General features: G+C 40.5%; 60 protein-coding genes (2 of these 60 cut by a window edge). 9 read left to right on the plus strand and 51 right to left on the minus strand.

Translation table 11 applies throughout. The features are described from left to right. The 13 genes from N8M09_RS02220 to N8M09_RS02280 form a co-directional block, all read right to left on the minus strand. On the minus strand, window positions 1-7 hold the 5' end (the start) of the coding sequence (locus N8M09_RS02220; RefSeq protein WP_261063219.1) for an LCP family protein. 1,289 nt of this gene lie to the left of the window's left edge; only the first 7 of its 1,296 coding nucleotides appear in the window; the start codon lies at window positions 5-7; the stop codon falls past the left edge of the window. Next, window positions 4-852, minus strand: a complete 849-nt coding sequence (gene pheA / locus N8M09_RS02225) for a prephenate dehydratase (RefSeq protein ID WP_261063228.1) — start codon at window positions 850-852, stop codon at window positions 4-6. The genes N8M09_RS02220 and pheA overlap by 4 nt, the downstream gene beginning before the upstream one ends. Further along, window positions 849-1,325, minus strand: a complete 477-nt coding sequence (locus tag N8M09_RS02230) for a shikimate kinase (protein ID WP_261063232.1) — start codon at window positions 1,323-1,325, stop codon at window positions 849-851. Before N8M09_RS02230 ends, pheA begins: the two co-directional genes overlap by 4 nt. Continuing rightward, the gene (gene aroA / locus N8M09_RS02235; RefSeq protein ID WP_261063240.1) at window positions 1,318-2,601 is read right to left on the minus strand and encodes a 3-phosphoshikimate 1-carboxyvinyltransferase; all 1,284 of its coding nucleotides are present in this window, start codon (window positions 2,599-2,601) and stop codon (window positions 1,318-1,320) included. Before aroA ends, N8M09_RS02230 begins: the two co-directional genes overlap by 8 nt. 91 nt (window positions 2,602-2,692) lie before the next feature. Next, window positions 2,693-3,031, minus strand: a complete 339-nt coding sequence (locus N8M09_RS02240; RefSeq protein ID WP_261063247.1) for a YlbF/YmcA family competence regulator — start codon at window positions 3,029-3,031, stop codon at window positions 2,693-2,695. A gap of 53 nt (window positions 3,032-3,084) precedes the next feature. After that, window positions 3,085-3,372, minus strand: coding sequence for a hypothetical protein (locus N8M09_RS02245; protein ID WP_261063249.1), 288 nt, complete (start codon window positions 3,370-3,372; stop codon window positions 3,085-3,087). Between the two features lie 144 nt (window positions 3,373-3,516). After that, entirely contained in the window at window positions 3,517-3,666 is a 150-nt protein-coding gene (locus tag N8M09_RS02250) for a hypothetical protein (RefSeq protein WP_261063251.1), read from the minus strand. A gap of 10 nt (window positions 3,667-3,676) precedes the next feature. Continuing rightward, complete coding sequence (locus N8M09_RS02255; RefSeq protein WP_261063263.1) at window positions 3,677-4,780, minus strand: prephenate dehydrogenase; 1,104 nt, start codon at window positions 4,778-4,780, stop codon at window positions 3,677-3,679. Between the two features lie 9 nt (window positions 4,781-4,789). Beyond that, a complete protein-coding gene (aroC, locus tag N8M09_RS02260; protein ID WP_261063268.1) occupies window positions 4,790-5,956 on the minus strand; it encodes a chorismate synthase in 1,167 nt (388 codons plus the stop codon). A gap of 9 nt (window positions 5,957-5,965) precedes the next feature. Beyond that, window positions 5,966-7,033, minus strand: a complete 1,068-nt coding sequence (aroB, locus tag N8M09_RS02265; RefSeq protein WP_261063276.1) for a 3-dehydroquinate synthase — start codon at window positions 7,031-7,033, stop codon at window positions 5,966-5,968. A gap of 18 nt (window positions 7,034-7,051) precedes the next feature. Continuing rightward, window positions 7,052-7,906, minus strand: coding sequence for a shikimate dehydrogenase (locus N8M09_RS02270; RefSeq protein WP_261063278.1), 855 nt, complete (start codon window positions 7,904-7,906; stop codon window positions 7,052-7,054). Further along, on the minus strand, window positions 7,896-8,573 hold the full coding sequence (gene aroD / locus N8M09_RS02275; RefSeq protein WP_261063289.1) for a type I 3-dehydroquinate dehydratase: 678 nt from the start codon (window positions 8,571-8,573) through the stop codon (window positions 7,896-7,898). Before aroD ends, N8M09_RS02270 begins: the two co-directional genes overlap by 11 nt. Next, on the minus strand, window positions 8,570-9,733 hold the full coding sequence (locus N8M09_RS02280; RefSeq protein WP_261063291.1) for a class I SAM-dependent rRNA methyltransferase: 1,164 nt from the start codon (window positions 9,731-9,733) through the stop codon (window positions 8,570-8,572). The genes aroD and N8M09_RS02280 overlap by 4 nt, the downstream gene beginning before the upstream one ends. Before the next feature lie 116 nt (window positions 9,734-9,849). Here N8M09_RS02280 and N8M09_RS02285 point away from each other — a divergent pair, with 116 nt between their 5' ends. Next, the gene (locus tag N8M09_RS02285) at window positions 9,850-12,000 is read left to right on the plus strand and encodes an LTA synthase family protein (RefSeq protein ID WP_261063293.1); all 2,151 of its coding nucleotides are present in this window, start codon (window positions 9,850-9,852) and stop codon (window positions 11,998-12,000) included. 854 nt (window positions 12,001-12,854) lie between these two features. Here N8M09_RS02285 and N8M09_RS02290 read toward each other — a convergent pair. The 17 genes from N8M09_RS02290 to N8M09_RS02370 all read right to left on the minus strand — a co-directional run bounded on the left by N8M09_RS02290 (window position 12,855) and on the right by N8M09_RS02370 (window position 29,053). Then, entirely contained in the window at window positions 12,855-14,198 is a 1,344-nt protein-coding gene (locus N8M09_RS02290) for a DEAD/DEAH box helicase (RefSeq protein WP_261063295.1), read from the minus strand. 292 nt (window positions 14,199-14,490) lie between these two features. Then, window positions 14,491-15,306: an endonuclease/exonuclease/phosphatase family protein gene (locus N8M09_RS02295; protein ID WP_261063297.1), complete on the minus strand. Its 816-nt coding sequence runs from the start codon at window positions 15,304-15,306 to the stop codon at window positions 14,491-14,493. Window positions 15,307-15,357: 51 nt separating this feature from the next. Then, a complete protein-coding gene (locus tag N8M09_RS02300) occupies window positions 15,358-17,538 on the minus strand; it encodes a PTS transporter subunit IIBC (protein ID WP_261063299.1) in 2,181 nt (726 codons plus the stop codon). A 183-nt stretch (window positions 17,539-17,721) separates the two neighbouring features. Continuing rightward, on the minus strand, window positions 17,722-18,648 hold the full coding sequence (ftsX, locus tag N8M09_RS02305) for a permease-like cell division protein FtsX (RefSeq protein ID WP_000625550.1): 927 nt from the start codon (window positions 18,646-18,648) through the stop codon (window positions 17,722-17,724). After that, complete coding sequence (gene ftsE, locus N8M09_RS02310; RefSeq protein ID WP_000022265.1) at window positions 18,641-19,333, minus strand: cell division ATP-binding protein FtsE; 693 nt, start codon at window positions 19,331-19,333, stop codon at window positions 18,641-18,643. Before ftsE ends, ftsX begins: the two co-directional genes overlap by 8 nt. Window positions 19,334-19,350: 17 nt before the next feature. Then, a protein-coding gene (prfB, locus tag N8M09_RS02315) for a peptide chain release factor 2 (RefSeq protein WP_138337628.1) occupies window positions 19,351-20,446 on the minus strand; the annotation gives its coding sequence in 2 pieces (ribosomal slippage) (window positions 19,351-20,373 and window positions 20,375-20,446; 1,095 coding nt in all). A 108-nt stretch (window positions 20,447-20,554) separates the two neighbouring features. After that, window positions 20,555-21,211 (minus strand): CBS domain-containing protein, encoded by a 657-nt coding sequence (locus N8M09_RS02320; protein ID WP_261063318.1) that lies wholly within the window; start codon window positions 21,209-21,211, stop codon window positions 20,555-20,557. A 309-nt stretch (window positions 21,212-21,520) separates the two neighbouring features. After that, entirely contained in the window at window positions 21,521-22,231 is a 711-nt protein-coding gene (locus N8M09_RS02325) for an ABC transporter ATP-binding protein (RefSeq protein WP_000062200.1), read from the minus strand. Further along, complete coding sequence (locus N8M09_RS02330) at window positions 22,231-22,995, minus strand: ABC transporter ATP-binding protein (RefSeq protein ID WP_001185997.1); 765 nt, start codon at window positions 22,993-22,995, stop codon at window positions 22,231-22,233. The genes N8M09_RS02325 and N8M09_RS02330 overlap by 1 nt, the downstream gene beginning before the upstream one ends. Then, window positions 22,995-23,951, minus strand: coding sequence for a branched-chain amino acid ABC transporter permease (locus N8M09_RS02335; protein WP_000662286.1), 957 nt, complete (start codon window positions 23,949-23,951; stop codon window positions 22,995-22,997). Before N8M09_RS02335 ends, N8M09_RS02330 begins: the two co-directional genes overlap by 1 nt. Before the next feature lie 3 nt (window positions 23,952-23,954). Next, window positions 23,955-24,824, minus strand: a complete 870-nt coding sequence (locus N8M09_RS02340; RefSeq protein ID WP_000941427.1) for a branched-chain amino acid ABC transporter permease — start codon at window positions 24,822-24,824, stop codon at window positions 23,955-23,957. Between the two features lie 115 nt (window positions 24,825-24,939). After that, the gene (locus tag N8M09_RS02345; RefSeq protein ID WP_000726119.1) at window positions 24,940-26,100 is read right to left on the minus strand and encodes an ABC transporter substrate-binding protein; all 1,161 of its coding nucleotides are present in this window, start codon (window positions 26,098-26,100) and stop codon (window positions 24,940-24,942) included. A 106-nt stretch (window positions 26,101-26,206) separates the two neighbouring features. Beyond that, a complete protein-coding gene (locus N8M09_RS02350; protein WP_261063320.1) occupies window positions 26,207-26,455 on the minus strand; it encodes a YlbG family protein in 249 nt (82 codons plus the stop codon). A gap of 78 nt (window positions 26,456-26,533) precedes the next feature. Continuing rightward, window positions 26,534-27,124 (minus strand): ATP-dependent Clp protease proteolytic subunit ClpP, encoded by a 591-nt coding sequence (gene clpP / locus N8M09_RS02355; protein ID WP_261063326.1) that lies wholly within the window; start codon window positions 27,122-27,124, stop codon window positions 26,534-26,536. A 167-nt stretch (window positions 27,125-27,291) separates the two neighbouring features. Next, complete coding sequence (gene upp, locus N8M09_RS02360; RefSeq protein ID WP_000515974.1) at window positions 27,292-27,921, minus strand: uracil phosphoribosyltransferase; 630 nt, start codon at window positions 27,919-27,921, stop codon at window positions 27,292-27,294. A gap of 88 nt (window positions 27,922-28,009) precedes the next feature. After that, entirely contained in the window at window positions 28,010-28,477 is a 468-nt protein-coding gene (locus N8M09_RS02365) for a deoxycytidylate deaminase (protein ID WP_000136976.1), read from the minus strand. Window positions 28,478-28,495: 18 nt separating this feature from the next. Beyond that, window positions 28,496-29,053 (minus strand): TetR/AcrR family transcriptional regulator, encoded by a 558-nt coding sequence (locus N8M09_RS02370; RefSeq protein WP_261063328.1) that lies wholly within the window; start codon window positions 29,051-29,053, stop codon window positions 28,496-28,498. A 124-nt stretch (window positions 29,054-29,177) separates the two neighbouring features. Here N8M09_RS02370 and N8M09_RS02375 point away from each other — a divergent pair, with 124 nt between their 5' ends. From N8M09_RS02375 to N8M09_RS02385, 3 genes are read left to right on the plus strand one after another with little or no spacing between them, the layout of a single operon-like run. Continuing rightward, window positions 29,178-30,023 (plus strand): DegV family protein, encoded by an 846-nt coding sequence (locus tag N8M09_RS02375; protein WP_261063334.1) that lies wholly within the window; start codon window positions 29,178-29,180, stop codon window positions 30,021-30,023. Window positions 30,024-30,080: 57 nt separating this feature from the next. Further along, on the plus strand, window positions 30,081-31,253 hold the full coding sequence (gene aao / locus N8M09_RS02380) for an aminoacetone oxidase (protein ID WP_261063355.1): 1,173 nt from the start codon (window positions 30,081-30,083) through the stop codon (window positions 31,251-31,253). A gap of 48 nt (window positions 31,254-31,301) precedes the next feature. Next, window positions 31,302-31,823, plus strand: coding sequence for a DUF1697 domain-containing protein (locus N8M09_RS02385; protein WP_247942522.1), 522 nt, complete (start codon window positions 31,302-31,304; stop codon window positions 31,821-31,823). A gap of 41 nt (window positions 31,824-31,864) precedes the next feature. On the opposite strand, the gene N8M09_RS02390 is transcribed toward N8M09_RS02385, so the two are convergent. Next, a complete protein-coding gene (locus N8M09_RS02390) occupies window positions 31,865-32,605 on the minus strand; it encodes a MerR family transcriptional regulator (protein WP_261063374.1) in 741 nt (246 codons plus the stop codon). Window positions 32,606-32,840: 235 nt separating this feature from the next. Here N8M09_RS02390 and N8M09_RS02395 point away from each other — a divergent pair, with 235 nt between their 5' ends. After that, window positions 32,841-34,181 (plus strand): sodium-dependent transporter, encoded by a 1,341-nt coding sequence (locus tag N8M09_RS02395; protein WP_261063394.1) that lies wholly within the window; start codon window positions 32,841-32,843, stop codon window positions 34,179-34,181. Between the two features lie 40 nt (window positions 34,182-34,221). Here N8M09_RS02395 and manA read toward each other — a convergent pair whose 3' ends face one another. From manA to lctO, 10 genes are all read right to left on the minus strand, one after another. Beyond that, complete coding sequence (manA, locus tag N8M09_RS02400) at window positions 34,222-35,166, minus strand: mannose-6-phosphate isomerase, class I (RefSeq protein ID WP_261063403.1); 945 nt, start codon at window positions 35,164-35,166, stop codon at window positions 34,222-34,224. 120 nt (window positions 35,167-35,286) lie between these two features. Further along, window positions 35,287-36,726 carry a 6-phospho-beta-glucosidase gene (locus N8M09_RS02405; protein ID WP_261063413.1) on the minus strand — a complete coding sequence of 480 codons (1,440 nt, stop codon included), beginning with the start codon at window positions 36,724-36,726 and terminating at the stop codon, window positions 35,287-35,289. A 129-nt stretch (window positions 36,727-36,855) separates the two neighbouring features. Further along, window positions 36,856-37,116 carry an SWEET family sugar transporter gene (locus N8M09_RS02410; protein ID WP_261063424.1) on the minus strand — a complete coding sequence of 87 codons (261 nt, stop codon included), beginning with the start codon at window positions 37,114-37,116 and terminating at the stop codon, window positions 36,856-36,858. 251 nt (window positions 37,117-37,367) lie between these two features. Further along, window positions 37,368-38,942, minus strand: coding sequence for an ATP-binding cassette domain-containing protein (locus N8M09_RS02415; RefSeq protein WP_261063435.1), 1,575 nt, complete (start codon window positions 38,940-38,942; stop codon window positions 37,368-37,370). 529 nt (window positions 38,943-39,471) lie between these two features. Beyond that, the gene (locus N8M09_RS02420) at window positions 39,472-39,819 is read right to left on the minus strand and encodes a VOC family protein (RefSeq protein WP_261063438.1); all 348 of its coding nucleotides are present in this window, start codon (window positions 39,817-39,819) and stop codon (window positions 39,472-39,474) included. A 154-nt stretch (window positions 39,820-39,973) separates the two neighbouring features. Then, complete coding sequence (gene spxB, locus N8M09_RS02425) at window positions 39,974-41,749, minus strand: pyruvate oxidase (protein ID WP_261063445.1); 1,776 nt, start codon at window positions 41,747-41,749, stop codon at window positions 39,974-39,976. A gap of 211 nt (window positions 41,750-41,960) precedes the next feature. Further along, window positions 41,961-44,204, minus strand: a complete 2,244-nt coding sequence (locus tag N8M09_RS02430; RefSeq protein ID WP_261063452.1) for a heavy metal translocating P-type ATPase — start codon at window positions 44,202-44,204, stop codon at window positions 41,961-41,963. A gap of 9 nt (window positions 44,205-44,213) precedes the next feature. After that, window positions 44,214-44,585: a cupredoxin domain-containing protein gene (locus tag N8M09_RS02435; protein ID WP_000935077.1), complete on the minus strand. Its 372-nt coding sequence runs from the start codon at window positions 44,583-44,585 to the stop codon at window positions 44,214-44,216. 10 nt (window positions 44,586-44,595) lie between these two features. Further along, window positions 44,596-44,991, minus strand: coding sequence for a CopY/TcrY family copper transport repressor (locus N8M09_RS02440; RefSeq protein ID WP_078351958.1), 396 nt, complete (start codon window positions 44,989-44,991; stop codon window positions 44,596-44,598). Window positions 44,992-45,161: 170 nt separating this feature from the next. Continuing rightward, on the minus strand, window positions 45,162-46,298 hold the full coding sequence (lctO, locus tag N8M09_RS02445; RefSeq protein WP_261063472.1) for an L-lactate oxidase: 1,137 nt from the start codon (window positions 46,296-46,298) through the stop codon (window positions 45,162-45,164). A 215-nt stretch (window positions 46,299-46,513) separates the two neighbouring features. Between lctO and N8M09_RS02450 the strand changes: the two genes are divergently transcribed. From N8M09_RS02450 to N8M09_RS02465, 4 genes are read left to right on the plus strand one after another with little or no spacing between them, the layout of a single operon-like run. Beyond that, window positions 46,514-47,194, plus strand: coding sequence for an amino acid ABC transporter permease (locus tag N8M09_RS02450; protein ID WP_261063474.1), 681 nt, complete (start codon window positions 46,514-46,516; stop codon window positions 47,192-47,194). Next, window positions 47,154-47,831, plus strand: a complete 678-nt coding sequence (locus N8M09_RS02455; RefSeq protein WP_261063476.1) for an amino acid ABC transporter permease — start codon at window positions 47,154-47,156, stop codon at window positions 47,829-47,831. Before N8M09_RS02450 ends, N8M09_RS02455 begins: the two co-directional genes overlap by 41 nt. Further along, window positions 47,832-48,590: an amino acid ABC transporter ATP-binding protein gene (locus tag N8M09_RS02460; protein ID WP_000004999.1), complete on the plus strand. Its 759-nt coding sequence runs from the start codon at window positions 47,832-47,834 to the stop codon at window positions 48,588-48,590. 11 nt (window positions 48,591-48,601) lie between these two features. Continuing rightward, window positions 48,602-49,468 carry a cysteine ABC transporter substrate-binding protein gene (locus N8M09_RS02465; RefSeq protein WP_261063478.1) on the plus strand — a complete coding sequence of 289 codons (867 nt, stop codon included), beginning with the start codon at window positions 48,602-48,604 and terminating at the stop codon, window positions 49,466-49,468. An 86-nt stretch (window positions 49,469-49,554) separates the two neighbouring features. Here the strand turns inward: N8M09_RS02465 and N8M09_RS02470 are convergent, their stop codons facing one another. The 10 genes from N8M09_RS02470 to murD all read right to left on the minus strand — a co-directional run. Then, window positions 49,555-50,202 carry an ABC transporter ATP-binding protein gene (locus N8M09_RS02470; RefSeq protein WP_023943164.1) on the minus strand — a complete coding sequence of 216 codons (648 nt, stop codon included), beginning with the start codon at window positions 50,200-50,202 and terminating at the stop codon, window positions 49,555-49,557. Beyond that, on the minus strand, window positions 50,199-50,897 hold the full coding sequence (locus N8M09_RS02475; RefSeq protein ID WP_261063604.1) for a hypothetical protein: 699 nt from the start codon (window positions 50,895-50,897) through the stop codon (window positions 50,199-50,201). Before N8M09_RS02475 ends, N8M09_RS02470 begins: the two co-directional genes overlap by 4 nt. A 9-nt stretch (window positions 50,898-50,906) precedes the next feature. Beyond that, complete coding sequence (locus tag N8M09_RS02480) at window positions 50,907-51,659, minus strand: hypothetical protein (protein ID WP_261063480.1); 753 nt, start codon at window positions 51,657-51,659, stop codon at window positions 50,907-50,909. Continuing rightward, window positions 51,659-52,423: a hypothetical protein gene (locus N8M09_RS02485; protein WP_261063482.1), complete on the minus strand. Its 765-nt coding sequence runs from the start codon at window positions 52,421-52,423 to the stop codon at window positions 51,659-51,661. The genes N8M09_RS02480 and N8M09_RS02485 overlap by 1 nt, the downstream gene beginning before the upstream one ends. Window positions 52,424-52,518: 95 nt before the next feature. Further along, entirely contained in the window at window positions 52,519-52,818 is a 300-nt protein-coding gene (locus N8M09_RS02490) for a hypothetical protein (protein ID WP_261063484.1), read from the minus strand. A 427-nt stretch (window positions 52,819-53,245) separates the two neighbouring features. After that, complete coding sequence (pyrE, locus tag N8M09_RS02495; RefSeq protein WP_042901257.1) at window positions 53,246-53,878, minus strand: orotate phosphoribosyltransferase; 633 nt, start codon at window positions 53,876-53,878, stop codon at window positions 53,246-53,248. A gap of 32 nt (window positions 53,879-53,910) precedes the next feature. Next, complete coding sequence (gene pyrF, locus N8M09_RS02500) at window positions 53,911-54,612, minus strand: orotidine-5'-phosphate decarboxylase (RefSeq protein ID WP_261063501.1); 702 nt, start codon at window positions 54,610-54,612, stop codon at window positions 53,911-53,913. Window positions 54,613-54,844: 232 nt separating this feature from the next. After that, on the minus strand, window positions 54,845-56,056 hold the full coding sequence (locus N8M09_RS02505) for a cell division protein FtsQ/DivIB (protein ID WP_261063503.1): 1,212 nt from the start codon (window positions 56,054-56,056) through the stop codon (window positions 54,845-54,847). A 9-nt stretch (window positions 56,057-56,065) separates the two neighbouring features. Beyond that, window positions 56,066-57,124: a UDP-N-acetylglucosamine--N-acetylmuramyl-(pentapeptide) pyrophosphoryl-undecaprenol N-acetylglucosamine transferase gene (locus tag N8M09_RS02510; RefSeq protein WP_261063505.1), complete on the minus strand. Its 1,059-nt coding sequence runs from the start codon at window positions 57,122-57,124 to the stop codon at window positions 56,066-56,068. A gap of 1 nt (window position 57,125) precedes the next feature. Continuing rightward, window positions 57,126-57,671: the 3' end of a UDP-N-acetylmuramoyl-L-alanine--D-glutamate ligase gene (murD, locus tag N8M09_RS02515; protein WP_261063519.1), read on the minus strand. It continues 807 nt past the right edge of the window; the window shows 546 of its 1,353 coding nt (coding positions 808-1,353); its start codon lies off the right edge, out of view — the gene reads right to left on this strand; its stop codon occupies window positions 57,126-57,128.

Raw genomic sequence — 57,671 nt, forward strand, 5'->3', positions numbered from 1 at the left:
TACTCATCTTCTCACCTTTCCATGGTCTGATATTGGATAAATAGGATAGGCACCCAGAACTTTATACTGGATTCCAATCGCTTCTAGTTCTTTTTGGGCAAAGTGAACCAAGTCCTTATCAGTATAGTCTACATCGATAATGAAAAAGTATTCACCCAGTGCTGTCTTGAGTGGACGACTTTCAATTTTTGTCAGGTCAATCCCTCGCCAAGCAAAGGTCGACAGGGCCTTATAAAGTGCGCCCGGAAGGTTGTCAGGTAAGGTCAAGGCCAAACTCATTTTTTCACTTTGTGCTTGCAAGGGAATGGCTACATCTTCAGCTCCCAAAACCCAGAAACGTGTGAAATTGGCTTCCATTCCCTGAATATCCTCAGCAATCAGTTCCAAGCCATATTCTTCTGCAGAACTTCTTGGTGCAATTGCTGCATAAGGCTGGTCTGGATGTTCGGAAATAAAGCGGGCCGCATAGGCAGTACTAGCAGTCACCTCGATTTGTGCCTCTGGATACTGTTCATCGATGAATTTCTTTCCTTGAGCCAAGGCCTGTGGATGTGAAAAAATCTTTTCAATCTTAGTATGACCTGGAACCACCATCAACTGCTGATGAATAGGCTGAACGATTTCTGCAACTGCTTGAATGCGAGCCTGATGAAAAAGGTAGTCCAAGGTTTCATGAACACTACCCTCAATAGAATTTTCAACTGGCACCACAGAATAGTCCACCAAGCCTTGCTCATAGGCCTTGATGACATCTGTAATGTTGGCAAAACCCTGCAATTCCTCATGAGGAAAAGCTGTCTGCACAACGTGGTGTGAAAATGATCCCTTGGGACCTAGATAAGCAATTTTCATCTTAGTTCCTCTATAATTTCCTCTGGGCTTAACTTGGTCACATCTAAAACCCGACTGGCTACTTCCTCATACCAAGCCTGTCTTTCTTGGAAAATAGCTGCTAGTTTTTCCTTGCTATTATTTAGAAAAAGCGGACGCTGATTGTCCTTATCAGCTGATATGCGTTGGTAGAGGGTTTCAAAGTCTGCTTTCAGGTAGATATTATCAGAATTTGTCTTGAGCAAGTCACGATTTCGATGAGAAATGACTACTCCCCCACCAGTTGACACAACTTGGTTTGTTTGTAGTAAATCAGCTAGGACTTCAGACTCTATCTGACGAAAAGCTTCTTCCCCATTTTCCGAGAAAAATTCCGCAATGGACATACCTAGGCGTTTCTCTATCAGAGCATCCATATCGACGTAATCTGGGTCCAATTCTCTTGCAATAGTGGACTTGCCAGCCCCCATAAATCCTAGTAATACCTTAGCCATGAATCAAGCTCTCCAAATCATCAAAGAAGCTAGGATAACTGGTATTGATGGCTTCTGCACGATCAAGCTCCACTTCCCCATCAGCAACCAAGAGGGCTGCGATAGCCGTCATCATACCGATACGATGGTCACCAAACGTATTGACTCTAGCACCGTGAAGGCCTGGTTTCCCTTTGATAATCATTCCATCAGCTGTAGAAGTAATATCTGCTCCCATGCTATTTAAAGCGTCTGCCACAACCTGAATACGGTCTGTTTCCTTAACCTTGAGTTCCTCAGCATCCTTAATAACTGTTACACCTTGGGCTTGAGTCGCAAGCAGAGCGATAACTGGCAATTCATCAATCAAACGTGGAATCAAAGCGCCACTAATCTCTGTTCCTTTGAGGTCTGAAGACTCAACAGTTAAGGTAGCAGATTTAGCGACTGGGTCAATTTCAGTTATTTCCAATTTTCCACCCATGGCACGAATGACATCGATAATACCGGTGCGCGTTTCGTTGATGCCCACATTCTTAAGCACTACACGAGAATTTGGAACAATCAAACCTGCGACTAGCCAAAAGGCTGCACTGGAAATATCGCCTGGTACGACCACCTTTTGTCCTGTCAATTTTTGTGGCCCTTGGACTGTGATTTTCTTGCCCTCCACACTTAAATGACCACCAAATTGTTGCAACATATCTTCAGTATGATTACGGGTGCACTCTTTTTCGATAATAACAGACTCCCCCTGAGCCTGCAAGGCCGCAAACATCAAGGCTGACTTGACTTGGGCAGAGGCAATTGGCAACTCGTAATGAATAGATGATAGTTTTTTCGTCCCTTTTAAATGAAGAGGAGGCAGGTCTCTCTCAGTCTGCCCTGAAATGCTGACACCCATTTTTTTCAGAGGAATCGTCACACGATCCATAGGACGTTTGGAAAGACTATCATCGCCAAACATTTCTACTTCAAAGTCTGAACCAGCAAGAACACCTGAAATCAAGCGAATCGAGGTTCCAGAATTTCCCATATCAAGAGTATTTTGCGGAGCTTTTAAGCCATCCATCCCAACACCTTGAATAGTAACGACACCGTCCTTATCCTCAATCTCTACGCCGAGGTCACGAAATACCTGCATGGTTGACAAGACATCTTCACCACGCAAGATATCATAAACCTTAGTCTCACCCTCAGCCAAACTTCCAAAGATAATGGAACGGTGACTGATAGACTTGTCACCTGGAACTCGGATACTGCCATGTAAGTGGCGAATGTTTGTTTTTAGTTTCATACTGGACCTCATACTTGCAATACTTTTACCTATTTTATCATAAAAAGCCAGAAATTCCTTAAAAATTCCTGACTTTAGGATAGTTATTTTCTTATTTTAGCAATTCTGAAACTGGTTCGAAAACAATTTTTTCAATGTCAGAAAGGTAAATTGCCAATTGTTGTTGCTTGGTAAAGAATTCTGACAAGAGGCTGTTCCCCTGAATCTGCTTGCCAAAGCCTTCCATCTTAGCTTGGAAGGACGCATCTGGCATTTGACCTGTCTGCTCTAGTCTTTGAATTTCCTCTTGGAAGGCAACGTACTCTGTAAAGATTTTGCTTGCCTCAGCATCTGCTGAAATCGCATCTTTAGCTGCTTTGACAGCCTTGTATTCTGGTAATTCGCGTAGACCGCGACTGAGTTCGTTTGCACTATCGTAAATATTTGACATAATTTTCTCCTTATTTATTTCTTTTAAAATTACTAATCACTCTGTGGTCTTTATTATTGTGCAATCACTTTTATATGACCTCTTGAATGTCCATTGCTTAATTCCTTATCTGGTATATACTCTATCTTCAAAGTTCCTAAATTAGAACCTATTTTTATTTCATTTGACATAAGATTATCAAAATAGTTATCTATCTCATCATCAGATAAGGATGATTCAATCGATTTAACAATATCATGAAATACTTCTTTCATTCCTGCAACACCAGATTCACTATTTTCATTTGTCTGATTTATTGTTACATTGATTTTATCAGTATCATTTGCATGTAAAAGCTCCAAGTAATATCCGTAGCTTAATGCGAAATATTTTATTTTTATATTTCCTTTTTTGATATTTTCTCATGGGCTATTAGAATTTTGATTATAGCTATTGATAAACCCATTAATAATTCTATCGTCTACATACTTTGAATTGGTTTTCTCTTAACTTATTTCCTTGTTGGATCGTTCATTTTTTGTCTCAACACTTTCTTCTGAAGTAGTTTTCACATCTTTTTTAACAGCGTAAGCTCTAAGTGAGATAAAAGAAATAAAGATAACACCAAATATAAATCTAAGCTCTATTTTAGGCATAATTTTCTCCTTATTTGATGACGACTGTATAGTCTGTATTTTCTGTTATTAGATGCTCAGCTCTTTCCAAGTCTTGAGCATTTTTAAATGAAATTTGTAGGATCCCGTGAATATCTTCACGGTTTTCCTCGTTAATATGAATATTGACCAAGGAAGTTCCACGTAGCAATTCCAAAATCCTCAAGATGACATCTTCTTCATCGGGAACGTCGACATAGAGGTCATAAGAGCTATCCACACCACCACGTTTATGAATTTCCATGGCCTGACGTTGTGCACGCGCTTGGTTGAAAAAGTTCCAGATCTGCTCTTCATCTCCCTTACTAATGGCCTGACCAATCGCTTCCAAACGTTCCTTAAAATCCTCAATTCGATCCAGAATAGTTTCACGATTGGACAAGAGAATGGAGGTCCACATACCTGGCTCGCTTTCCGCAATTCGGGTCATATCTCGAAAACCACCGGCCGCAAAGCGCCTTGCCATCTCATGTTCTTGAGCATAGACCGCGGTCTGTTCCATGAGACTAGAAGCCAGAATATGAGGAAAATGGCTAATCTGAGAAGTCACCCGATCATGCTCCTTGGCATCAATCTCGATAAAACGAGCATGAAGACCTGAAAGCAGATCCTTCATTACCTCAAGCGTGTCCTGACCTGTCAGACTCGAAGGTGTAAAGATATAATAGGCATTTTCAAAGAGATTAACATCCGCAGAAGTAGCCCCTGTCTTGTGACTACCAGCCATTGGATGGGCCCCGACAAAGCGAACAGGTTTGCCAGCCAAATAGTTCTCCGCCGCATCCACAATGGCTGACTTGGTCGAACCAGCATCTGAAATAATGACACCTTCTTTCAAATCCAAGTTGGCCAACTCCTTAATAAAGGAAATGGTTTGCTTTATTGGCAAGCTGAGAATGATGATATCTGCCAAAGGAGCAAAACTGGCAAAATCATCCGTTGCACGGTCAATCATGCCTTCTTTCAAGGCAATATCTCTCGAAGCTTGGCTGCGATTATAACCTAAAATTTCATAATCTGGATGATCGCGTTTGATACCAAGGGCCATAGAGGCACCAATCAATCCAAGGCCCGCGATATAGACTGTTTTTGCCATAGGAACTCCTTAATAGTTCTTTGTATAGTCTCGGTGTTGGGCTACCGCTTTTTTTAGTTCCTCGAGATTATCTGATGAGAATTTTTCAAGGATTTCTTGCGCCAGAACCGTTGCCACAACGGCTTCCATAACTACACCTGCAGCTGGAAGAGCGGTCGGATCACTTCTCTCCACAGTTGCCTTGTAGGGTTCATGGGTTTCGATATCCACACTCATAAGTGGTTTGTAGAGAGTAGGAATGGGTTTCATGACGCCACGAACAACAATCGGTTGCCCATTAGTCATACCACCTTCAAAACCACCTAGATTATTGGTGCGGCGAGTATAGCCGTCTTCTTTAGACCAGAGAATTTCATCCATAACTTGGCTACCTTTACGGTAACCAGCTTCAAAGCCGAGACCAAATTCCACCCCTTTAAAAGCATTGATAGAAACAACGGCTTGGGCCAATCGCGCATCTAATTTTCTGTCCCATTGGACATAGGAACCTAGACCAACTGGTACTCCTCCAACGACTGTCTCCACAACTCCACCGATAGTATCACCGTCATGCTTGATTTGGTCAATGTAGTCCTTGATTTCCTGTTCCCTTTCTTGGTTGACAATAGAAACTTCGGACTGGGCAGCTCTTTCCTTAATCTCAGCAACTGTGAGATTCTCAGGAACATCGATTTCCTTGCCACCAAAGACTACGACATGGTTGGCAATCTCCATATCCAGCTCAGCCAAGAGGCGTTTTGCTACTGCGCCAACTGCCACCCGCATGGTGGTTTCACGGGCAGATGAACGCTCCAAAGAATTTCTCAAATCGTCAAAACGGTACTTGATTCCCCCAACCAAGTCGGCGTGACCGGGACGAGGATGGGTGATTTTTCGTTTGCTTTTAAGGCGGTCTTCAATGTCTTCTGCAGACATGATATCCAGCCATTTCTGGTGATCTTTATTGATGACATCCATGGTAATGGGAGCCCCAGTCGTCTTCCCATGGCGAACACCCGAAGTAAAGATAACTTGGTCGCTCTCAATCTTCATACGACCACCGCGGCCGTAGCCACCTTGACGGCGTTTAAGGTCCTCATTGATATCCTCTGCTGTCAAAGGTAGTCCAGCTGGAATTCCTTCAATGATAGCTGTCAGACGGGGGCCGTGTGATTCTCCTGCAGTTAAATATCTCATATACTCTCCTTATTTTACCAAGTAGTCTTTCATCTCTTCCAGAGAAACTGGGTGAATGGTCGCTGAACCAAGCTCTGGTACTAAGACCAATTTCAGGGTATTACCACGCGCTTTCTTATCATGAGTCAAAGCTTGATAAAGCTTATCTACATCCCAGTTTTCATAATCAACAGGCAAGCCAAATTTCTGACACATAGCTGTGATGAACTGGGTAATGCCAGTTGGCATAAGACCCTTTTTCTCAGCAACCTTGGAAATCTGCACCATGCCCATGGCCACAGCTTCTCCATGCATGACCTTGCCATAACCGGCCGTTGCTTCAATGGCATGACCAATAGTGTGGCCAAAGTTGAGGTAAAGGCGTACACCATTGTCCAACTCATCCTCAACTACCATCTTGCGCTTGACCTGACAAGAATGTTCAATCAAAGCCTCTGCATGTTCCAGAATGCTCTCAACAGAACCATCCAGCTCCGTCAAGAGAGCCCACAGTTCTGGATCCTCAATCAAGCCATACTTGATAACCTCCCCCATCCCTTCAATCAACTCTCTTTTTCCAAGCGTTTCAAGGACAAGTGGGTCAATCAGAACCCCGTCTGGCTGGGCAAAGGTACCCACCATATTCTTAGCAAATGGAGTGTTAACACCCGTCTTTCCACCGATAGAAGAATCCACCTGAGCTGTCAAACTAGTCGGAATCTGAACAAAGTGAATACCCCGCATATAGGTAGAGGCTACAAAGCCAGCCAGGTCCCCAACAACGCCACCTCCTAGGGCTACAATCCCATCACTGCGGGTCAGACCTTGCTTGACCAAAAATTCATAGACTTTCTGAACAGTGGTCAAATTCTTTCTTTCTTCACCTTCTAAAAAGTCAAAAACAGCTACCTGAAAACCAGCATCTTCTAGGCTGAGCTTTAACTTCTCTGCATAAAGAGAAGCTACATGGTTATCTGTCACAATGACTACCTTTTGTGGTTGCCAGAGTTCTCGCAACCACTGACCAGCTTGAGCCAGACAACCTTTTTCAATCTGAATATCATAAGGATGATGAGGAATATCGATTCTGATTTTCATAGGAGAATCTCCCTTTCTTTATTGGTATTTTTCTGTTAAGGACTGCCAAATCTCTTCTATTGGCATTTCCTTTCCTGTCCACAGTTGAAAAGCTTCTGCAGCTTGATAGAGCAACATTCCCAGACCGTTGACCGCTGGATTGCCCTTCCTCCTAGCCCATTTCAAAAATGGTGTTTCAAAGGGTTGGTAAATAATATCTGCCACCAAGATAGTTTCTGGCAAATTGATGCTTTCAGGAACTGGGGATGATTGACCATCCATGCCCACACTGGTAGCATTGACCAGTAAATCCGACTCGGCAATCCTTTCTTGCAGTTCAGAAACATCTTCTAAAGCATACAGGTCCACTTTAAAACCTGTTTGCTCCTGTAACTTGTCTAGATAAGGTCTTGTTTTTTCCATCGAAACTGAACGAACAAAGACCGAAATCTGACTGACTCCGTCCAAAATAGCTTGCGCCAAAATGGACTTGGCCGCACCACCTGCACCCAGCAGGGTCATCTTCTTACCTGTAATTGTAAAAGAAGGCAAGCTCTTAAAAAATCCCTTGCCATCTGTATTATATCCAATTAAATTGCCATTCTCATTGACAACCGTATTGACCGCACCAATCAAGCGCGCTTCATCGCTCAGCTCATCCAAATAAGGAATCACCTGCTCCTTATAAGGCATGGACAGGTTGATACCAAACATCTGGTAGCGACGAATATTAGCCACTGTTTCTGCCAAGTCACTCGCTTCAATCTCCCAAGCCACATAAACACCATTGGTAGCTGTCGCCTCAAAGGCACTATTGTGAATAAAGGGGGAAATAGAATGCTTAATAGGATTGGCAACAACTGCAGCTAAACGTGTATAGCCATCAAGCTTCATCCAAAATCTCCCTGATTTTTTTCATACTAGCTAGAGAAATCTGGCCTGGGGCACTAGCCTCATCCAGACTAGCAAAGGACCAGCTAGAACCTGTCACATCCGCAGTGATACGAGAGACCTTGCCCACCTTGCCCATAGAAATGGTCACATATTCCTGCTCAGGATTGAGGATTTTAAAGCCTCGTGTATAGTTCATCAAGTCTAGCACATCCTGCTCCGTATGAGCCATCACCGCAACCTTGACAAGTTTTGGATTTAGGCTCGTCAACTCTGATAAGATTTCCATCATATTTTCAGGTGTTTCTTGGAAATTGTGGTAACTCAAAACGAGATTTGGGAAGTCCAGCATTTCCTCAAAGACATCCTTATAGCTATAGTACTCAAAATCAATATAGTCTGGTTGATAGAGTTGAGCCACTTCCTTGATGATTTGAACATACTCCTCAGAAGACAGTTCGATTTCTCCCCCTTCAGGACGAGTTCGCAACGTGAAAACCAATTCACGACCTGCAAATTTTTCAAAAATCGCTGGAGCCACCTGCAAAATCGCTTCTTTAGGCAGATAGTCGGCACGCCATTCAATGATATCAGCATCCAGATACCTCGTGGCATCAAGAGCCTGGGCCTCCTCTAAACTTCTTGGCATTACTGAAACGATTAATTTCATTTACTAACCTTCATACTAATCACCTTGAGGTAATTACTACTTTCATCTTTTTTATTATAGGCGAAATCTGCTGGAAGACCGTATTTGTTTAAAATCTGGTAACTTCTTCCTGCAAAGCCTTTATCAATTTGTTCTGTAAATTTCTGGCGGGAAACATTGGCAGCATTGGTACTGGCAATGATAATCCCTCCCGGATTTAAAATCTCAAGACTCTGGGATATCAACTTGTGATAATCCTTGGCCACAGAGAACGTTTGTTTTTTGTTCCGAGCAAAGCTAGGCGGATCTAGTACAATCACATCATAGGTCAAGCCTTTTCTCTTAGCGTATTTGAAATATTCAAAGACATCCATAACTATAAAACGATGGTCGTCTGTGCTGAGCCCATTTGCCTGAAAATGTGCTTGAGACAATTCTCGTGAACGTTTAGCTAGGTCAACCGAAGTTGTCTGGCTTGCTCCTCCCATGGCCGCAGCTACTGAAAAGGCTGCTGTATAAGAAAACATATTGAGCAAGGATTTACCCATAGCCAATCCATCCACTAAACTACCGCGAACTTCATGCTGGTCTAGGAAAATCCCTGTCATCAAGCCATCATTCATAAAGACTTGATACAGGACACCATTTTCCAAAACAGTGAAAAAGTTAGGTGCTTCTTGACCATAAACATGGGCAGATTCATAGTCCAAACCCTTAAAGCGTATCTTCTCATATGCTCCTAAAACCTCAGGAAAAACCTGTCTAAAAGCTTCTGAGATGGTCTGACGAATCTGATAAACATAAGAGTTATACCAAGAAAAGACAGCATAGTCGCCATAAAGATCCACTGTCAGACCGCCAAAGCCATCCCCCTCTTGGTTGAAGAGACGAAAGGCAGTTGTCAAATCATCTTGATAGTAGGCTCTTCTCTTTTCTTTAGCTTGTCTAAACAGCGTTTCAAAGAAAGCTTGATTGAAGGCCACCTTGTCCTTACTAACAAACCAGCCCAAGCCCTTGTTTTGCTGAGAAAGGTAGGCAGTCCCAAGAAAGGTTCCTTCCTGACTCTGCACTTCTACTTCCTGATCCTTAAGATTGACATTCTCAAGATCACCGGCTTCTAGTAAAACTAGCCCCTTAGCGAGCTTCTTTTCAACCCTTTTACTAACTCTTATTCTATTCATAACTACCATTATATCAAACTTTTAGCCAATTCTCAAAAAAGAAACTACCCTTGCTTTTTTACTCTTCTTTTAAAAAATGGTATACTAATACTAATAAAAAATTAGGAAGTAAATGTGTGAGAAGCAATTTTAACAAAATCCAAAAAGCCGTCGGTACCAGACTGGGTTTTGTCCTAACCCTTTTAATCCTCTATTGGCTCAAAACCTTATTAGCCTATGCCGTTGACTTTAATTTAGATATTCAAGTGGGCAAGTTGCAGGGAAATTACCTTGCCTTTATCGCCTTTTTCAATCCCCTTCCTTTGGGGCTACTCCTGCTAGCTTCAGCCCTCTATGCTCGCTCAACCAAGATCTTTTATGGTCTAAGTATAGCTATTTATAGCCTTTTATTCATTTGGCTCTATTCCAACGTCTTTTACTATCGAGAATTTAGCGACTTTATCACGGCCAATACCATGAAGGTGGTCAGCAAGGTGTCTGTTGGTACTGCAGAACTAGAGTTACTGCGCTTTTGGGATTTCATCTATTTTATGGATTTCCCACTGCTGGCTTTCCTTTTCTATAAAAAATTCATCCAGCTGGATAGGAGACCTTTCAAATTCCGCTCCAGTGTTGCTATCACTGCTCTCTCAGCCCTTCTCTTTTCTGCTAATCTTTTCTTGGCTGAAATTGAGCGTCCCGATCTCCTATCAAGAGGATTTTCTAATTATTATGTTGTCCGCGCCCTCAGTTTGCCCGCCTTTTTAGGCTATAGTGCCAACCAATCCTACAGTGCAAACAAGGAACGTGCCAAGGCTTCTGAGACTGATCTTCAACCTATTACAGATTATATTCAAGAGCATTCGGCTAAGCCCAATCCAGACTATTTTGGCTTGGCCAAAGGAAAAAATGTGATTTATCTCCACTTGGAGAGTTTTCAGCAGTTCCTACTGGACTATAAACTCAACATAGATGGAACTGAGCATGAAGTCACTCCCTTCCTCAACTCCCTCTACCATTCGCAATCAACCCTAGCCTTTTCGAATATCTTTAACCAAGTCAAGGCTGGTAAGACCTCAGATGCGGAAACCATGCTGGAGACTGGTTTGTTTGGACTTGACCAAGGTTCCTTTATGGTCAATTACGGTGGTACCAATACCCAGCAGGCAGCTCCTTTTATCCTATCAAAAAATGGCTACCAATCAAGTGCAGTCTTTCATGGTAATATTGGGACCTTCTGGAACCGGAATACGACCTACAAACAATGGGGCTACCAATACTTCTTTGATGCTTCCTACTTCACCAAGCAAGACAGTAGCAATTCTTTCCAATATGGTTTAAATGATAAAATCATGATGAAAGATTCTATCCAATATCTGGAGCATTTACAGCAGCCTTTTTATACTAAGTATATCACGGTGTCCAATCACTATCCCTATGCTAGCAATCTGACAGGCGATGAGCTTGGTTTCCCATTGGCTAAAACCAAAGATGAAACAATCAACGGCTACTTCCAAACAGCTAACTATCTGGATAGTGCTATCAAGGCCTTCTTTGACTATCTCAAAGAAAGTGGCCTCTATGAAAAATCCATCATCGTCATCTATGGAGACCATTATGGCATTTCCAACTCCCGCAATCCTGAGCTGGCACCCTTGATTGGAAAGACTTCTGAGAACTGGTCGAATTACGACAATGCCATGTTGCAACGAGTGCCTTTTATGGTGGTCATGCCTGGTTATGAAAAGGGGCAAATCATCAATACCTACGGTGGACAAATCGATATCTTACCGACTCTCGAACACCTCCTTGGTATTGAGTCCAATTCCTTCCTTCAAGTTGGGCAAGACCTTCTGTCTCCAGATCATCAAGAAATCGTTGCCTTTCGGACTGCCAATTCCTTCGTCACACCAAAATACACCAGTTATGATGGACGAACCTACTATACTGAAAGTGGTCTTGAAATCAGTAATCTTGATGAACAAGCTCAGACTGAACTAGAAATCGTTCGGCAGGCAGCCAGCCAACAGCTGAAAATCAGCGACCAGATTCAAACTGGTGATTTAATACGTTTCTACCAAGCAGATCATCTTGGAAAAGTTGATACAGAAAGTATTTCTTACCTCAATTCTTTGCCAATTCTGCAAAAGATTGAGCAGGAAAAAGGTAGTCAATCAACCAGTCTCTTTAGCCAACGACAAGGTAAAACCAGTGCTGACCTTTTCAAGGCACCAAGTTACCAAGAACTCCATCCAGATTCGGCAGAAACCGAATCAAAATCACAATAAAAGATGCTCTTCCGTCTTGGAGGAGCATTTCTTTTTATCAATGAAAATCAAAGAGCAAACTAAGAAACTAGCCTCAGATTAACTGTGAGATTATAGGTAGAGAGGTTGTACCTGCAATATATGACTGTCAAGTTTAGTGGTGTAGATAGTAGAATAAAGATGAGAAGGCATAGAGAGAAGATAAATCACCTTAAGCAGGTATCTGGAAAATTTGATTTTATAGAGAAGCCTTTTGTTACAAACTCAATATACTATCAATAAATAATATCATAGAAGCAACAATAATTATAATTTCACCTATTTGCATAATCCTATTTCGAACTCTAAATATATTTTCTATCAAAAATACTTGAAAAAGACACATTATAGGAATTAAATTTTTTGAAATTGAAAAATATCCAAATAAATAAACTATAAACAACAAAAATAGAAACTTGTTATATTTCTTATTCATGACATTCCCCTCTTTATTTTTTGATTACCAATCTTAATCATTTACAACCACATTATAACAAACTACGAAATCCTTGTTAACAAATATTGCCATTTTTTAAAATTTTTTGTGATTCTTACTTCGATATTGATTTTAGATGACTTTTCGTCTATACTTAGGTGTGAACACAACAGTTCTACTTTGTGTACGATAAACTATGAGCCTTTTGTGCCATATTTTTCTCCTTTCGCTTTACAATTGGCTTGAACACCTTTATTGTATCGCGTTTGGAGTTTTTTTGGTATAACCTTCGATGCATACCCGCATAGCGGGTGTTTTTTTGTCTCGCACCTAACGGAGCGAGACGGACTGAAAGTCACATAATTAAAAAAGTTGGAGCTCAGTACTCCAACAATTACTATTAAAATGTTTGGCGTTTTGCTTTACGCTCTGCACGACCACGAGCGCGATTTTCGGCACGCTTGGTTTTGCGGCGCTTTTCATCAACCGCCCATTGAATTTTCTTCTTATAACCCGGTTTGACTTTTTTCTTTTTCTTTTTGACCAAGCCAATCATTTCGATATCAAGTTTATCTTGTTTTTTCTCACGGTTAGCACGACGATCACGGTCATAAGTATCTTGAAATTCCCCGTCTTTGACCATCTTAGGAGTAAACTTGATTCCCAATTTCTCCAATTCACGAATATCCGAATCATCGCTTGGTTGGTAAAGGGTAATAGCTGTACCTGGTAGGCCGTTTCGTCCAGTTCGACCAACACGGTGCACAAAGAAAGATAAGTCTTGCGGAATGGCATCATTGATGACATGACTGACACCTTCAATGTCAATTCCACGCGCCGCCAAGTCTGTTGCGACAATGTACTCAAAATCCAGATTTTTCACCTGATTCATGATTCGCTTACGTTCACGAGGGGCAATATCTCCATGGATTTTTGCCACCTTCAAGCCTTGAGCAGTCAAGTAGGCATGTAACTCATCAGCACGCGTTTTGGTGTTAACAAAAATCATTGCCAAATATGGTTGCATCAACTGAGTTAACTGGTAAATTTGAGCATTCTTGTCACGTCCCTTAGTAGAAATCAACCAATTATCAATGGTATCAGAAATGACCGTTTTGGTCTTGATTTTCTCCATGACAGGATTTGACAAGTATTTTTTCAAGAATGGTTGCAACTTTTGTGGAATAGTCGCTGAGAAGACCATGAATTGCAGGTCTTTTGGAAGGCTGCCAGCAATCTTATCAACAGTTTCCAAGAATCCCATATCCAAGGTCATATCTGTCTCATCGACCACAAAGGTCTTGGCCTTGTGAATAGCTAGGTCACCAGACTTAACCAAGTCGTAGATACGGCCTGGTGTTCCAATAACAATATGAGGCTGATTGCTTGCCAATTTCTCAATCTGGCGAGCCTTATCCGTACCACCCACATAATTAACCACACGAACTTCCACTTCTGAGTGGGTAGCAATCTGACGGGCTGCTTGGTAAATTTGAGTAGCCAACTCACGACTCGGTGCAGTAATCACGGCTTGTACACTATCGCTAGCTTCATCTAATTGCTGGAAAATCGGTAACAAGAAAGTGTGAGTCTTACCTGAACCTGTTTTTGATTCTCCAACCAAATCTCGGCCTGCCAAGACAATGGGAATCAACTTATCTTGTACCTCTGTTGGAGTTGTAAATTTCAACTCCTGCAAGGCTTCACTAATATATTTTTTAAATTGAAATTTCGTAAATGACATAATATCCTCGATTCTATCTATCTTACCAATTATACCATATTTTATTCCATTTCAGTATCCTCACTTATTTATACTCAATGAAAATCAAAGAGCAAACTAGGAAGCTAGCCGCAGGTTGCTCAAAACACTGTTTTGAGGTTGCAGATAGAACTGACGAAGTCAGTAACATCTATACGGCAAGGTGAAGTTGACGTGGTTTGAATTTGATTTTCGAAGAGTATTAGTCTATTTCCAGTAGCTTTTCTAATCAGAAAAAGGCTGGAACTTCATGATTCCAACCTCTTTTCAATCTTTATTTCCAGTTTAAAGTAGCATTCAAGCCATAGTGATCACTCACTTGTGGACTCTTGTTACCATCAAATACGACATGTAAATTTTCCACCGCTAACTCTTTGGTAGTAAAGACATAATCGATTCGAAGGGGTTCAGTATTTCCTTTCCAGCCATCAATTTCTGGTGGAACGGTATAGCTACCGCTTTTCTCTTGAGCAACTTCAAATGCGTCTTGTAAGCCCAATAGACTAGCTAAAATAGCTTGGTAGCCTTCCTGACCTGCTGGATTGTTGAAATCTCCAGCTAGCAAAAGCGGCTTGTTCAATTCTTTCAAGACAGCCTCAAATCGTGCCCATTCTTCTTGGAAACCTTTATCCCACCAAGAAAGGTGGACACTTGCAACTGCAAGTTCCTTACCATCAACTACAGTTTCAGCCAAGGCAACACGACGAGTATGATAGTCTGTTGGATCATCCACATCTGAAACCAAAATTTCTCTGGCTTCAATAGGTGTTTTAGACAAGATAGCCACACCTTCGTGGTAGCGATCATAACCGATATGGTTATAGGCCCAAGTCCAGTAGTAATTTTTCTCTTGCTCAGACAACTTTTCAACCAAGAGTCTAACATAGTGATCTTGGTGAATAGGCTCAGCTGCTGGCAAAGCTTGATAAAGGTCATTAACCTCCACCTCTGGCGAAGTGATCTCCTGATTGATTTCTTGGAAACAAATCAAATCATAGTCCTTTTCAAGAATATCCTCAAGCAAAATCTGGAATTTTTCCTCAGCTTCTTTTTCCATCCAACTGTGAGTATTGAGTGTTAAAAATTTCATTCTTTTCTCCCAAAATAAGAGGTTGGAATACAGCTTCCAACCTCAAGTATATTACAATTCTACTTTAGCAACTGCTGTTTTAGCTGCAAGAGAACCTGTTTTTTCTAATTTAACTGATTTAATCGCATCACCATTTGTGAAGACAACTACTGTTGAAGTTTCACGTCCTGCTGCACGGATAGCATCCAAGTCAGCTGTGACAAGGAGATCTCCTGCTGCAACTTTTTGTCCTTCAGCAACATGAACTGTAAATGGTTTTCCTTCAAGACTTACTGTGTCCAAACCAATGTGAACAAGTACTTCAAGACCTGCTTCAGTCACAAGACCAAGAGCATGTTTTGTAGGGAAGATGCTTGATACAGTACCTGAAACTGGAGATACAATGTTTCCATTTGCAGGTTCTACAGCAAATCCATCACCCATCATTTTTTGAGCAAATACTGGATCTTTCACTTGTTCCAAAGCAACAACTTGACCATCGGCTACTGAGTATACTTCCTCAGTAAGACCTTTATAGTGAACTGTATTTTGTTGTGCTTCTGTCATTTGACTTGGAAGAGTTTCAGGAATGATTTCACCTGAATCAAGGATATCTTGGATATCAGATTTCAATACGTCTGCTTTTGGACCGTAGATAGCTTGAACTCCTTGTCCTTTCATGACAAGACCCATAGCTCCTTCTGCTTTCCATTGTTCTGCATCACCGACTTTGTCAGCGTCTTTTACAGTTACACGAAGACGAGTCATACATGCGTCTACATCAACGATGTTTGCACGTCCACCAAGAAGGTTGATAATGTTTACAGCTTGAGAACCAGCTGCAACTTTCACTTCGCTGCTAGCTTCTTCTGAACCTTCAGCAGTTTCATAGTTTCCGTTACGTCCTGGAGTTGCGTAGTTGAATTTTTGAATCATGAAGTTTGCGATAAAGTACATGATTACGGCAAAGAGAACAGTTACCCAGATAAAGTTAACGATATCCATACCAATACCAGCATTAATTGCTAGTGGTGTACGAGTCAAGAATTCAATTGAACCGAATGAGTGGACACGTAGGTTTACTACGTCAGCCATAGCGAAGGCAGCACCTTGAACAAGTGAGTAAACAAGATACATAGGTGTTGCTACAAACATGAACATGTATTCGATTGGTTCAGTAACCCCTGTCAAGAATGTTGCAAGAGCTGTCGCAATCATCATACCTTTATATTGATGTTTCTTATCAGCATCGACATTACGGTAGATAGCAACGATCATACCCATCAAGATACCGAATGAACCGATCATTTGTCCAACTTTGAAACGAGCTGGGTGAACAGTATCTAACAATTGTTGGTAGTGACTTGCATCTGTACCTTTAAGGTTAACAAGGTCTGTTACCCATGCAAGCCATAGTGGGTCTTGACCAAATACTTGAGTACCTTTAGCTGCACCAGTTAAAATGTCATAAGTACCACCAAGAGCTGTGTAGTTCATTGGGATAGTCAACATATGGTGAAGACCAAATGGCAAGAGCAAACGTTCCAAAGTACCATACAAGAATGGTGCAAGGATTGGAGCAGTTTCTTGTGAGTTGGCAATCCAGATACCAAAGCTATTGATACCTGTTTGAACTACTGGCCAGAAGGCAGCAAGTAGAATTGCAGCGATTGCTGAACGAAGAATAACTACAAATGGTACGAAACGTTTCCCGTTGAAGAATGAAAGTGCATCAGGAAGTTTACGGAAGTTGTAGTATTTATTGTAAGCAGTTGCCCCTACAAAACCTGAGATAATCCCTACAAACACACCCATGTTCAATGCTGGAGCTTCAAGAACACTAATGAAGTAATCAGCAACTTTGATTGAACCACCAAAGAGAGTTGTGACCATAGCATCTGGATTTTTCAACATATCTCCTGATACACCAAAGATTGTACCAGTGATACGGTTAATCAAGATGAAGGCAAGACCAGCGGCGAAAGCACCACCAGCACGTTCTTTAGCCCAGCTTCCTCCAATTGCTAGGGCAAACAAAATGTGAAGGTTACCGATAACCCCCCAACCAATTTGCTCAAGAATTCCACCTGTAACTACAAGTGGTGCAAAAGTTGGGTTAATCATTACGATAGACTTACCGATTGAAATCATCAAACCAGCAGCCGGCATAACCGCGATAACCACCATCAAAGCCTTACCGAATTTTTGCCAAAACTCGAAAGACAAGACATTTTTGAATGTATCTTTCATCATTCAAATCTCCTTTATTTTTATTTAGGCAAACGTTTTACGAAAACGTTTGCACCTTTTATGATTTAATTATACCACTTTAATTTTTTTTGTAAAGGCTTTTACAAAAAAAATTACACTTTTTTCTAAAATTTTTGTAGCAAAAAAGGAGATCATTTAATCTCCTCATAAAAGTAGCTAGTTTACCTAAATCTTCAAGAATCGGCGCATGGAAATTCCTGATCCCAGTGAACCGATGAAAATTCCAATCACAAATAATAGGGCAATCATCAGAGGAGTAAATACCTCTGGAGCGATCATAGACAGATTTTGTCCGACCAACGACTTATTGACAGATTGGTAAACCATTCGATAAACAATAAAGACCAACACTGATGGCGCAGTTGCTCCAAGCAAACCAATGAAGGCACCTTCAAGTAAGAACGGTCCACGGATATAACTGTTCTTAGCACCAACCAAGCGCATGATTTGAATTTCACGACTGCGGGAAATAATGGTGATACGAATGGTATTTGAAATCAAGAAAACTGCAATGAAAATCAAAAGTCCTGCAATAACTAATCCCCAAACACGGATAAATGATGCTAGTTGGAATAGGCGTTCTGTATTGGCACCACCATCCTGAACCTCAGACACACCTTCAATTTTTTTAGCATCCTCGGCTACAGTTTTTACATCACTTGGCGTATTTGTATCAACGATATAGGCATCATAGAGTGGGTTGGCATCTCCTTCAAAAATTTTCCAGTTATCACCCATTGTCTCGGTTAATTTTTCATATTGTTCTTCTTTACTTGAAAAAGTAACACTCTTAACAGTAGACATCCCCTTCAAAGCATTGTATACCTTGTGGTAGTCATTATTTGTAACAGTTTGACCTTCTTTTTCAATGGTCTCGCTATTATCAGCTACATCCTTGCGAATATAAACCATCACTCGAACATTATTTTCAATATCTGTAGCTAGTTTCGCTGTATTGAAAATAACAGAAGCAAATATGGCAACCAAGGTCAAAGTAATCATGACTGAGCTGACAGCAGCCACTGTCATCCAACCATTTCGTTTCAAACTTTTTAGTGATTCAAATAAATGGCGAAAAAATCTACTAATCATCGTATCCATACTCTCCTTTTGATTCGTCACGAACGACACGGCCATTTTCAATGGCAATGACACGGTGGCGCAAGGTATTTACAATCTGGCTATTATGAGTCGCCATCAAAATAGTTGTCCCTTGTAGGTTAATCCGTTCCAAGAGATTCATAATTTCCCATGAATTATCCGGGTCTAGGTTTCCTGTTGGTTCATCGGCTATCAATACTTTGGGATTATTTACAATAGCACGTGCAATCGCAATCCGCTGTTGCTCTCCACCTGAGAGCTCATTTGGGAAAGAACGAACCTTGTGCTTCAACCCAACCAAGTCTAAAACTTCCATCACACGTTTTTTGATATTACGGCGATTTTCCCCGATTACTTCCATAGCGTAAGCAATATTTTCATAGACCGTTTTCTTTGGCAAGAGTTTATAGTCTTGGAAGACAACCCCAACACTACGACGTAGAAGCGGGACGTCTTTCTTTTTGATCTTAACCAGATTAAAACCAGCAACTGATAGGCTTCCTTTATCGATTTTTACTTCACGATATAGAGAACGAATGAAGGTTGACTTCCCTGCTCCTGAGGGTCCTACGATGTAAGCAAATTCCCCTGGTTGAACACTGACCGAAACACCGCGTAGAGCAGTCGTTCCGTTGTCGTATTTTTTGACGACATCTCTCATTTCAATGATTGACATGTGACTTCCTTTCTATCTTAGCTAATTCGCCACTTGAGATAGGCATCGATAAAACCATCTAGGTCCCCATCCATAACCTTATCTACCTGAGCAACCTCAAAGCTAGTTCGGTGATCTTTTACCATAGTATAAGGTGTGAAGACATAAGAACGGATTTGGCTTCCCCATGTGATTTCCTTTTTCTCACCTTTGAGGGAATCAACTTCCGCAGCTTTCTTTTCTTGCTCCATTTGATAGAGCTTAGCCTGCAACATCTTCATGGCACGATCTCTATTTCCATACTGGGTACGATCCACTGTTGATTGGACAACAATTCCAGTTGGAATGTGGGTCAAACGCACACCTGTTGAAACCTTATTGACGTTTTGTCCACCGGCACCACCTGAACGGAAGGTATCCATCTTGATATCATCTTCCCGGATTTCCACCTCAATTGTATCATCCAACTCCGGCATCACTTCTACAGATGTGAAAGAGGTATGGCGACGTTTGGCAGAGTCAAATGGCGAGATACGGACCAAACGGTGAACTCCCATTTCTGACTTGAGAAGGCCATAGGCATTAGGCCCTTCAAATGATAAGGTTACTGACTTGATACCAGCTTCATCTCCTGCTTGGTAATCCAATACTTCCACTTTAAAGCCTTTAGCATTTCCATAGCGAGTGTACATACGAAGTAACATATCACCCCAGTCCTGAGCCTCAGTACCACCCGATCCTGGATGGATTTCCAAGATGGCATTATTATGGTCATAAGGTTCTGACAAGAGCAAGGTCATCTCGTAACTGGTCATCATCTTATCAAGTTCGGATAACTGCGTTACCAATTCTTCATGCACCGACTCATCTTCAGCTAAAAAGTCTAATAAAATTTCGACTTCATCCTGCAACTCTTCCATTTTATGGAAGGTATTGTAGGTATTTTTTAATTCATTCAATTCTTGCGACGTTTTTTGGGCCGCGATATTATCGTTCCAAAAATCAGGTTCTGTCATCTTGTTTTCCAAGATGGCAATCTCTTCCTCTAGACCTTCTAGGTCAAAGAGACCCCCTGAAAGAAGCTAATTTTTCACGATTTGCGTCAATTTTCTGACGAATTACTGAAATGTCCATAAATACTCCTTTTTTACATCATTTCATTATAGCATATTTTATCATTTCTTTCCATCTTTTGCTCTAATCCCTTATTACACGTAAAAAGAAGCCTTCCGGCTTCCCTTCTTACAAGACTTTTGCTGAAGTACGCGTGATTTCTTCTACTTGAATATTCTCTGATTCAAATTTTTCTTTCAAGGCTGGTAAATCAATCGTTCCATCGATTTGAACTTCGATAATCACCTTACCATCTTTACGCGGAATATTTACGGTATGCGAGATATTCAAATTTTCTTCTACAATCAAAGAAACAATCTTTCCGAGGACACCGACTTCATCTTCTGTAACAAAACGCACACGAATACCTTCTTCTCCATAGCCAGCAATTTCAAGAAAGGCTTGGAAAACGTCACGGTCCGTAATAACTCCGTATACTTGATGATTATCTACGACAGGAAGAATACCAATCTTGTTTTTCAACATCAAATAAGTTGCATCCTCTAGACTCGCATAGCCTGAAACAGTGACAACATCGCGAATCATGACATCTTTTACTTTTGTCTTATTCAGAAGATAATTCATCTCATAGATAGAAAGACTTGTTGCTTTGGATGGACTGGCTTGGGCAATGGTGCCCTCAGTCACCAAACCAACCAATTGATCGTTTTCGATAACAGGCAAGCGGTGCAACCCTTGCTCTCTCATTAAATCTGCTGCATGAGATACTGTTGTATCTGGACTAATATAAACTACCTTGCGGGTCATAAAATCTTTAACTGCCATGAGACTTCTCCTTTTCTATTCTTATCCCTATTATACAATCTTTTTGCAAATCTATCAAACGCTTACATTTCTTTTTCAAAATTCAGAAAAGTATGAATAAGCTAGCAAAAAGAGCTCTAAAATCGAGCTCCCTGAATGAAGGGTAGATACGCTTCATTCGATTTTATTTCAATTATCAGAAGCTAACCTTCCAGTGCAGATGAGAATTGCTTCGCAATCTTCATCTGCCGACTAAAAAGGTCCCCCGGACTATAATGATGATTACTTCGTAATCTTTATCTGCCGACTAAAACAATCCACTGGATTGTTTTAGCCACCCAGATATGCTTTTCTGACTTCTTCTGATGAGGCGAGTTCTTTTCCTGTTCCTGATAGGACGATTTTTCCTGTTTCCAATACATAGCCTCGGTCAGAGATTGCGAGTGCTTTATTGGCATTTTGTTCAATCAAAAGGACAGTTGTTCCTTGCTTCTGAATATCTTGAATGATATCAAAGATCTCTTGGATAAAGATTGGGGCGAGTCCCATTGATGGTTCATCTAAAAGAAGAAGCTTTGGCGTTGACATAAGAGCGCGTCCCATGGCAAGCATTTGCTGTTCTCCCCCTGAAAGAGTAGCTGCATCTTGGTTCTTCCGTTCTTCAAGACGAGGAAAGCGTGAGAAAACTTTCTTCAAATTAGCTTGATTTTCTTCACGATTTTTCTTTAAGAAAGCTCCCATTTCTAGATTTTCCATAACAGTCAAGCCAGGGAAGACGTGGCGTCCTTCTGGAACTTGCGAAAGACCACCTGCCACGATTTTCTGAGCCGGCATTTTTTGGATTTCTTGACCTAAAAATTCAATCTTTCCTGAACTCGGTCTAACCAAACCAGACAAGGTACGGAGAATGGTTGTCTTACCTGCACCATTGGCACCGATAAGGGAAACTACCTCTCCTTCATTCACTTCAAAGCTTACATCACGGACTGCTTGGATCATACCGTAATGCACAGAAAGATTATCAACTTTTAACATAGACATTAGGCTTCACCTCCTAGATAAGCTTCGATAACGCGTTTATTGGTCTTAATTTCGTCTGGGGTTCCCTGAGCAATCAAACGACCGTATTCAAGTACATAGATACGTTCTGTTACTTCCATGACCAGATTCATATCGTGTTCAATCAGCATGATCGTAATCTTAAATTCATCTTTGATACGACGAATTAACTCAGTTAATTCTGCTGTTTCCTGCGGGTTCATACCTGCTGCTGGTTCATCTAAAAAGAGAATTTTAGGTTCCGTAGCGAGGGCACGAACAATTTCCAAACGACGTTGTTGTCCGTAGGCAAGATTTTTAGCAAGAGTTTCTGCATCACCATCCAAATCAAAGATTTTCAGCAATTCCAAGGCTTTAGCCTTTAATTCTTTTTCACTCTTGTAAAAAGCTGGTAAGCGCAAAAAACTAGCAAAAACATGTTGTTTGTGATGGTTGCCAAAAGCAATCAAAACATTGTCCAAAACTGTTAAATCTTTAAAGAGACGGATATTTTGGAATGTACGTCCAAGTCCCAAAGAAGCAATCTTATAAGGTGACTTTCCATTCAAAAGGTGACCATCTAGGGTTACTGTTCCCTCGCTTGGTTCATAAACACCCGTCAAGAGGTTGAAAAGAGTGGTTTTCCCAGCTCCGTTTGGACCGATTAGTCCAACCAATTCCCCTTCGTTCAATTCAAGAGTCACATCTCCAACAGCTGTTAGACCGCCAAAATGTTTGGTTAACTGTTTTACTTCAAGTAATGCCATTAGTTTTGTTCCTCCTTCTTAGATTTTTTAAAGAAACGTGATAGGCTCAATTCCCATGTTCCAAGGAGTCCACCTGGTCTGAAAATCATTACCAATACCAAGGCCAAAGCGTAAATAATCATACGCACGCTGGCAACATCTTGGAGAAGCATATTCAAAATTCCAAGAACAATAGCTGAAACGATGGCACCTGTAATGGAACCAAGTCCACCAAAGACAACAATAATCAATACGTTGATTGAGTTAATGAATGTGTAATCTTTCGGTACAACAGACCCGATAAATCCTGCCTGAAGTGACCCCGCAATACTTGCAGTAATAGCACCAAAGACAAAGGCGATGATTTTAATTTTAGTCGTATTAACCCCAACTGACTCAGCAGCGATTTCATCTTCACGAACGGAGAGGGTTGAACGACCAATTGGACTACGCAAGAAGTTCAAGGTTGCAATGGTTGTAATCACGACAAAGAAGTATACCATTTGCCAAGTTGTAAAGTTAGGAATTCCCAAGATACCTGCCGCACCATTTGTAAGGCTTCCGCCATTGATGATAAAGATACGGATAATTTCAGAAACACCTAGAGTCGCTACCGCAAGATAGTCCCCCTTCAAACGCAAGGTTGGAATTCCGACAAGCAAGGCAACTGCTCCTGAAAGCAAAGCACCTATAAGCATGGCTCCAAAGAAGGCACCGTAAGTTGGTGATTTAGAACCAATAATAGCTGCTGCATAGGCACCAATCGCCATAAAACCAGCATGTCCAAGTGAAAATTGTCCTGAAAAACCAACGATTAAGTTAAGGCCAACAGCCAAAATAATATTAATTCCGATTTGTTGTAAAATCTGTACATAGAATAGATTGAGTACTCCGACTGAAACCAGTACACTAATCAAGCCATAGCCAGCTAACAAAAGGAGTAACCACAGAATATTAACTTTTAAATTTTCCTTCATCGTTTACACCTTCTCTTTCACATTTTTACCAAGGATACCAGCTGGGCGGACAATCAAGATCAACAACAAGATTCCATAAACAATGGCATCACGGAAGTCTGACATTCCAAAGGCTGTCGCAAAGGTTTCTAATAGACCAATTACAAAACCACCAAGCGCCGCACCAGGAATGATTCCGATACCACCAAGTACCGCGGCAACGAAAGATTTAAGACCTGGAGTAACCCCCATTAAAGGCTCAAGAGAGTTATAATAAAGGGCAATCAGAACACCAGCCGCACCCGCAAGAGCTGAACCCAAAGCGAAGGTAAAGCTGATAGTACGGTTTACATTAATCCCCATCAATTGCGCCGCATCGCTATCTACGGATACCGCACGCATGGCTTTCCCCATCTTAGTCTTTTGGACAATGACTTGTAACAAAATCATCAAAATCAAGGAAATGGCCAAAATCATTAACTGCACGTTTGTTAGGCTAACTGGTCCCAAATCATAGCGAACTGTTTGAATCGCTTGAGGGAAGGCACGGGTATTGGCACCAACCAGATAGACCATGCCATACTCCAATAGGAAGGAAACCCCAATAGCTGTAATCAAAACAGCAATACGAGTAGAGTGACGTAAAGGTCGGTAAGCAAGGAACTCAATCACGACACCAAGAATGGCCGTCGCTAGCATAGCTACAATAAGCGCTACAAAGAAATTCATTTGGAAAGAATTAATCAAGAAATAACCGATAAAGGCTCCCATCATATAAATATCACCGTGGGCGAAGTTGATGAGCTTGATAATTCCGTAAACCATGGTATATCCTAGGGCTAACAGCGCGTATACACTACCTAGAATCAAACCATTTACTAGTTGTTGGAGCATAAGATTCACTCTTTCTATTTATAATTTGGAGGGTTTTCCCTCACTTTTTGATAGGTTCTTAAACATCGAAACAGGGAGTGAGTCCGAGGCTCATTCCCTATTTCAACATTTTCTATTATGGTTTTACAACTTCTGCTGCTTCAACCTTACCATTGTTCATGGTCATCATGTAAGCAGTTTTGACTGTGTTGTGGTCTGCATCGAAGCTTGTTTGACCAGTTACACCTTCAAAGTCTTTTGTTTTAGCAAGGTTATCCTTGATTTCACCAGAGTTTTTAGCACCTTTTGCTGCGTTTGCTACAAGGTGAACTGAGTCATAAGCCAAGGCTGCAAATGTTGAAGGCTCTTCGTTGTACTTAGCACGGTAAGCATCAAGGAAAGCTTTTGCTTTAGCTGAAACTTCTACAGTAGTTGAGAAGCCTGAGATAAAGTAGATGTTTGATGCTTTTTCAGCAGTTGCTTGTTGTACAAACTCTTCACCATTAAATCCATCACCACCAACGATTGGTTTGTCAATTCCCATACCACGCGCTTGGTTTACAATTTTACCAGCTTCAGTGTAGTAACCAGGAACGATGATAGCATCAAAATCTTTCCCTTTCATTTTTGTAAGGGCTGCTTGGAAGTCTGTGTCACCTGCTACGAAAGTTTCATCTGCAACGATTTCACCCTTGTAAGCTTCACGGAAGGCTTTGGCAATACCTTTAGCATAGTCGCTGGCATTGTCAGTGTAAAGAACTACTTTCTTAGCTTGCAATTTTTCAGAAACATAGTTTGAGATAATTTTTCCTTGGAAGCTATCTTGGAAAGTTCCGATAAAGAGGTAATCTTGACCTTTAGTCAATCCATCTTGAGTCGCACTTGGCGAAATCAATGGAACACCTGCTTTTGTAGCGTTCGCTACCGCAGCTGCAGTCGCACCAGATGTCGCAGGTCCTACGATTGCTGATACTTTAGATTGAGTTACAAGGTTAGTTGTTACTGAAGCCGCCTCAGCTGTTTCAGACTTGTTATCTTTATCAACTACTTCGATTTGTTTTCCATCGATACCACCTGCAGCATTGATTTCATCAACAGCAAGTTGGGCACCTTTTTGTTCAGATGTACCGTAGGCTGCTACGGCACCAGTTTCTTCAAAGTTAAATCCGATTTTGATTGTCTTTTCCTCTACTGAGTTACCAGCAGCGTTTGACGCTCCAGACTTCACTTCTCCACAGGCTGCAAGAAGTGCTACACTTGCAAGCGCCACAAACGATAGGGCAAATTTTTTCTTCATCTTTTTTCGTCTCCTTATTTCTTAAATAAATAGCATGTTAAGAATATACCGAATTATCAGAAAATTGTCAACACTTTTCTTGAACTTTTTCGATGATAACGTTTTCCTATCGATAAAGATTGCCCACAAAGGGTGTTTCCAGCTCTTGGATATGACAAACTCTGACTTTTTTTATAAACTTTTCCTTGCACAAACGCCCGACCAATTGCTCCACTTCTTGAGTTGGAACATAGAGTTGTAAGTAACGATGTTTCTTGGAATGATAGGTAATATCTCCATAATCTTGCAGTTTTTTGGCATCACGATTATAGTAAAGATAGATAATCAAGCCAGATCGATTGACTTTTTCAAACATGATAAATCCTCTTTCTAAGAAATCTCTCCCTATTATACCAAAAAAAGCAAACCCAGTCGAGTTTGCCTTCTTTCATCATTAGTTCAATGAATTGTTGGCCATGATTTCATCAATAAAGCCATATTCAAGTGTTTCTTGGGCACTCATCCAGTTATCGCGTTCTGCATCTGCGTGGACTTTTTCGATTGACTGACCTGAATTTTCAGCCAAGATTTTTTCCAAGGTGTTACGAATTTTAAGCAAGTGTTCTGCAGCGATCGCCATATCGGTTTGTTGAGTACCACCACCTGTACCACCCATTGGTTGGTGGATCATATACTCTGCATTTGGAAGCATAAAACGTTTGCCTTTTGCCCCACTTGATGCAATGACCGTCCCCATAGATGCAGCCATTCCCATAACGATGGTTTGGACATCTGCCTTGATAAAGTTCATGGTATCAACGATTGCCAAACCAGCTGAAACGGAACCACCTGGTGTATTGACATAAAGGTAAATATCCTTTGTACTATTTTGGGCATCCAAGAAAAGCAATTGGGCAATAACTGAGTTGGCCATGTTGTCTTCAACTGGGCCTGTCAGCATAATGATGCGGTCTTTGAGAAGACGTGAGTAAATATCGTAAGAACGTTCTCCACGGCTTGTTTGTTCAATAACTACAGGAATCATTCATTTCTCCTTTTGAGTTTTATTTGTCAAATGACTGAAGATAAGACTATTATAATATCTAGGTCAAAAAAGGTCAAATTTTTGCTCTGTTTTCATTAGACAGAAACAAAAATTCAACCTCCTTTCGTGATTGGAACTTATTTTCCAAGTCAATCTTCTTTTCGATCTTATTTCGTACCGAACAAGCGGTCACCAGCATCTCCAAGACCTGGAACAATATATCCGTGTTCGTTCAAGCGTTCATCCAAGGCTGCTGTAAAGATTTCTACATCTGGATGAGCTTCTTGAAGGGCTTTTACACCTTCTGGTGCTGATACAAGGCAGACAAATTTGATATTTGATGCGCCACGTTTTTTAAGAGAATCAACAGCCAAGATTGCTGAGCCACCTGTTGCCAACATTGGGTCTACTACAAAAATTTGACGTTGGTCAATATCTTCAGGCAATTTCACCAAGTACTCAACTGGTTGAAGCGTTTCTTCATCACGGTACATACCGATGTGACCAACTTTAGCAGCTGGAACCAAGCTCAAGAGACCATCAACCATCCCGATACCTGCACGCAAGATTGGAACGATGGCCAATTTCTTACCTGCCAATTGTTTTTGAACTGTTTTTGTAATTGGTGTTTCGATTTCCACATCTTCTAGTGGAAGATCACGAAGTACTTCATACCCCATCAACATTGCAATCTCATCTACTAGCTCACGGAAAGCTTTGGTAGAAGTATCTGTACGACGCAAGATTGACAATTTGTGTTGAATCAGTGGATGATTAATAACTTCAATTTTTCCCATTTTTGGAATTCCTTCTTTCAATTTATTCTTCTTATTATACCAAAAAACGGTTTAAAAATCTTTCTAAACCATTTATTTTTGATAATTTTTACATTAAATCTGCCTCTTTAAGAGCTGTCTGTACTGTCTCAAGTGGTAAATGAGTCAATTCTGTCCCTTTTTCTTGATAGAGGTATTGGGCGTAGTCATCCATTCGGTACTGGTTAATATAAACCACGCGCTTGCAACCAACCTGCAGCAATTGTTTTGTACAGTTCAGACAAGGAAAATGTGTCACATAGGCTGTAAAGCCTTTAGGAACACCACGTTCTGCACCTTGAAGGATAGCATTGACCTCAGCGTGAAGGGTGCGAACACAGTGTCCTTCAATGACCAGACATTCGTGGTCAATACAATGCTCAGTCCCTGACACCGAACCATTGTAACCAGTGGAAATAACCTTATTGTCCTTTACCAGAATCGCGCCCACTTTGGCACGTTTACAAGTGGAACGATTGGCAATTAGTAGGGCTTGGGCTGCAAAATACTCATCCCATGCTAGTCTTTTTTCAGTCATCTCTTTTCTCCTTTTTCTCTATTTTTTAAAAAATGGTAACCGTAAATCCGCAATCTTTTCAGCAGGTACCTTCATGCCATCCTTGATCCATTTTAGAAGGACAGAGACGATGGCCGAGCTCCAGAAGGAATGAAGATAAGAGCTGACACCTTTTGATTTTCCATGGTATTTTTCTAGAAACTCCTGCATGGCTTGGACAAAGATTTTTTCCAGATGGTAATCTAAGGCCAATTGAATCACTCTGGCTTCCTTTCTTGCTTCTCGGAAAAGGTGAACCCAGACCAGATAAAGGTCTGTCTTTAAATCATAATGATGCAACTGTTCCATAATATTGTGGACAGTTCGTTTAAAGACACTTTCTAAAATCTCCTCTTTGGAATCATAATTGCGATAAAAGGCCGCACGAGAAACGCCTGCACGTTTGACCAATTCAGAAATACTAATCTTGGTCAAGTCCTTTTTTTCCAAGAGTTGCAAGAGGGCCGTTTCGATGGCTTCTCTGGTTAATAAATTGGATTCTTGGTTTGATTTTCTGAGATTTTCAAGAGAGTTTTCAGAGATTCTACGTTCAGACATAACATTTTCTTTCTACTTGTCACAACAGACGGATGAGGCTTTTGTTTCAAGGGCTTTCATGATATAATTGTAAAAAAAGACAGAACCTTTGTCAATGTATAACTGACAAAGATGGAGAATTTCTATGACTTGGAAGATTATTGCTGACTCTGGTTGTGATTATCGTCAGCTGGCAACACCAGCTATTGACACGACCTTTGTAAGTGTCCCCTTAACCATTCAAGTAGCTGATCAGGTCTTTGTTGATGATGCTAGTCTTAACATTGATAAAATGATGGAAACCATGTATGCAACCGCAGAAGCTTCAAAATCAGCTTGTCCAAGCCCAGATGATTATTTGCGAGCATTTGAAGGAGCCAAAAACATTTTCCTAGTAACTATCACTGGTACTCTCTCTGGCAGTCACAATAGTGCTCAACTAGCTAAGAATATTTATCTGGAAGAACATCCTGATACTAAAATTCATGTAATTGATAGTTTGTCTGCTGGTGGTGAGGTTGACTTGCTCGTAGAAAAATTAAATGATTTGATTGACCAGGGCTTATCTTTTGAAGAAGTGGTTGAAGCTATCACTGCCTATCAAGAAAAAACCAAGTTGCTCTTTGTCCTAGCCAAAGTCGATAACTTGGTGAAGAACGGCCGTTTGAGCAAGCTTATCGGTACGGTCGTTGGCCTTCTAAATATCCGTATGGTCGGAGAAGCTAGTGAAACTGGAACCCTCGAATTGCTACAAAAAGCACGAGGACCAAAGAAAGCAATTCAGGCAGCCTATGAAGAGTTAGTGAAAGCAGGATATGCTGGTGGTCGTATTGTCATGGCTCAACGCAATAACGAGAAATGTTGCCAACAGCTTTCAGACCGAATCCGAGAAAATTTCCCACAGGCGGATATTAAAATTCTCCCAACATCTGGTCTCTGCAGTTTTTATGCAGAAGATGGTGGTTTGCTGATGGGATATGAAATTGATTAATTACATCCTTGACAAGAGGTGACTTCATCTCTTGTTTTTTTGTGGTACAATAGAGCTATGAAACATTTTGATACTATTGTCATCGGTGGAGGACCTGCTGGCATGATGGCTACGATTTCCAGTAGCTTTTATGGTCAGAAAACCCTCCTCATCGAAAAAAATCGGAAACTTGGAAAAAAATTAGCTGGGACTGGTGGGGGACGTTGCAATGTCACTAACAACGGAACTCTAGATGACCTACTAGCTGGAATCCCTGGAAATGGGCGCTTTCTTTATAGTGTCTTCTCCCAATTTGATAACCATGATATCATCAACTTTTTTACTGAAAATGGTGTTAAACTTAAGGTCGAAGACCACGGTCGTGTCTTTCCGGCTAGTGACAAGTCTCGTACCATTATTGAAGCCTTGGAGAAGAAAATTACTGAGCTAGGTGGTCAAGTTGCTACTCAAACAGAGATTGTGTCGGTTAAAAAGGTTGATGACCAGTTTGTCCTTAAGTCCGCAGACCAAAGCTTCACTTGTGATAAACTGATTGTCACAACTGGTGGGAAATCTTATCCTTCGACTGGTTCTACTGGGTTTGGTCACGAGATTGCTCGTCATTTCAAACATACCATTACCGAGCTTGAGGCTGCTGAAAGTCCTTTATTGACAGATTTTCCACACAAGGCCTTGCAAGGAATTTCATTGGACGATGTGACCCTAAGCTATGGTAAGCATGTCATCACTCATGATTTGCTCTTTACCCACTTTGGTTTGTCAGGCCCTGCTGCCCTGCGTATGTCTAGTTTTGTCAAGGGTGGGGAGGTTCTCTCACTGGATGTTTTGCCTCAACTTTCTGAGAAGGGCTTGGCTACATTTCTAGAAGAAAATCGGGAAAAATCCTTGAAAAATGCTTTAAGAACCTTGTTGCCAGAACGTTTGGCAGAATTTTTTGCGCAAGGCTATCCTGACAAAGTCAAACAACTGACTGAAAAGGAACGAGAACAACTTCTCCAGTCCATCAAGGGACTTAAAATCCCTGTGACTGGTAAAATGTCGTTAGCTAAATCCTTTGTTACCAAAGGGGGCGTCAGTCTCAAGGAAATCAATCCCAAAACTCTAGAAAGTAAGCTGGTCCCTGGCCTCCACTTTGCTGGTGAGGTACTGGATATCAATGCTCATACGGGTGGCTTTAACATCACTTCTGCCCTCTGCACTGGTTGGGTGGCGGGATCAAATCCAATCTAAATCTAAATTATTCAATGGCTAAATCAGCCCCAAAAGAAAGGAACTACTTTGGAACATATTATCTTGTTAAGGGGAGTTACTCCTAATGGAAAAAATGCTATCCCTAAAATGTCTTATCTAGTAGATATCTTGACAGAAGCTGGTTTTCAACAAGTTCGAACCTATATTCAAAGTGGGAATATCATTCTTGAAAGTGACTTAGATTTAAAAAAAATACGAGAACGTGTCCATACTCTAATAAATGAAAATATTGGTGCTGATTTAAAAATGGTAATCAAGAACAAAAGTGATTTTAAAAAAATTGTCCAAGAAAACCCGTTTGGAGAACACTATCTTTATGACCGTATACACGTGATTTTTTATCAAGAATCTATTCAAAGTCTCCCTTTAGAAAAATTGAAAATTGATTACGGTGAAGAAGAAATTTGTATCGGTAACCATTGTCTTTACCTCTATCTCCCTAGAACTGCAAAACAAAAGAAACTCCATACCAACTATCTTGAAAAGCTTTTTAATGTAGATTTGACCATGCGAAAACTAAATGTAGTAGAAAAATTATTAAGCAAGTAGTGCTTGAGTCTAGTAAAAATCGGAAGAATAGTCCTCCGATTTTATTTTGTTTGAGTTTGGACATAATAGGCAATGACATCTGATGTGTACTGGGCTGTTCCAGGTCCAAATTTGTCAATGTTTTCCTTAAATTCTGGGTTGTAGACGTAGCCTTTACCGATATAACCAAATACCTCAATAGAGCAGTCAAATCCATAAGTACGGATGGCTTGAAAGAGTTTAGCAGCTTCTTCTTGGTTTTCTGTTGCTGTTACAGGCAGTCCAGCTTGAAGATTTTGTGCCAAAGCTTGAAAAACTTGGTTGAAGGCAGCCGTAGCCTCGTCTTCGTGACCTTTCTGGCGCTCCAGCGCTTGATCCATCACTTCTTGTCCATATTTCTCTACCGCCTCTTGGTGGTATTTTTGATGGTCTTGGTAGTTAAATCCAGCAAATTTCTCTTGAATGCTCATTTCTCTTTCTCCTTTTTGTTCTTGAATGGTTTTTTGCAAGGTTGAAATCAAGGTATCCAGATGTTCCCTTTCTCGAGTCAAATAGTCCAACTGCCTAGTCAAATGAGGCAATAAATCTGTCCTTTCTTCCTTTAATAGCTCTGCTATTTTTTCTAAAGAAAAGCCTAGATATTTATAGTAAAGAATAACCTGAAGGCGTTCCAAATCCTCCTGACTGTAGGTTCGATAGCCATTTTCCGACTTTAAAGGAACCAAGAGTCCTATCTTGTCGTAGTGGTGTAGGGTCTTGACAGAGACGCCCGAAAGCTGGGCAGCTTCTTTTATATGGTACATGATTTCCTCCTTACAATGATAGTATAACCCCTCCCCTTAGGTTAGAGTCAAGCGTTTTTGCGAAATTTTTTTACTTTATCATAACATGAAAATGGTTTTCTTGACAGACCTTAGAAAACATGATAGGATAGTCAAGTCTATCGATCAAAAGAAACGCTCATTTTGAGTACTTATGAGGCTAGTTGCCAAGGGCAGTAGCTTTTTCTTTTGTAATACTAATTTTAGGAGTTTAACTATGTCTGAAAAATCGCAATGGGGTTCTAAACTGGGCTTTATTCTAGCATCTGCTGGTTCAGCCATCGGACTTGGTGCCGTTTGGAAATTCCCTTACATGACTGCTGCTAACGGTGGAGGAGGCTTTTTACTGGTCTTTCTCGTTTCCACTATTTTAATCGGTTTCCCTCTTTTGCTAGCTGAATTTGCCCTCGGCCGAAGCGCTGGTGTTTCAGCAATCAAAACCTTTGGAAAACTGGGCAAGAATAGCAAGTACAACTTTATCGGTTGGATTGGTGCCTTTGCCCTTTTTATCCTTTTATCGTTTTACAGTGTTATTGGGGGCTGGATTTTAGTCTATTTAGGCATTGAGTTTGGAAAATTGTTCCAGATTGGTGGAACGGGTGATTATGCTCAGTTATTTACTTCAATCATTTCAAACCCAGCCATTGCCCTAGGCGCACAAGCTGCCTTTATCCTGTTGAATATCTTCATTGTATCACGTGGGGTTCAAAAAGGGATTGAAAGAGCATCTAAGGTTATGATGCCCCTGCTCTTTATCATCTTTGTCGTCATCATCGGTCGTTCTCTCAGTTTGCCAAATGCCATGGAAGGGGTTCTTTACTTCCTCAAACCAGACTTTTCAAAACTGACCAGTGCTGGTCTCCTCTATGCTCTGGGACAATCTTTCTTTGCCCTCTCACTAGGGGTTACAGCCATGCTGACCTATGCTTCTTACTTGGATAGGAAAACCAATCTGGTCCAGTCAGGAATTTCCATCGTAGCCATGAACATCTCGGTATCCATCATGGCAGGTCTAGCCATTTTCCCAGCCATGTCAGCCTTCAATATCCAGTCTGAAGGGGGACCAAGCCTTCTCTTTATCGTCTTGCCTCAACTCTTTGACAAGATGCCTTTTGGAACCATTTTCTACATCCTCTTCCTCTTGCTCTTCCTCTTTGCGACAGTCACTTCTTCTGTCGTTATGCTGGAAATCAATGTGGGCAATATCACCGATCAGGACAACAGCAAGCGTGCTAAATGGAGTGTGATTTTAGGAATTTTGACCTTTTTCTTTGGAATTCCTTCAGCCCTTTCTTACGGTGTCATGGCGGATGTTCACATCTTTGGGAAGACCTTCTTTGACGCTATGGACTTCTTGGTTTCCAATCTTCTCATGCCATTTGGAGCTCTCTGCCTTTCACTTTTTACAGGCTATATCTTTAAAAAGGCTCTTGCAATGGAGGAACTCCATCTCGATGAAAGAACATGGAAACAGAGACTGTTCCAAGTCTGGCTCTTTCTTCTTCGCTTTATTATTCCAATCATCATCATCGTGGTCTTTATAGCCCAATTTATGTAATCAAAAAGGACTTGAGTAGTAAACTCAGGCCCTTTCTTTTTTATAGATGGCTAACAATTAATTCCAAACCTTGCCCTTCCAGAGTCCAAGCTTCAACATCACTTGGTAGGATAAAGTGGCTACCTTTTTGGATTGGATAGTTTTTTCCATCAACAGTTAGCTGACCTTGACCAGCTAAGACACTGAATAAGGTGTAATCAGCTGTCTTCTCAAAATCAACTTTTCCAGTGATTTCCCACTTGTAAACTGCAAAGAAATCATTGGATACAAGGAGAGTGGAACTCAAATCATCTGCTTTAACAGTTACAGGACGGCTATTTGCTGGCTCACCAATGTTTAATACATCAATAGATTTTTCAAGGTGAAGTTCACGCAAGTTACCATTATCATCCTTACGGTCAAAGTCATAGACGCGATAGGTGGTGTCACTAGATTGTTGGGTTTCAAGAATCAAGATACCTGCACCGATAGCATGCATGGTGCCACTTGGTACATAGAAGAAATCTCCAGCCTTAACTGGTACTTTTGTCAACAAGTCATCCCAATTTTTGTCCTCGATTTGCTGGCGAAGTTCTTCTTTTGACTTGGCATTGTGACCGTAGATAATCTCTGAACCTTCATCCGCTGCGATAATGTACCAGCATTCTGTTTTTCCGAGTTCACCTTCATGCTCTAATCCATAAGCATCATCTGGGTGAACTTGGACGCTGAGCCAGTCGTTAGCATCCAGAATCTTTGTCAAAAGCGGAAATACAGGTTCTGGACGGTTGCCAAACAATTCACGGTGTTTCGCATACAAAGTAGATAGATCTGTTCCCTCAAAACGACCATTGGCAACTTTAGAGACACCATTTGGATGGGCTGAGATGGCCCAGTATTCCCCTATTTTTTCACTTGGAATGTCGTAGCCAAACTCATCACGTAGCTTGGTACCACCCCAAATTTTTTCTTGCATAACTGATTGTAAAAATAATGGTTCTGACATGTCGATCTCCTGTCTGATTTTTCTCCCCTCATTATAGCAAAAAGCTCCATCTAATTGAACTCTTTTTCACATCTTATAAAGTAGGGAGAAGATTTTATAAAAATAGTGAACAAATGTGCTCTACTCAATGCTTGCACCATTGCTGGCAATGACATCCTTGTACCAATAGAAGGACTTCTTCTTGCTACGTTTGAGAGTCCCATTTCCTGCATTATCTCGATCTACATAGATAAAGCCATAGCGCTTATTCATTTCGCCTGTTCCAGCTGAAACCAGATCGATACAGCCCCAAGTCGTATAACCAAGCAAGTCAACTCCATCTTGGTAAATGGCATCTCGCATAGCCTTGATATGAGCTTCTAAGTAAGCAATCCGATAGTCATCTGCTACATAACCATTCTCATCTGGTGTATCCATAGCACCGAGACCATTTTCTACGATGAACATAGGCTTTTGGTAACGATCCCAGATGGCATTGAGGGTGATTCGAAGCCCAAGTGGGTCAATTTGCCATCCCCATTCTGAGGATTCCAGATAGGGATTTTTGAGAGAGGCAAAGACATTTCCAGCAGCTAATTCTTTAACTTCTGGATCCCCTGAGGCCACTCGACTTGCATAGTAAGAGAAGGAAACAAAGTCAACAGTATTGTTCTTCAACAAGTCCAGATCCTCTGTGGTCATTTCTATCTTGATTCCCTTATGTTCCCACTGTTTCTTGGCGTAGCTTGGGTATTCCCCACGCGCTTGAACATCAATGAAGAAGTAACTCTTGCGATCTTCCTCCATAGCAGCCCAGTAATCTCTCGGATGGGCTGTGTTAGGATAGTATTGCCCTGCTGCCAACATACATCCCACCTTGTTTTCTGGGTCAATTTCGTGGGCAAGTTTAGTCGCCATGGCTGAAGCCACCAACTCATGGTGAGCCGCTTGGTATTTGACCTGTTCTTGATTTTCTCCTTCTTCAAAACAGAGCCCAGCTCCCATAAAGGGGGCATGGAGAATCATGTTGATTTCGTTGAAGGTAAGCCAATATTTGACCAAACCCTTATAGCGGGTAAAGAGTGTGCGACAAAGTTTTTCATAGAAGTCTAACATCCGACGATTGCGCCAACCACCGTATTCTTCAATCAAGTGCATAGGACAGTCGAAATGAGTAATGGTTACCAGAGGTTGGATTCCATACTTGTGACATTCCTTAAACAAATCCTCATAAAAGGCTAGACCAGCTTCATTTGGCTCCGATTCGTCACCCTTAGGAAAAATCCGAGTCCAAGCAATGGATAGACGATAAGTCTTAAAGCCCATTTCCGCAAAAAGAGCAATATCTTCCTTGTAATAATGGTACATATCAATGGCTTCTTTGGCTGGGTAAAAATAACCCTCCTCAAACGAAAACATCTTTTTCTGACCTGTGATAATGGCTTCACGGTCAGGTCCAATGGGTACTATATCGACATTAGCCAGACCTCGACCATCTAGATTATAAGCTCCCTCACATTGATTAGCTGCCGTAGCACCACCCCAGAGGAAGCCCTCTGGAAATTGTAGTCTTTCTGTCATCGCTTTACCTCACTTGATTTATTAGTTCTATTATACTAAAAAGGAGACAAAATGTTTGCAACTATATAGATAATGATGTCCTGAGCTTGCTTATATATACGAAAAAAAAGACTGAAATCAGTCTTCTTTTTAAATCAAAGCTGTAATAGCCGTTATCAGGCCAAAAATAATACCTGGTGCATTGGCAGCAGCAAGCGGAATATCTCTTTCTTTCTTGAAAAGACCGTAATAAACCCAGAGACTACAGTTGATAGCTGCGACTAGGGGTTGAATGAAGTTGCCTTTTTGACCGGCAAGATTATTCATGATTTGTGGGAAATATGACACATACATCATAACAGACATAAATGTCGCTGCCCAGCCCAACACTTTCATTTGTTTTTCAGACATTTTCAAAACCTCTTTTATTCTTTTATACTTTTTATTATATAATATGATGCAAAAACAAGCAAGAGTCTGAGAGTTTTTCTATAAAAATGTAAACTATTACAATCTTGTGATAAGAAAGAAGAGTGAAGTTAGGAAAAGTATATATAATCAGAAAAACGCATATTACTATATATTGAAAAATCTTGATACTGGGTGTTTTATTGCTGAAATATCTACTTTATTTTCTGATAAAACTGACTTTTAAGCCAGAATCAATATTTTCTTAAATCTACAACTTGTTGATATCTACTTTCATCATCAATATGATGGGCAATTTCTAACATCATAACAGGAAGAGAAAATAGTAGTTCATGTACCATGAAGGCGTTTTCTTTGTCTAGGGCTGCGGTCACTTCATCAGCCAATAACAGATTTTTTTTACGAAGAAGAAAACGTGCCAATTCAATCCTTACTCTTTGTCCCCCAGAAATATTCTCCCCGTTATTTTTGATAATAAAATCCATCCCACCCGTCAATTCAAAATCTAGTTTGACTTGTTTCAAAACAGCAAGCAACTCTTCCTCAGAAAATTCTTGTCCTAAGGTCAAATTATAACGCACTGTATCGTTAAAGAGAAATGGATGTTGGCTAATAATTCCTATACTGGATACAAAACTTGATGTACATTCATTAACAGTTGTCACACCGATAATTTCTCCCTCATCTGCTATTTCTTCTCCAGTAATAAGTCGAAACAAGGTTGACTTACCACAACCACTCGGTCCTTTGATTAAAACTTTCTGACCTGCTTGAACATCCAAATTTAGATGAGTAAAAAGTTGCCTGTCACCATAGGATTTACTTAAATTTTTAATGTGCAGAGCATTCAATTCTTGCGCATCTTTTTTATCTATCTGTTTTACATCTCCAATTTCTAATACTCCAAAAATCTTATCTGCTGTCGTTTTTGCCCCTTGTATATCTACAGCATCATACATAATAGTCTGAATAGGGCTCACTAGCTGACCTGCTGCGATATACATAGCAACAAGACTTGCCACTGACACTTTCTGCCCAGCCATAGCAAAGTAAAAACCTAAAACAAGTGGTAAAACTTGGCTTAAAAAGACCATGAAACCGTTGCAAAAGAAAATTATATTATGGGTAAAGCAAAATTTTTGAATGGCTAGTTGATAATTTCGATTAATCTTCCAAAATCTGTTCTGATTTTCAGAAATTGCTTGGTTCATGAGTAGAGTATATGCTCCTCGGATACTATCAGATACTTGATTATGCACTTCTACTCTGCCTTGTGCCATATCATCACCAGTATGTTTGAGTCTTTTATTCATCAAGAACTGAGGAATAGGACGTAAAATAGTGAAAAAGACAAAAATACTACCTAGTAACAAATTTTGCGAAATAATATAAATCGCTGTTAGTAATGCTACAAAACTCCAGCAAATGATATTAACGTATTTTTCTAAGTAATTATCCCCCAAATACTCCATATCTTGTGTGAGCATGGTGATTTTTTCATCTTCGTTAAAATCTTTATTTATCATCAGCTTGTCAAATAAATCTGCTCTCATATTCATTTGAATTTCACGTCGAAAAACATTATGTGTATGATTACAAAAGAGCATTAAGCTATACAAGACGAAGTATACTGTAAAGCCAAAAACAGCAAACTGTATGATTTTAGAATAAGTCAGTTCTCCTTGATTTAAGGACAAGGCTTGTGAGACGACTAAGGGTTGAGCAAGAGCTAAACCTCCATTTGCCAGTGCACCGATGATAGTATAAAACTTCGTTTTCTTATCCAGATAGTGAAATATTTTATTCATAATGCCCTCCTAGAAAAAGAGAGAGGCTAGCACTCCTCTCCATTTTTATTATATAAACTTAACAAATATTACAATTATTGCTTGCAACTTCAGGTTTTTTTACAACCTTTTTGTTTTTCTTGATAGACATTTTTGCTTACCCCTCTCTAGTCCACATCTAAAATATCTTAATAGCATCCAGAAATAGCATAAAGTGCTAGATTTTTAAGAATTTTCTCTTGCATATTCTTACAAATCACAGAAGAGCTTAATTCCGTAATATGCTTGGCCATTGGACAAAAACCTGATTTACAAACTAAAACAAAGGGACATGTTTTACAGTCTTCTCTAACAGACAGAAACCATCCTTTCATATGAATCTTGTTTTATACTGTTATATTTTTATTATAAGATTTTAGAAAAACGCTGTCAATTGTTTATATGCAATTTCTTTATATTAAAAAGACCGGATTACTCCGATCTTTCAATAGTTCATATTCGCAATTTCTGTTATAAAAATAGCTAAGGTTAACGTCAATGACTAAGCGTCCTATTTCATACGATAAAAATCAAGCACTAGACCAGCAGGGCCCTTAACTAATAAGGACTCTGTTCCCCAATCCGTTTCACAAATACCGTGTAAAATCTCGATACCAATCTCTTTCAACCGTTGGTAATTCTGATTTAGATCCTCAACCTCGATGTGAAGAATGATTCCTGACTGAAAATCTTCCAAAGGAATCAAATGATTTTGGGACAACATGAGACAGTGACTGCCAATCGTGAACTGAGCAAAACTGTCATCAACATAATCGGACTTTTTATCCAAAATACGCTCCAAGTCAGCACAGACTTGGAGAACATCGGAAACGATAATATCTAATTGATTTAAATCCATTTACTATCCTCCATAAAAAGACCGGATTGCTCCGATCTTTTCAAGTTTCTCTCTATGAAAATCAAAGAATAAACAAGGCATCAAACCGCAGGCAGTACTGGAGTACGGCAAGGTGAAGATAACGCAGTTTACATTTGATTTTCGACGAGAGAAATTATTTAATTGCGCGTGATTGCAACCCTTCTTCTTCCAAGAAGAGACGGAATGGTACGAGTTCTTCTGCTTCGTATTTTTCCTTGAAGGCTTTGATTGCTTCTTCTGAGTGAAGTTTTGGATCCAATTCAAGTACTTCTACTGGAAGTGGACGGTGTGGAGTGATGCGAGCATCGATAACAACAGTTTTACCTTCTTTGTTCAATTTAACAGCTTCTGCAACAACTGCATCGATGTCTTCGATACGGTCAACTGTAAATCCTACAGCACCTTGCGCTTCAGCGATTTTAGCGTAGTCAGCATTAGGGAAGTCACAACCAAACAAGTGTTTGTTTGTGTCTTCGTATTTGTCCTTGATGAAGGCATATTTACCATTTGAGAAGACAACGTTGATAACTGGAAGGTCGTATTGAACGTTTGTGATAACGTCTGGGTAGCACATGTTGAATGCACCGTCACCCATGATGTTCCATACTTGGCGATCTGGATTGTCTTTCTTAGCAGCGATACCACCAGGAAGGGCAATACCCATTGTCGCAAAGAGTGGAGATGTACGCCACATGTTCTTAGGTGTCATGTGAAGGTGACGAGTAGATGTTTGAGTAGTGTCACCTACATCGATTGAGTAGATAGCGTCTTGATCAGCATGTTTGTTGATTGCATTGTAAACTTGATACAATTGCAATTCACCCTCAGTTTTACCTTCGAGTTTGTCCATGTAATCACGCCAGTTTTGGTTATTCTTCACGTTTGCACGCCACCATGGAGTAGATTCAACTGGATTCACTTTGTCAAGGATTGCTTTCGCTGCTTGACCTGCATCACCAAGGATTGAAGCGTCTAGGGCATGACGTTTACCAAGTTTGTAAGGGTCGATATCTACTTGGATGAATTTTTCAGTATTCTTGAATGCTTCGTAAACTTCAGCAAATGGGAAGTTTGAACCAAGGAAAAGAACTGTGTCTGCTTCAAAGACCACTTCGTTGGCTGGTTTCCAACCAACACGGTAAGCAGAACCTGTCAAACCTTCATAGTTCCATTCAAAAGCTTCAAAGTTTTTACCAGTTGTGATGATTGGTGCTTTGATTTTACGTGACAATTCAGTGATCACTTCACCAGCTTTCACACCACCGTAACCAGCGTAAATAACTGGACGTTCAGCATTGTTCAAGATTTCAACAGCTTTGTTGATTTCAACTTCGTTCAAAGCAGGAGCGATGAATGAACGTTCGTATGAACCTGAACCGTAGTATGAGTTTTCGTTGATTTCTTGGAAACCGAAGTTTACTGGGATTTCAACAACAGCTGGACCTTTTTTAGAAACTGCAGCACGGCAAGCTTCGTCAATTACTTTTGGCAATTGCTCAGCGTAAGCTACACGTTTGTTGTATACAGCGATACCGTTGTACATTGGGTTTTGGTTCAATTCTTGGAAAGCATCCATGTTTAATTCGTTAACTGGACGTGATCCAAGGATTGCTAGGAATGGAGTGTTATCCATAGCTGCATCGTAAACACCGTTAATCAAGTGAGTCGCACCTGGACCACCTGAACCAACTGCAACCCCAATTGAGCCACCAAATTTAGCTTGCATAACCGCTGCAAGAGCACCAGTTTCTTCGTGGCGAACTTGCAAGAAACGGATGTCTTTGTCTTCAGCCAAAGCATCCATCAATGAGCTGAGTGTTCCAGATGGGATACCGTAGATTGTATCTACGCCCCATGTTTTCAATACATTAAGCATTGCTGCAGATGCAGTAATTTTCCCTTGAGTCATAATGATAACTCTCCTTCAAATATTTTTAAATCTACTAAAAAAGATTTCATATAGTTTTTGAAAACGTTTCAGTAAATTTTTACAATACTAATTTATCACATTTATTTTGACTTTACTAAGAATCTGCTCAGAAGTTTTTATTCTCTATTACAGTACAGTTTGAAAACGTTTTTAGACTCTGTTTTATAATAAAAAGCGAGCAAACTCGCTTTTAATCTATTTTACTAAAGTTTAAGAGAAGGGAACTAGTCAGAACGGATACAGAACTAAAGGCCATGGCTAGACCTGCCAGTTCTGGGTTGAGGGCCAGTCCAACACCAGAAAAGACTCCTGCTGCTATCGGAATTCCGGCGACATTGTAGATAAAGGCCCAGAAAAGATTGAGCAGAATACGATTAAAAGTTTTCTTACTCATGTCAAAGGCACGAACCACGCCTAGGAGGTTATTGGTTGTCAACACCAAATCCGCTGACTCGATAGCGATATCTGTTCCAGCTCCCATAGCAATCCCCACATCTGCTACACTAAGGGCAGGAGCATCATTGATACCATCACCAACAAATGCTACTTTTCCAGTCGCTTGTAGTTTATGGATTTCATGGGCTTTTTCTTCTGGTAAAACACCTGCAATGACCTCTTCGATTCCGATCTGATCGGCAATAGCACGCGCCACACCTACATTGTCTCCTGTCAGCATGACTGTTTTAAGACCTCGTTTTTTCAACTGACTGATGGCAAGCTTAGCATTTTCCTTAGGAATATCTTGCAGAGCAAGCAAGCCTTTGATTTCATTCTCAACAGCCAAGAATACAACTGTCTTAGCTTCTTTTTCCAGTTGTTCTAGTTTTTCTTGATAAGTGCTAGAAATATCCATGCCATCCAGCATTTTAGCATTTCCAAGCAGAACTTGTTTTCCATTGATTTGCCCTGAAACACCTTTCCCGTGCAAGGCTTGGAAATTTTCAACAGTTTGAAGCTCAAGTCCAGCTTCAGTCGCTCGCTTAACGATAGCCTCAGCCAGTGGGTGTTGAGAAGCTTCTTCCAAGGAAGCTGCCAATCCAAGCACTTCTGCTTCGTTGCCGATGACATCTGTTACCACAGGTTTTCCTTCCGTCAAAGTCCCGGTCTTATCAAAGACGATAGTTTGAACTTTCTGGATTTCCTGTAGAACCGTTCCATTTTTGAGGAGAACTCCCATCTTGGCACTGCGACCTGTCCCCACCATAAGGGCTGTCGGTGTTGCAAGTCCCAATGCACAAGGGCAGGCAATAATTAGAACTGCTACTCCATAGAGAAGCGAAGACACAAAGCTCGCTCCAAGCACAACTACACTATCCCTGAGCAAGACGAACCAAACCCAAAAGGTCACAATCCCTAAAATCACAACTGCTGGGACAAAAATCCCTGAAATCTTATCCGTCAAGTCCTGAATCGGCGCACGACTGGTTTGAGCTTTCTTCACAAAATCCACAATCTGAGCCAAAACAGTCTCTGAACCAACTTTTTCTGCTCTAAAAACAAGTGTTCCACTATTATTGATGGTTGAACCAATGACGGTATCTCCAACTGTCTTGTCCACAGGCAGACTCTCACCTGTCACCATAGACTCATCAATACTAGAGATACCTTCTACTACGACACCATCAACAGCAATCTTTTCACCGGGACGCACTCGAATCAGGTCACCTACCTTGACTTGGTCCAAGGGGACTTGAACATAGTTATCCTCACGCAAGACTTCTGCAGTTTTAGCCTGCAAGTCAAGTAATTTCTCCACAGCTTGGGAAGTATTTTTCCGCATTTTCTCCTCAAAAACGGCTCCCATAAGAACGAAGAAGAAGATAAATGCAGCACTTTCAAAGTAAACGGGGAGGCCAGCGAAGAGGGCAACTAAGCTATAGAAATAGGCCACTAGGGTTCCCAAAGCAACCAAGGTATCCATGTTGGCATTGTGCTTTTTAAAACTAGCCCAAGCACTTTGGATATAAGGACCACCTGCTACTAGCATAATCGGTGTTGTGGCTAAAAAGGTGCCCCAACGCATGACTTGGTGACTAATTCCTCCTGTCGACATCCCAATCATGAGGATTACAAGAGGCACAGTAAAGATACTAGTAATCCAAAAACGCTGTAAAAGTGATAGAGATTTTCGAGTCTTCTCAACAACTGTATAACTCCCCTTTTGCATCTTCATGCCACAAGAAAATTCATGTTGGCCTAATTCTTTAGGGGTAAAACGAATTGTTTTCTCTTCGTCTACACCGATTGGTTCTAGAATACCTTCTTCTTCAAAAAGAATTTCCTTATAACAGTTTGAAGGAGTAGCACGATGAAAGGTGATCTCAGCAGGAACTCCTTTTTGCAGTTGAATGTGGGCTGGATGGTAGCCTTTGTCTGCCGTGATACGGATTTTTTGAACACCATTTTCAAGACTTGCTTTTACAATTTCAGTCATATCATTCTCCTATTCTACAATCATCTTACCGTGCATCATATTCATGCCACAAGAGAAACCATACTCTCCAGCCTGCTCAGGCGTGATTTCCACTACATACTCTTCACCCATTGGCAGGTCCGCATGTACACCAAAATCTGGAAAAACAATTTGGTCCAGACAGGGTGAAGGGTCCTTACGGTCAAAGACAATACGGGCTGGCACTGATTTCTTGAGGATAATCAACTCAGGCGTATAGCCTCCCATGACTTCCACTCGAATCTCTTGGTAGCCGTTTTTTTGCTGGGCCTTTTGTCCAGATTTTTCAGGCTTTTTGAAAAACCAAAACAAGATAAACGCGATAAGGGCAATACAAACAATGGTTACAATACTATTTAACATGACGTCTCCTTTACATACAATTACATTTTACTTTTGTTACAGCGCTTGATTTCTTCTCAGAAATCACAGCTTCCAAGTCTTCCAAGTCAGCCTGAGTAAAATCACATTCAGTAATCAAATCAGCCAACAAGTTCTTAATCCTACGAGAACAAACCTTGTCCTTGATATCTTGGACAAGTAAATCCCGACTTTGGTCCAAAGTTAAAAGGGCTGAATAGACAAAGAACTTGCCTTCTTTTTTCCTTGTCAGACACTCTTTCTCAACCAAACGAGCCAAAAGAGTTTGAATGGTTGACTTGGACCAGTCGAACCGCTCCGCCAGAACCCTGATCAAATCCGTACTGGTCTGTTCGCCCTGCATCCAAATAATCTTCATGACCTGCCATTCTGCATCTGAAATCTGCATAATCACACCTCCAAAATCTACATTTGTCAATTACAATTATCAGTATACTCTTAAAATCTACATTTGTCAATTATAAAATTCAAATCTTTCTCTTTTTTTAAAATCTTCATTTCAAAAGTGTTTAAAACACAAGCAAAAACCTCCACATCAAGTGGAGGCAAGCTGGTTTATCAATACAATTTTAAGTCACGAGGATCAACTGGGAAGGTTGGGTTATATGGGTTGTGACGGAGTTTGAAGTGTTTGACATCTTCAATTGTCTGAGTTCCAGACAATTGCATGACTGTCTTCAATTCCGCATTCAAGTGTTCAAAGACTTGACGCACACCAACACTACCGCCGAGAGCCAAGCCATAGATAACCGGGCGACCAATAGCTACCAAGTCTGCTCCTGAAGCCAGGGCTTTAAAGACGTGTTGACCACGACGAACACCAGAGTCAAAGACAATTGGCACACGTTTATCAACTGCTTCTGCCACTTCTTGAAGCGAGTCAAAGGCAGCTGGTCCACCGTCGATTTGGCGACCACCATGGTTGGTTACCCAGATACCAGAAGCTCCCGCAGCAAGCGAACGTTCAACGTCCTCACGGCATTGTGGTCCTTTAACGTAAACTGGTAATCCTGAGTATTCAGCGATAAATTCTACATCACGTGGAGACAAGCGTTGTTTAGCTGATTTGTAAACAAAGTCCATTGATTTACCAGCACCTTCTGGCAGGTATTCTTCAACAATCGGCATGCCAACTGGGAAGACAAAACCATTACGCTTGTCCACCTCACGATTGCCCCCTACAGTAGCATCTGCTGTCAAGACAATCGCTTTGTAGCCTTCAGCCTTCACACGGTCCATAATGTGGCGGTTGATTCCGTCATCTTTACTAAAATAAAATTGGAACCAATGAGGTGTCCCTTGAAGGGCTTCCGTAATTTCAGGAAGGTCGACAGTAGAGTAAGAGCTAGTTGTGTAAAGAGAACCAAACTCCTGCACACCACGCGCAGTCGCCACTTCACCCTGTTCATTTGCTAATTTATGAGCCGCAACAGGCGCCATGATGATTGGTGAAGACAATTTTTCACCTGCAAATTCAATCTCTGTACTTGGATTTTCAACATCACAAAGAGTATGCGGAACGATGAGTTTGTGGTTAAAGGCGCGAATATTCTCACGCAAAGTGAAGGTATCTTCCGCCCCACTAGCAATATAGCCAAATGCTGCTTTAGGGATAACTTGTTGCGCCATTGGTTCCAAATCATAGGTATTGATGAAGTCTACATGGCCTTCTGCATTGCTTGTTTTGTATGACATAAAATGCCCTCCTTAATAAGTAAGCGTTTACTTTGTATATTACAAAAATATCTTAACTCTTTTTTCAAAACTTTTCAAATATTTTGTTTGGAAATTTCAGAAATTCTAGGACTATGATAAAAAATCCTTATAACGGCAATAAAAAATAGATATTATCCAAAGGAGATTTTAAGTGCTACAATAACTGTATTATTTCTAGATAGGAGGTTCTATTTTTGGATTGGTCCATTGTTGAACAATATCTACCACTATATCAAAAGGCATTCTTTCTAACCTTGCATATTGCAGTTTGGGGAATTTTGGGATCCTTTCTGCTCGGTTTAATCGTTAGTATCATCCGGCATTACCGCATCCCTGTTTTGGCGCAAGTAGCGACAGCCTACATTGAATTGTCACGCAACACGCCCCTTTTGACTCAACTCTTCTTTCTCTACTTCGGACTTCCTAGAGTAGGGATTGTCCTATCTTCAGAAGTCTGTGCCACTTTAGGACTGGTCTTTTTAGGAGGCTCCTATATGGCAGAATCTTTCCGAAGTGGGCTGGAAGCCGTCAGTCAAACCCAGCAGGAGATTGGATTAGCTATCGGTCTGACACCTCTACAGGTCTTTCTCTATGTGGTCCTTCCGCAAGCAACAGCGGTTGCTCTACCATCTTTTAGTGCCAATTTCATTTTCCTCATCAAGGAAACCTCTGTTTTCTCAGCAGTAGCTTTAGCCGACCTCATGTACGTCGCCAAGGACTTGATTGGTCTCTACTATGAAACAGACATTGCGCTGACTATGTTGGTAATTGCTTACCTTATCATGTTGCTACCCATCTCACTGGTCTTTAGCTGGATAGAAAGGAGGCTCCGCCATGCAGGATTCGGGAATCCAAGTACTCTTTCAGGGAAATAATCTCCTGCGGATCTTACAAGGATTGGGCGTTACGATTGGGATTTCTATCCTGTCTGTCCTTTTGTCCATGATTTTCGGAACAATCATGGGAATCATCATGACCTCCCATTCTAGGGTAGTACGATTTTTAACACGATTGTATCTAGAATTTATCCGTATCATGCCCCAACTGGTGCTACTCTTCATCGTTTATTTCGGCTTGGCTCGAAACTTTAATATCAATATCTCAGGAGAGACTTCTGCTATTATCGTTTTTACCCTCTGGGGAACAGCTGAAATGGGGGACTTGGTTCGTGGAGCAATCACTTCCCTCCCTAAGCATCAGTTTGAAAGCGGACAGGCACTCGGCTTGACCAATGTTCAACTTTACTACCACATTATCATCCCACAAGTCTTGAGAAGATTGCTACCTCAGGCCATTAACCTTGTCACTCGGATGATCAAAACCACTTCCTTGGTTGTTTTGATTGGGGTTGTTGAAGTGACCAAGGTTGGACAACAAATCATTGATAGCAATCGCCTGACCATCCCAACCGCTTCCTTCTGGATTTATGGAACCATTCTTGTCTTGTATTTCGCAGTCTGCTTTCCTATTTCCAAACTATCCACTCACTTAGAAAAATATTGGAGGAACTAAATGTCTGAAACTATCTTAGAAATCAAGGAACTCAAAAAATCCTTCGGAGACAATCCCATCCTCCAAGGACTTTCTCTAGATATCAAAAAAGGGGAAGTTGTCGTCATCCTAGGACCCTCTGGTTGTGGAAAAAGTACTCTCCTTCGTTGCCTCAATGGCTTAGAAAGCATTCAAGGTGGAGATATTCTTCTGGACGGTCAGTCTATCGTTGAAAATAAAAAAGATTTTCACCTAGTTCGCCAAAAGATTGGCATGGTCTTTCAAAGCTATGAACTCTTTCCTCATCTGGATGTCCTACAAAACCTCATCCTAGGGCCTATCAAAGCTCAAGGAAGGGACAAGAAAGAAGTAACTGAAGAAGCTTTGCAACTACTGGAACGTGTCGGATTGTTGGATAAACAACATAGCTTTGCCCGTCAATTATCTGGTGGACAGAAGCAACGGGTTGCAATTGTCCGTGCCCTCCTCATGCATCCAGAAATCATCCTTTTTGACGAAGTGACTGCTTCGCTGGATCCAGAAATGGTGCGTGAGGTGCTGGAACTGATCAATGATTTGGCCCAAGAAGGTCGTACCATGATTCTAGTAACTCATGAAATGCAGTTTGCCCAAGCTATTGCCGATCGGATTATCTTCCTCGACCAAGGGAAAATCGCTGAAGAAGGAACGGCTCAAGCCTTCTTTACCAATCCTCAAACTAAACGAGCCCAGGAATTTTTAAACGTCTTTGACTTTAGCCAATTTGGCTCATATCTATAAAGGAGATTCTTATGAAACTATTCAAACCACTCTTAACTGTTTTGGCACTTGCCTTCGCCCTAATCTTTGTCACAGCTTGTAGCTCAGGTGGAAATGCTGGTTCATCGTCTGGAAAAACGACTGCCAAGGCTCGGACTATTGATGAAATCAAAAAAAGCGGTGAACTACGAATCGCCGTGTTTGGAGATAAGAAACCTTTTGGTTACATTGACAATGACGGTTCTTACCAAGGTTACGATATTGAACTTGGGAACCAATTAGCACAAGACCTTGGCGTGAAGGTCAAATACGTTTCAGTCGATGCTGCCAACCGTGCGGAATACTTGATTTCAAACAAGGTGGATATTACCCTTGCCAACTTTACAGTAACTGACGAACGCAAGAAACAAGTTGATTTTGCCCTTCCATATATGAAAGTTTCACTTGGAGTCGTATCACCTAAGACCGGTCTCATTACAGACGTCAAACAACTTGAAGGCAAAACCTTGATTGTTACAAAAGGAACGACCGCTGAAACTTATTTTGAAAAGAATCACCCAGAAGTAAAACTCCAAAAATACGACCAATATAGCGATGCCTACCAAGCCCTTCTTGACGGACGTGGAGATGCCTTCTCAACTGACAATACTGAAGTCCTAGCTTGGGCGCTTGAAAACAAAGGATTTGAAGTAGGAATTACTTCCCTCGGTAATCCAGATACCATTGCGGCAGCCGTTCAAAAAGGCAATCAAGAATTGCTAGACTTCATTAATAAAGATATTGAAAAATTAGGTAAGGAAAACTTCTTCCACAAGGCCTATGAAAAAACACTTCACCCAACCTACGGTGACGCTGCTAAAGCAGATGACCTAGTTGTTGAAGGAGGAAAAGTTGACTAGTCATTAACTCTTAAAAGGGACTGGATTTTAAGCTCCAATCCCTTTTTAAGATTTTACCTATAACATCCTGAGTCTATCTAATATGTTCAATCTGAACACAGTGTACATACTTTATCGTCTATTGCATATACTTTATCACATAAGATACGAATATCCTCTTCACTATGACTAGCAATCAAAATTGTTGTCCCTTTTTCACTAGAGAGCTTTCTAAACAATGTTCTCATATTTTCTACACTTGATTTGTCCAAGGCATTCATAGGTTCATCTAGTAAAAGAATAGAGGGATTCTCCATAATTGCTTGAGCAATCCCTAGCTTTTTCCTCATACCTAGCGAATAAGTTTTAACTTTCTGGTCTTTTTGCTCATATAGACCAACTATTTTCAGTGTATCATTGATTTCCTGATTACCAACTACTCCTCGTATGCTTGCCAAATATTGTAAATTCTTAAAGCCACTATAATAATTTATAAAACCAGGTTCTTCAATCAAAGCTCCCAAATTAGCTGGAATTTTTCTCTCAGGAACAATATTTTCCCCATTGATTAACACTTCTCCATAAGACGGACTATATAAACCAGCTATTAATTTAAACAATACACTTTTCCCTGAGCCATTCGCACCAGTAATTCCTATAATTTCCCCCTGTTTACAACTAAAATTAAGGTTTTGAAAAACACATGTTTTTTTTAATTCCAACTGAATATTTTTTAATGTAATTATTTCATTCATTCTATAAACCTCCTCTTTTGACGAGTGAAATAGAAAATGCTTTTAAAAAGAAAGACTAAAAATAGCAACTGAAGAAATAGATCTCGTCCTATATCTCCATTTCCTCTATTCAGAATATAAAATAGATAATTGGTTCGATTCCCCACAAATAAACTGCCAAACACAATCATGAGTAAAAAGAAGCTAACACAAGAAAAGTTCATTTGCTCATTCGCTCCTAGTATGTATAACGTAAAGCAAAGCAAGGATAGCACACAAACATTCAAAAAATCAACTATAAACAAAACTCCTATATCCCAGTTTGGTAACTGTAACATAAATTGAATCACTAGAACTTTTACCATGATTAAAACGAGTCCATAAAGAAAACAAGTCCAAATCTGATACCTAATCCAGAGCTTAATAGAAGAAAATCGAATCACTTCCATAAAGAAATCGGATGCTCTTCTACGATATACAACTGCTAGAAAAAATGTATGAATAATAAACCAATGAAGCAACCATATAGATAAGACTAAAAAAGAGTTTTGACTCAGATTAGGCCCTTTTAAAATTTCTATAACAGGTCTATCATTTCCTTCTAACCAATACCATAATCCTAAACAAATCAATATCCAAAAAAGAACATAACCCCAAAAGTACTTGGTATAGATTATCTGATTCAACCTCCACATGTGACTACTTAACTTTCCCATTTCCAACTTTTACACTCTCCTCCAGTTTCTATGAACAGAAAATACAGTCAATGGAATTATGATAGATAGTAATGTAAGCCAATAAATCAATGCATACGGATTGGAATTTACCATATACTGAAAAATTGGCAATAATCCAATTATCCCATTGTTCAACTGATAAATCCAGAATAAAGATTCTACAAATAAAAAAGTAAATAGAAATACTAAGCTCATGTTTGATTTTTTAAACCAAGAAAAACTGCTAATAGTAAGTAAGGATAAAAAGAAATAGTATGCTATATAAGAGAAAAAAAATCCTATAAAGAAACTAGCATTGTTTGCAATACTTATACCATAAAATTCTCTTAAAAAATCAACCTCCTTTATCTCCAAAGAGAAGCTAAAACCATTACTAAACGCAATTAGAAAAATCAATAAAAATAAAGTAGCAATCCAAATTCCCATACTAAGAACTGCTAATTTGAAACTAAAACCAGTAAAGTGCTTAATTGATTTCAGACGAATGCGGCACTCCAACCTATTAAAATAGTTATTCATCAAATGAAAAAAGAATAATATATATGTGAACGGAAAGCAATATACTCCAGTCGTAATATCTTGAAGTAAGACTAAGAGCCATTCTAATACATTTGGATGGATTGAATATTGGCGACATCGCAGTAAATATACTGTACTAGATAAAATACAGGATAGCAGTAATATAAAATAAACCAATACTGATAAAAAATCTTTTTTGTAAAATTGAACAAATTGTTTCATTATACGTAGTCCTCTGAATGTAGAAAAAATGTACCATAAACAACCAAACAACTAACAAATAAAATAAAAGCAAGATGCCCACTAACTAAGGAAAGACTGATATCTTTCTGATATCCCAAAGCTAATGTTGTCACAGGTTCTAAGTAAGATAGCTCTAAAATACCCCAAAAAATACCCCCAACCATCATATAGGCAACTGGGATGAAAATAGCTCCTAATTTTTTCTTCACTAGCAAAGCACTAGCTAGTCCAAAAATAGAGAACACAGCGCCCCAAACTCCATACCAGAGAGTCGTTACAAGACTATAGAGAAACTGATTAGAATCAAATAATTCTTTTAAGGCACCACTATAGTCTCCAATATAAATTTCCTGATAAGGAGTCACTAAAAGATTAATTCCTAATAATAATAAATAGGGGAGAAAAAAGACTAGAAAAGAAGAAATAATTACAGTACTACCCACAATAGCCAGATACTTCTTTTTAGAAATTCGACACAATTGTGCTGTTAGAAAATGACTCTCAGCATCCTCTATTATCTGACTAGAATAGGGCAGTGTACAGATAAGTGCAGCTACTAGGCTAATCGGTGAAAATCCTCTAATAGAAGAAGCGGCAAAAAAAATCGATAAACCTTCAATTTTATAAATACCATTGAAAGCAAGGAGATTTCCTAAACTCATGCAAAGAAGGGTCAAAAATAAAGACATATAAAACCGAGGTGATTTAACGACTCGTACAAGATTACAAATAAAAAATTCCATCCCAACTCCTCCTTATAATAAGAATAGGGTGTAGCATTCTTTTTTCATGCTACACCCACAATCAACCATCTTTAAGGCTTACTCTGACAAGTAAGTTAATAAGAATCTGGACTCCAAGAACCTGAAGTATGAATTCTTACATAATTTCCAAACTGTGGCGCCATAGCTAATCTAGTATCAGAACCAATATAATTATCACCACCTCCATTATAGTACATGACAATCCTAGAGCCAGAACTCAATTGATATACTGGAGTGATATCTGCCCCACTATAGGCGCTACGAATAGAGGTATTTAACGTTTTACCGCCACCAGTGCTGTCATTATTATTAATTCCAGCAGAGGCGTTTTCTTTCTCAAGCGCACTAGTTGTATCCGAACTAAAACGCGGCAACGTTAAATCATAACCTCCAATCTGTCTAGCTAAGACTGTAGGGAGAAACAAACTAGCTGCAATTGTAACTACGCAAAAAAGGGAATATATTTTCTTCTTTTCATGACATCGTCCTCCTAAGAAGTGATAAACAAGATAGTTGATTGATCAATTTGATACATATTATATTTTCATTATATCAGAAAAAGAAAGCGCTCTCAATTATTTTGTTTAAAATATTGTCATATTTTAAACAAAATGGTTAAAAGAGTCTGGGATAAAAAGATTTTAATTTTAGAAATTTTTTATTATAAATTTTAAAAATCGATAGATTATACAAAAAAAGCGAACAAAATAGAATTCTGATTGTTAGATAACTCGTTTTGTTCGTTTTTTATATTTAAGGTTAGATTTTTGTCCCAGACTCGTCTCTCTTTATCTTACTGACCTAACCTTCTTGCCAATTTTCTTGGTCTTCTTTAAATCGTTTTAGAAGGTCGAGCCCTTCTGGTGTGATATAGCCTTCTTCTTGGGCTAGGTGAATTAATTCACTGTAGTTAGAAAGTGTTACCAGCTTAACACCGGCATCTGAGAAGTTCTTATCTGCTTTTGGCAATTGGTAGCTGAAAATCGCTACAACACCGAGAACATCTGCTCCTTCGCGTTTAGCGGCTGCCACGGCCTCGAGAACAGAACCACCTGTTGAAATAAGATCTTCAACCACTACCATTTTTTGACCCTGAGCTACGCGACCTTCGATTTGATTACCAGCTCCGTGGTCTTTTGGTTTGCTACGGATATAGGCAAATGGCAAGTTCATCTTATCAGCAATGATAGCTCCGTGTGGAATCCCAGCTGTCGCAGTTCCTGCAATCACTTCAACCTCAGGAAAGGCTTCTTTGATAGCATCTACAAAACCATTTTCAATTAGGGTACGAGTTTCTGGATAGGCAAGGGTCACACGATTATCAGTGTAAATCGGTGACTTGATACCAGATGCCCAAGTGAAAGGCTCCTCTGGTTTGAGGTAAACGGCTTGAATTTTCAAAAGGTGGCTAGCGATATCTTTAGCAAGTGTCATGGTATTCTCCTTTTATTTTTATAATCTATTCTTTAATTCCAGTTCTGTGTCCATTCATCCTTGATGGCATAATAAGCTGCAACAGGATCCTCAGCTTGGGTAATGGGACGTCCCACTACGATATAGTCACTGCCGATTTGATAGGCATCAGCAGGTGTCATAACGCGTTTTTGATCTCCAACAACAGCTCCCTGAGGGCGAATCCCAGGTGTCAGACAGATAAAATCTGGATTGGTGGCTTGCTTGATGAGTTGTACTTCCTGAGCCGAGCAAACGACACCATCCAAGCCCGCTTCAGCTGTCTTCTTGGCATAGTGGATCACAGACTCTTGTAGGCTTGTTTGTATATTTTGAAAGTCCTGCATCTGGGCTTCTGATGTTGAGGTCAACTGCGTTACAGCGATCAATTTGGCTTGGCTACCAAGACCTTCACGCGCAGCCTTCATCATCTCTACACCACCAGCCGCATGAACATTGGTCATATCGACACCAAGCTGAGACAAGACCTTCATGGCTGACTTGACTGTATTGGGAATGTCATGAAGTTTGAGATCTAAAAAGACACTATGACCTAGGGATTTCAAGTAAGACACAATCTCAGGCCCCGTTGCGTAATAAAGCTCCATCCCTACCTTTAGATAAAGGCTTTCTTCTGCTGGAAAAAGAGCTAAGAATTCCTTGACCGCCTCAAAACTAGGAAAATCAAGAGCAATGACTGGACGATGTTCTCTCATAGTTTTCTCCTTTTACCTTTGCTAGTGAGAGAGTCTGGACACAAGAAGCCACGAAAAAAGGAACCTGCCAACAGCAAGGTTCCACGAAAAATGGGTAGTCTCCACCCTTTCACCGTCTAACCTTAGCTGCCTCTCTGGACTGCTTTAAAGGTTTTCTATTATTCTATTATTTCTACTAGCACTTGTCAAGTAAAAACATGGTCACTAAAGAACTATAAGAGAAAAGGTAAATCTAGCGACGCGATGAGCCCTGGGTCGTTTGATTTCGATTGCTCTGTTCCTCTTGTTTTTTCTGTTCTTCTTCTAAACGTTTACGTTCTTCTTCCTGCTTTTTCTCAGCTTCTTCGGCCTCTTTTTTGGCTTTTTCCTCAGCTTCCATAATTAATTTATCCGCCACAGTATAGCTGTAGATTCCAGCTTCCATGTCAATCACACTCGGTTCTGACAATTGTGGCTTAATCTTACTGTAGTAAGGCAATTTCTTACTCATTTCAGAAAGCGGAACCAAGACTTCGTCCGAATCATTCATAGTCAATCGAATTAAATCGGAAGTCACCTTGCTTGGGGCTAGTTCCACTTTTTGGATATCCGCCTTGAGTTCTGGGCTAATTTGAGCAAGTTCTGAGACAAAAACCTTGATTTGTTCACTATCATTAAAGAGAACTGATAAATAAGTTTCTGGCAGACTGACCAAACTCACAGCACTGGTCTCAAGCTGACCACTGGAAAGAATAGGATAATGGTTTTCACCAGAAATATAGTAGGCTACAATATCATATTCCTTAACCTTGATAGTAAACTTGGTTGGAAATTGATAGACAAGCTGAGCTGATTCCACCCAATAATTAGACTTGATCCGCTCTTCATATTTTGCCTTGTCTAGCAGAAGGTTAATCGTATAATCCGAATCCTGAATGCCTGAAGCCTGTCGAATATCATCATCCGTAGTTTGCACCGTTCCCTCAACACGAATATCCTTCATAGTCGCATAAGGACTGAGTAGGTAGGCAGAGACAATCAATAAAAGCAAACTTGGAAATAAAATCGTTAGAGCTCGCAAGATATGGAGGCCAGGAATCTTTGCTTTGGCTGGTTTTTCCTTTGTAGCCTTTTTAGCAAGCTTTTTATCCTGTTCCTCGTCCTCTTTAGACCCTGATTCTTCTTTCTCTTCTTCCTCTTTGTCCGCCTCTGAGGATTCTACTTTTTCTTCAGACTCTTCCTTAGCTGATTCTGAGTCTTCATGGTCTGTTTCACTCTCCTGGTCCTCTGATTTCTCAGATTCTTCTCCCATTCGAGCTTGTCTTTCCTTTTCCTTCTCCTCAGCTAGGGCCGCCTCTTCTTCAGCCTTCTTTTTTAGATATTCTTGGTTTCGTTTCTGCCATTCTGATAACTCTTTCAATTCTTCGAGGATTTCTTTGTCCTCATTTTTCTTATCTTTTGACATTTACTTTCCTTATGATAAATCTTTTTTCAATAATTGATAAAAATCTGCTAGAGATTTCAATTCCTTTGAAGCCTTCATCTTAGCTTGATAATCTTCCTTGTGACTTAGTAAGTGAGAAAGCTTCTCTTCCAAACTATCCAAGGTCAAATCGCTTTCTTGAAGCTCTTCTGCATAGCCTTTTTTTACAAAGTAAGTTGCATTTTCAATCTGGTCGCCACGACTAGCTTCACGACCAAGTGGCACAATAACATGCAATTTTGCCATGGCCAAGAGCTCAAAAATCGTATTGGCACCACCCCGTGTCACAACAATATCAGCCAATTCCATCAAGGGTTGATAGAGACTGGTCACATAGTCAACACGAAAAAGATTTTGGCTCAACTCGTTCAGGCTAGAATCTCCAGTTAGATTGATAATATTGTAGTGCTCGGTTAGCTCTTTTTTATGGTCTGTCACCAATTGGTTAAAGACACGAGCGCCTGCAGAACCACCGACAAACAATACAGTTGGCAATTTAGGATTAAAGTGGGTTTGAATATCCACCAATTCATCTGGTTCAGGATTTTTTTGGTCTGAAACCTTGGTCACTGCTCCCACATGCTCGACCTTAGACAAACTTGAAGCTTGCTCAAATGTTGAATACATCTTCGTCGCAAATTTATAGGTGATTTTATTGGCCAAGCCCATAGATAGGTCAGATTCATGAATAAAGACAGGCACTCCTGACACACGCGCAGCGATAACAGGCGGTACTGAGACAAAGCCTCCCTTTGAAAAAAGGGCCTGTGGACGAAGTCGTAACATGATAAAGAGCGATTGGACAATTCCCCAACCAACTTTAAAGACATCCAGCATATTTTGCCAAGAGAAATAGCGACGCAATTTCCCAGTCGCAATGGAGTGGAAAGTGACATCCAAGCCTGACTTGAGGATTTCTTGGTGTTCAATACCACGCTTGTCCCCGATATAGTGGACTTCCCAACCATCTTCGATGAACTTGGGCATTAACAAAAGATTGAGGGTCACGTGTCCCACCGTCCCCCCACCTGTAAAGACAATTTTTTTCATATTATTCCTTTAACTCCGCTACTGTGTCGATAAAGAGGTCGCCACGTACTTCAAAGTTAGCATACATATCCCAGCTGGCATTGGCGGGACTGAGAAGGACTACATCTCCTTGAGTCGCAAGCTCATAGGCCTTGCGGGTCGCATCTGCAATATCAGTCGCATCCACATATGCCACACCAGCCTTGTCTGCTGCCCGTTTGACACGTTCTGCAGATTGACCGAGGATGACCATCTTCTTGAGTCCAGTAATGTCTGGCACCAATTCGTCAAACTCATTGCCACGGTCCAAACCACCTGCAATCAAAATGACCTTGCTGTTGTCAAATCCTGACAAGGCTTTTTGAGTAGCCAAGATATTGGTTGACTTGCTATCATTATAGAACTTCACACCCTTGATTTCATCCACAAATTGGAGACGGTGTTTGACACCACCAAAGGCTGAAAGAGTTTCTTTAATAGTTTGATTGTCTACACCACGAAGCTTGGCTACAGCAATCGTCGCAAGGGCGTTTTCTACATTGTGGCTACCTGGAACTCCGATTTCGCT

This window comes from Streptococcus mitis, from assembly GCF_946190375.1.
GTDB lineage: Bacteria > Bacillota > Bacilli > Lactobacillales > Streptococcaceae > Streptococcus > Streptococcus mitis_CJ.

Excerpts from the sequence above, each read along its gene's own strand:
- pheA (WP_261063228.1), bottom strand. The coding sequence starts at position 852 with ATGAAAATTGCTTATCTAGGTCCCAAGGGATCATTTTCACACCACGTT.
- N8M09_RS02230 (WP_261063232.1), bottom strand. The coding sequence starts at position 1,325 with ATGGCTAAGGTATTACTAGGATTTATGGGGGCTGGCAAGTCCACTATT.
- aroA (WP_261063240.1), bottom strand. The coding sequence starts at position 2,601 with ATGAAACTAAAAACAAACATTCGCCACTTACATGGCAGTATCCGAGTT.
- N8M09_RS02240 (WP_261063247.1), bottom strand. The coding sequence starts at position 3,031 with ATGTCAAATATTTACGATAGTGCAAACGAACTCAGTCGCGGTCTACGC.
- N8M09_RS02250 (WP_261063251.1), bottom strand. The coding sequence starts at position 3,666 with ATGCCTAAAATAGAGCTTAGATTTATATTTGGTGTTATCTTTATTTCT.
- N8M09_RS02255 (WP_261063263.1), bottom strand. The coding sequence starts at position 4,780 with ATGGCAAAAACAGTCTATATCGCGGGCCTTGGATTGATTGGTGCCTCT.
- aroC (WP_261063268.1), bottom strand. The coding sequence starts at position 5,956 with ATGAGATATTTAACTGCAGGAGAATCACACGGCCCCCGTCTGACAGCT.
- aroB (WP_261063276.1), bottom strand. The coding sequence starts at position 7,033 with ATGAAAATCAGAATCGATATTCCTCATCATCCTTATGATATTCAGATT.
- N8M09_RS02270 (WP_261063278.1), bottom strand. The coding sequence starts at position 7,906 with ATGAAGCTTGATGGCTATACACGTTTAGCTGCAGTTGTTGCCAATCCT.
- aroD (WP_261063289.1), bottom strand. The coding sequence starts at position 8,573 with ATGAAATTAATCGTTTCAGTAATGCCAAGAAGTTTAGAGGAGGCCCAG.
- N8M09_RS02280 (WP_261063291.1), bottom strand. The coding sequence starts at position 9,733 with ATGAATAGAATAAGAGTTAGTAAAAGGGTTGAAAAGAAGCTCGCTAAG.
- N8M09_RS02290 (WP_261063295.1), bottom strand. The coding sequence starts at position 14,198 with ATGTCATTTACGAAATTTCAATTTAAAAAATATATTAGTGAAGCCTTG.
- N8M09_RS02295 (WP_261063297.1), bottom strand. The coding sequence starts at position 15,306 with ATGAAATTTTTAACACTCAATACTCACAGTTGGATGGAAAAAGAAGCT.
- N8M09_RS02300 (WP_261063299.1), bottom strand. The coding sequence starts at position 17,538 with ATGATGAAAGATACATTCAAAAATGTCTTGTCTTTCGAGTTTTGGCAA.
- ftsX (WP_000625550.1), bottom strand. The coding sequence starts at position 18,648 with ATGATTAGTAGATTTTTTCGCCATTTATTTGAATCACTAAAAAGTTTG.
- ftsE (WP_000022265.1), bottom strand. The coding sequence starts at position 19,333 with ATGTCAATCATTGAAATGAGAGATGTCGTCAAAAAATACGACAACGGA.
- N8M09_RS02320 (WP_261063318.1), bottom strand. The coding sequence starts at position 21,211 with ATGGCAGTTAAAGATTTTATGACCCGCAAGGTAGTTTATATTAGTCCA.
- N8M09_RS02325 (WP_000062200.1), bottom strand. The coding sequence starts at position 22,231 with ATGTCTATGTTAAAAGTTGATAATCTTTCTGTGCATTACGGTATGATC.
- N8M09_RS02330 (WP_001185997.1), bottom strand. The coding sequence starts at position 22,995 with ATGGCATTACTTGAAGTAAAACAGTTAACCAAACATTTTGGCGGTCTA.
- N8M09_RS02335 (WP_000662286.1), bottom strand. The coding sequence starts at position 23,951 with ATGAAGGAAAATTTAAAAGTTAATATTCTGTGGTTACTCCTTTTGTTA.
- N8M09_RS02340 (WP_000941427.1), bottom strand. The coding sequence starts at position 24,824 with ATGCTCCAACAACTAGTAAATGGTTTGATTCTAGGTAGTGTATACGCG.
- N8M09_RS02345 (WP_000726119.1), bottom strand. The coding sequence starts at position 26,100 with ATGAAGAAAAAATTTGCCCTATCGTTTGTGGCGCTTGCAAGTGTAGCA.
- N8M09_RS02350 (WP_261063320.1), bottom strand. The coding sequence starts at position 26,455 with ATGTTTGAAAAAGTCAATCGATCTGGCTTGATTATCTATCTTTACTAT.
- clpP (WP_261063326.1), bottom strand. The coding sequence starts at position 27,124 with ATGATTCCTGTAGTTATTGAACAAACAAGCCGTGGAGAACGTTCTTAC.
- upp (WP_000515974.1), bottom strand. The coding sequence starts at position 27,921 with ATGGGAAAAATTGAAGTTATTAATCATCCACTGATTCAACACAAATTG.
- N8M09_RS02365 (WP_000136976.1), bottom strand. The coding sequence starts at position 28,477 with ATGACTGAAAAAAGACTAGCATGGGATGAGTATTTTGCAGCCCAAGCC.
- N8M09_RS02370 (WP_261063328.1), bottom strand. The coding sequence starts at position 29,053 with ATGTCTGAACGTAGAATCTCTGAAAACTCTCTTGAAAATCTCAGAAAA.
- N8M09_RS02375 (WP_261063334.1), top strand. The coding sequence starts at position 29,178 with ATGACTTGGAAGATTATTGCTGACTCTGGTTGTGATTATCGTCAGCTG.
- aao (WP_261063355.1), top strand. The coding sequence starts at position 30,081 with ATGAAACATTTTGATACTATTGTCATCGGTGGAGGACCTGCTGGCATG.
- N8M09_RS02390 (WP_261063374.1), bottom strand. The coding sequence starts at position 32,605 with ATGTACCATATAAAAGAAGCTGCCCAGCTTTCGGGCGTCTCTGTCAAG.
- N8M09_RS02395 (WP_261063394.1), top strand. The coding sequence starts at position 32,841 with ATGTCTGAAAAATCGCAATGGGGTTCTAAACTGGGCTTTATTCTAGCA.
- manA (WP_261063403.1), bottom strand. The coding sequence starts at position 35,166 with ATGTCAGAACCATTATTTTTACAATCAGTTATGCAAGAAAAAATTTGG.
- N8M09_RS02405 (WP_261063413.1), bottom strand. The coding sequence starts at position 36,726 with ATGACAGAAAGACTACAATTTCCAGAGGGCTTCCTCTGGGGTGGTGCT.
- N8M09_RS02410 (WP_261063424.1), bottom strand. The coding sequence starts at position 37,116 with ATGTCTGAAAAACAAATGAAAGTGTTGGGCTGGGCAGCGACATTTATG.
- N8M09_RS02415 (WP_261063435.1), bottom strand. The coding sequence starts at position 38,942 with ATGAATAAAATATTTCACTATCTGGATAAGAAAACGAAGTTTTATACT.
- N8M09_RS02420 (WP_261063438.1), bottom strand. The coding sequence starts at position 39,819 with ATGGATTTAAATCAATTAGATATTATCGTTTCCGATGTTCTCCAAGTC.
- spxB (WP_261063445.1), bottom strand. The coding sequence starts at position 41,749 with ATGACTCAAGGGAAAATTACTGCATCTGCAGCAATGCTTAATGTATTG.
- N8M09_RS02430 (WP_261063452.1), bottom strand. The coding sequence starts at position 44,204 with ATGACTGAAATTGTAAAAGCAAGTCTTGAAAATGGTGTTCAAAAAATC.
- N8M09_RS02435 (WP_000935077.1), bottom strand. The coding sequence starts at position 44,585 with ATGTTAAATAGTATTGTAACCATTGTTTGTATTGCCCTTATCGCGTTT.
- N8M09_RS02440 (WP_078351958.1), bottom strand. The coding sequence starts at position 44,991 with ATGCAGATTTCAGATGCAGAATGGCAGGTCATGAAGATTATTTGGATG.
- lctO (WP_261063472.1), bottom strand. The coding sequence starts at position 46,298 with ATGTCATACAAAACAAGCAATGCAGAAGGCCATGTAGACTTCATCAAT.
- N8M09_RS02455 (WP_261063476.1), top strand. The coding sequence starts at position 47,154 with ATGCAGGATTCGGGAATCCAAGTACTCTTTCAGGGAAATAATCTCCTG.
- N8M09_RS02460 (WP_000004999.1), top strand. The coding sequence starts at position 47,832 with ATGTCTGAAACTATCTTAGAAATCAAGGAACTCAAAAAATCCTTCGGA.
- N8M09_RS02465 (WP_261063478.1), top strand. The coding sequence starts at position 48,602 with ATGAAACTATTCAAACCACTCTTAACTGTTTTGGCACTTGCCTTCGCC.
- N8M09_RS02470 (WP_023943164.1), bottom strand. The coding sequence starts at position 50,202 with ATGAATGAAATAATTACATTAAAAAATATTCAGTTGGAATTAAAAAAA.
- N8M09_RS02475 (WP_261063604.1), bottom strand. The coding sequence starts at position 50,897 with ATGGGAAAGTTAAGTAGTCACATGTGGAGGTTGAATCAGATAATCTAT.
- N8M09_RS02480 (WP_261063480.1), bottom strand. The coding sequence starts at position 51,659 with ATGAAACAATTTGTTCAATTTTACAAAAAAGATTTTTTATCAGTATTG.
- N8M09_RS02485 (WP_261063482.1), bottom strand. The coding sequence starts at position 52,423 with ATGGAATTTTTTATTTGTAATCTTGTACGAGTCGTTAAATCACCTCGG.
- pyrE (WP_042901257.1), bottom strand. The coding sequence starts at position 53,878 with ATGACACTTGCTAAAGATATCGCTAGCCACCTTTTGAAAATTCAAGCC.
- pyrF (WP_261063501.1), bottom strand. The coding sequence starts at position 54,612 with ATGAGAGAACATCGTCCAGTCATTGCTCTTGATTTTCCTAGTTTTGAG.
- N8M09_RS02505 (WP_261063503.1), bottom strand. The coding sequence starts at position 56,056 with ATGTCAAAAGATAAGAAAAATGAGGACAAAGAAATCCTCGAAGAATTG.
- N8M09_RS02510 (WP_261063505.1), bottom strand. The coding sequence starts at position 57,124 with ATGAAAAAAATTGTCTTTACAGGTGGGGGGACGGTGGGACACGTGACC.